Origin of the sequence: Kitasatospora sp. NPDC051164 (assembly GCF_044455625.1) — a bacterium.
In the GTDB taxonomy this organism is placed as follows: domain Bacteria; phylum Actinomycetota; class Actinomycetes; order Streptomycetales; family Streptomycetaceae; genus Kitasatospora.
On record NZ_JBITFB010000026.1, the window covers coordinates 55,010 to 109,273 of the forward strand.

Below are 54,264 nucleotides of genomic sequence, written 5' to 3' on the forward strand. Positions count from 1 at the left end.
CTTGCACCCGGTGCCGGTCTCCCGCGCCCACGACATCCTCGGGAAGGCCGCGGCCGCGGACCTTCCGGCCGGCACGCTCGTCACTGACGCCTCGGTGCGCTCCGGCCAGCCGCTGCGGGCCGGAAAGGACACCGTCGGAGTCCTCACGAAGACAGGCCAGTCGCCTGCCCAATCTCTGCAGGCCGGCGACGAGGTCCAGGTCGTGTCCACTCCTGGGCCCCAGGACGACAAGAGCGCCCCGACCGCACGCCCGTCCACGATCGCCGCCGTCGTGCTCCAGGTCGGTGAACCAGACGCCAACGGAGCACGCGTCGTCGACCTCGCCGTCAGCCCGGTGGACAGTCCGGTCGTCGCGTCGTGGGCGGCCACGGGCCGCATCGCCCTCGTCCTGAAGGCGAGGCCCTGATGCTCGCCGCCCTGGTTTCCGCGAAGTCGTGCGGAGTCACCACCACCGCGCTGGCTCTGGCGCTTTCAAGCCCGAAACGGACGCTGCTGGCCGAGTGCGACCCGGCCGGCGGGACCATCCGAACGGGATACCTTCAGGGGCACACCACTGCCGCGACCGGCCTGCACCGCCTGGCAACCGCCCAGCGGGACGGCACCCTCGCCGAGGTCTTCGAGCAGCACCTCGTGCCGCTCGACCAGGCAGGTCAGCGGCTGCTGCTGCCCGGTCTGACCGATCCGACCCAGACCCCGTCCCTGGCCGGCACCTGGGATCCGCTGCACCGCCTTCTGCGGGTGATGGAGGAGGACGGCTACGACGTCCTGGTCGACGCCGGCCGCGTGGTCGTCGAGTCAGCCACGAGTATCAGCTCCACCTACTCCCCCGCGCCGCTGCTGCGCCGCGCTGACCTGGTCCTGCTCGTGGTCCGCGCCAGCACCCAGTCGGTGGCGACGGCCGCCCCCGTGATCCGGGTGCTGCGCGAGGACCTCGACCGGCAGGGCGCCGGTTCCGGTGCACTGCGGCTCGTGGTGATCGAGGACGGCCCGCTCAAGGCCAGCCAGATCGCAAATGCCTTGAACGTCCCGGTGGTGGCGACCCTTCCTCATGACCTCGCGACTGCCACGGCGCTCGACTCGGGCGGCTCGGTGCGGGGCCGGTTCGAGCTGGCGCCGCTGATCCGAGCTTCGCGCACCGCTCACGAGCAGCTCACCCTCGATGCCACCCGCCGCCGGGTGCAGCTGGCTCCGAGGCCGGCCCAGGAGGTGGCGCGTGTCTGACCTCATCACTCCCTCCGCTGATGTGGAGGAAGGCGGCTCCCGCACGGCCCGGTTCCGCGACGCACTCCTGGCGGGGCAGGCAGGCCAGGGCTGGCGCGTCGTCAGCCCGGCCGCCCCGCAGCAGGCGCCTTCCGCTGCCCCGGTCCGCCCGGGTCCGGTCACTCCCGAGATCCGGCCAGGGCCAGTGGTCGTCACGGACGCCGACGCGCTACCCGTGCCGTACGGGGAGATCGCGAAGCTGAGGTCCCTCGTCGCCGAGCGGCTGGCCGCCGCCACCGCCGAGTCCCCCGGCATGTCCCGGGACGACCGGCTCCAGCTGGGCCAGTCACTGGTCACCAGCGTCGTCAGCGTATGGGCCACCGACTACGCCGCCACCGCGGCCGCCCTCACCACAGCCGGGGAACAGGCCGTCCGCAAGGCAGTCCTCCAGGAGCTCTTCCAGGCCGGACGCCTGCAGCCCCTGCTGGAGGACCCGGACGTCGAGAACATCCTGATCCGCGGCACCGAGGTCCGCGTCGACTACCGCAACCGTGCCTCCCGCGAGGTCGGCCCCGTCGCGGAGTCCGAGGCGGAGCTCATCTCCCTGATCAACCAGGTCGTACGCACGCAGGGGCAGGGCGAGCGCACCCTCACGTCAGCTACTCCCATGCTCAACTCCCGGCTCGCGGACGGCTCTCGGCTCGCGGCGACCGCCTTCATCAGCGACACAACCCACGTCGCGATCCGGCGTCACCGCACCCGCTCCCAGCGGCTGGCCGACCTGCGGGCCTGGGGCACGCTCGATTCCACGCTGGAGGCCTTCCTCGCCGCCACAGTCAGGGCCCGCAAGAACGTGATCATCGCGGGCAGCATGGGCGCGGGCAAGACCAGCCTGATGCGGGCCATGGCGTTGGAAATCCCCCGGAGCGAGCGGATCGGCACCCTGGAGGACAGCTTCGAGCTGTGGCTGCACGAGGATCCCAACGCTCCCGAGGTCGTGGCCCTGGAAGCCCGACTGGGCAACGGAGAGCGCGGCCCCGACGGCCGTCCTATCGGCGAGGTGGCCCTGACCGACCTGTTCGTGCAGTCGCTGCGCATGTCGCTGCGCCGGGTCCTCGTCGGTGAGGTCCGTGGTGCGGAGGCGCTGCCGATGCTGAAGGCCTTCAACAGCGGCGACGGCGGGTCAATGGCGACCATCCACGCAAAGTCGGCGGAGATGACGATCGAGCGGCTGGTCGAGCTCGTCGAGGAGGCCGGTCTCAGCGCCGAGTCCGGTTATCGGAAGATCGCGCTGTCCGTGGACTTCGTCGTCTTCATCCGCCTGGTCGACGAGACAGCCATCGGCGGCAGCCGGCACCGGTTCGTCTCCCACATCGTCGAGATCACCGGGGTCGGCGAACGCGGGATCCCGTCCCGCCAGACGATCTTCGGCCCCCGATACGAGCCGTCCGGCCGCCGGGAGCCCCGGGCCGTGCCGCACATGCTCCCGCAGTGCATCGGCGACCTGGAGCGGGCGGGTCTCGACCGCCGCATCATGCAGCAGCCGTGGGGGGCCTGGGAGAAGTCGCTGCGGACGGTGGCAGAGCTGTGATCATCACCCCTGATGTCCTGGTCGCGGCCGTCGGCGGAACGGTCGCCGTGCTGGGGATCGTGGTGGCCGTGGCAGGTGCAGTGGGCACGAACGCACCCCCCGTGGCCCGCCCCGATGGCCCGCTGAAGCGACGCCTGGCCGCTGCGTCGGCCGGGCTGCGCGGCCGCGGCCGCCTCGTTCTCGCCGCGGCCGCAGTCGCCGGGCTGGCCGTGTGGCTGGTGTCCTCCTGGATGCTCGGTGGCCTGCTGACCGCCGCCGCGGTCATCGGCATGCCGTGGATCCTGCAGCCCGGACGCGGCAGCACCGAGCAGATCAAACGCCTGAAGGCTCTTGAGGAGTGGGTCCGGCGGCTCAGCAACATTCACACCGCCGGCACCAGCCTCGAAGCCGCGGTCACGGCGAGTCTGCGCAGTACCCCGCCGAAGCTGGTCTCCGAGATTTCGCGGCTGACAGCCCGGCTCGGGGCCGGATGGCGGCCGCAGGAGGCCTACCGGGCGTTCGCCGACGAGCTGAACGACGCGACTGCCGACGCCGTCGCCGCGCTGATGATCGGTCATGTCGAGGACCGGGGCGCAGGCCTGGGCCGGGCACTGGAGAAGCTGGCGGACCAGGTGGCCGAGGAAGTACGGATGCGCGAGACCGTGGAAGCCGACCGGGAGAAGCCGAGGGCCAACGCACGGTGGATCGCCCTGATCTGCCTGGGTGTCTTCGGACTGAGCGTCGTCTCCGGCAAGTACGTCGAGCCCTACAGCACGGCCACCGGGCATGTCTTCCTGCTCGCCCTGACAACAGCGTTCGTCCTGGTCCTGATTTGGATGCGCCGCATGTCCCTGGCCAAGCCGGCACCCCGGATCCTCGCGCCCGCAGCCGACCGAGAGGGTGATGACCGGTGATCGCCAACGCACCCGCCATCGCCGCAGGCGCGGTCACCGGCCTGGGCGTGGCCGTCACCGTGGCAGGAGCAACCCGGGCGCGCCCCGATCTCGGGGATGTCCTGCGCCGTATGGACGCGCGCCGCCTGGAGCACCTCGACCCGAAGCCGGTCCGAGCTGCAAGCTCCTTGCTGGAGCGTCTCGGAGGACGCCTGCTCGGCCAGGTCGGCGAGGGCCCCTTCCGAATGCCCCGCCGGGACCTGGAGCTTCTGGGCCGAACCCCTGCGTACCACCTCGGCCAGAAGATCGGCTTCGCCCTGATCGGCCTGCTGTTCCCGGCTCTGGTGCCCGCCGTGATCTCCCTGGCCGGCAGCAGCCTGCCGTTCACGGTGCCCGCTCTGGTCTCGCTCGGGCTCGCGCCGCTGCTGTGGATGGTGCCCGACATGAACGTGAAGGAGGAGGCTGGCGAGGCCCGCCGCCAGTTCAGATACGGGATCGCCTCCTACCTGGAACTCGTGTGTCTCGAACGCGCCGCTGACGCCGGACCGTCAGAAGCCCTGCACAAGGCGGCAGCGATCGGCGACGGTTGGGTCTTCGTCCGTCTGAGGGACGCTCTCACCCGCTCCGAGCTGGGCGGCTTCTCCCCCTGGGAGGGCCTGCGCCAGCTCAGCGACGAACTCGGCGTCCCCGAACTCGGCGCACCCGCGGACATCATGGCCATCGCCGGCGAGGAAGGCGCGTCCGTCTACACCACCCTGGCCGCCCAGGCCGCGAGCCTGCGCGGCACCCTGCTCGCCGAGGAGCAGACCCGCGCGAACATCGTCTCCGAAAAGATGATCGTCCCCGTCACGGCCCTCGTCCTGATCATGGGGCTGTACATCGCCTTCCCCGCCATCACCCAGATCATGGCCGCCTGACCGCGGCCCTCACCCTGCCCTCGAAAGGACCTTCGTCATGCCCGAGTTCTCCGACCCCGTCGCCCAGGCCTTCCAGGTGAAGATGCGCCACCAGTTCTACCGGCTGCGTGCCGCCCGCTCCGCCCGCGCCCGCGGAAGCGACTACGGGGGCATGTCCATCGAGCTCGCGCTGCTCATCGGCGGACTCGTCCTGGCCGCGATCGGCCTGGCCGCCTACATCGGCACGAAGCTGACCGAGAAGGAAGCCGCGATCAAGTAGTCCACCGACCCTTCACCGGTTCCCGCAGGAGAAGTCCATGCTCACACCACGCCCGGCCCCCTGGGCCCGCCGAAGGCCGCGACGCCGCAGGCCCGGCGGGGACCGCGGCGCGGTCAGCCTCGAAGTCGCCATCGTCTTCCCGATCGTCATGCTGGCGATCTTCACGATTATCCAGACCGGTCTCTGGTACCACGCCCGAAGTGTCGCCCTGTCCGCGGCGCAGCGCGGTGTCGAACGCGCGCGTATCCAGGGCGGGACTGTCGGTCAGGGCACCGCCGCCGCCCAGGATTTCCTGTCCCGGGCCGGTTCCTCCATCAGCGACCGGTCCGTGACCGGCAGCGACGGCCCGACCGTGCGCATCGAGGTGAGCGGGACCGTCAGCACTTGGATTCCCGGGCTCAGCCTGCCGGTCCGCCAGCACGCCTCCGCCGCCCGCGAACGGGTGACCGCCCCATGACGCTCACCCAGAGGCTGCTCGCGGCCATGCGACGGCGCGGTGACCGGGGCAGCGCCAGCCTGGAGCTGGCCATCCTCGCCCCCGTGATCTTCGGGATGCTGCTCATCATCGTGGCCGCAGGCCGTGTCCACCTCGCCCACAACGTCGTCGACGACGCCGCGCGCAACGCGGCGCGCGCCGCTTCCCTGGAGCGTGACGGGACGTCCGCCCGTGCCGCAGCCGTGCGCGTGGCCCAGCAGACCTTCCAGGACCAGAACCTCACCTGTTCCGGCCTCACGGTCACCGTTCCCACCACCGGGTTCGCGGCGCCCCTCGGCACGCCCTCCTCCGTCACGGTGAGCGTCCGCTGCACCGTGGCCCTGTCCGACGTCGCGTTCCCAGGCCTGCCCGGCAGCACCACAGCCAGCAGCAGCTTCACGTCGTCGATCGACGCCTACCGCGGAAGGCCCGCAGCATGACGCCCCGGTCCTGGAAACTGCTGTTGCGGCGGATCCTTGCGCGGCGCCGCCCCGAAGGCGACCGGGGCAGCATCTCCCTGTTCGTCGCGATCGTGAGCGTCGTCATCATGCTGCTGATCGCCCTGGTGATCGATGGTGCCGGCAAGCTCCGGGCGCTGAACCACGCCGAAGCAAGCGCGCAGGAGGCCGCCCGTACGGGCGCGCAGGCCGTGGACGCCGGCAAGGCCATCTCGGGCGCCGGTGTCAGCATCGACCGCAATGCCGCGCAGAGCGCGGCCGTCGCCTACCTCCGCAGCGCCGGTGCCGCCGGCACAGTGAGCTGGGGCACCGACGGGTCGATCAACGTCACCGTCACCGAGACCTACCACCCCTTCTTCTGGCCCGGCGACATGACCGTCACCGGGCACGGCAGCGCCACACTGATCGTCCAGGGAGGCTAACCCCCATGCCCCGCCGAACCGTCTCCCGCCTCACGGCCGCCCTACGGGGCCTGCTCTCCCTCGCCGTCCTGGTCGCGTTGCTCGTCGCCGTGCCGGTGCTGCTGTGGCAAACCGGCGCGCTGCCTCACCAGGTTCCGAGCTGGGACGACGTCACCAATGCGCTGACCAGCCCGGACAACGGCAGCCTCTTCATGGGCGCGCTCACCCTGATCGGGTGGGCCGGCTGGCTGTCCTTCGCCTGCTCCACGATCGTCGAGATCACCGCACTCCTGCGGCACCGCCGGGCCCCCCGTGTGCGTGCCCTCGGCGCCACACAGCGCCTTGCGGCGGGACTGGTGGCCGGAGTCGCGATGCTCCTGCCCGCCGGTGCCGCGTTCGCCTCACCCCAGCCGGCTTCCGCCGCGCCCGTCGTCGCCACCTCACCTGCCGCCACCACGGCCCCCGCCTCCGTTCCGGCCCCGACGGCGGCTCCGGACGCCTGGGCTGGTCCGGTCCACCACGTCGTCGCCGGCGACACCCTGTGGGACCTCGCCCAGCACTACCTGACGAACGGCGCCCGGTGGCAAGAGATCGCCGACCTCAACCCGCAGGTCAACACGGCCGACCTTCTACAGCCCGGCATGGTCCTTCGCCTGCCCGCCGATGCGAAGGTGCCCCACCTGGCGCCTGCCGCACCAGCCCCGGATTCCCAGGTTGGCCAGAGCGAGCACACGGTCACGGTCCACAAAGGCGAGACGCTCTCCGGGATCGCCGAACGCGAGCTCGGCGACGCAGGCGCCTACCCACAGTTGTTCGAGGCGACTCGCACGACCGTGCAACCCGACGGCCGCCATCTGTCCGATCCCAACGAGCTGGAGCCCGGGGATGTCATCGTGATCCCGGCCCCCGCCGCGGCGACCGCCACACCCACTGTCCCCACGCCGGTGTCCGCACCGACGCCCGCCCCGGCACCGGTTGAGACTGCCCCAGTCCCCGTCGCTCCGACACCGCCACCGAGCACGCCGTCCCCTGCCCCGAGCCAGCCCGCACCGGCCTCCCCCGAGGCCACCTCCCCGGCAGCACCCACCCCCGCCCCCGAACCGTCTGCGGTCACCCAGGCTTCGGATAGGGACACCACCCAGTCGCCGATCTCCGTTCAGCAGGGCATCGGCGGGGGCGGCGCCCTTCTCGGCGCAGGCGCCCTGGCCGTCCTCGCCTTCCGTCGCCGCGCCCAGCAGCGTGACCGGCGCCCCGGCGAGCAGATCGCCATGCCGCAGGAAACAAGCCAGGCCGAGATGGTGCTCGACCGCACTTCCTCCCCCGTCCTGGTCGACCTGCTCGACCGCGCGCTGCGCACCCTCGCCCACCAGCACCCGCAGGACCTTCCGCAGATCATCGGCGCACGGGTCCAGCAGGACCGGGTGGAGATCCTGGTCGAGGACACCGACGCGCAGGCCCTGTCCCCGTTCACCGACCGGCCCGGCGGCTGGTGGGGAATGCGCGGTGACCGGGCCGTTCTGCTGAGCCGCGACGAGGCCCGCGCCATCCCCGCCCCCTACCCGAGCCTGGCCACCATCGGCACCGCTGAGGACGGCACCCTGCTGCTGTCCGACCTGTGCCACGCCCGTGTGCTACTCCTGGACGGCGATGAACAGCACGTGCGCGAGGTCGCGCGCGCAATCGCGATGGAGGCCGGCACTGCTCTGTGGGCCGACCACATCGAGATCATGACCGCGGGCTTCGGGCTCGAGCTGCAACAGCTCCTCCCCCAGTGCCGAAGCATGTTCGTCCCGCGCCTGGCCGCCGCCACCGCGGATCTTGCCCGGGTGATGGTCGAGGTGCACCAGGCCGAGCACGAGGGCGGCGAGCAGCCGCAACCGTGGATGGTGGTGTGCTCCAGCATCCCGTCGCCAGACGAGCTGTACGAGTTCGCGGACGTCATCGGCAAGGTCCCCGCCGGGGTGCGCGTTGCGGCGGTCCTGCCCGCAGCTGGCCAGGCGCGGGACCTGTTCCCGGACGCCGAGGTCCTGGACGCGAACCTCGTGACACAGCTTCAGTCGCTTGAGTCGCTGGACGCCGAGGTCGTGCTCCAGCGCGTCAGCGATGAGGTCTACCGGCAGCTGACCGCCGGCCTGACCACCGCCGCGCAGGCGGCAACCCCAGCCGAGGGCGCCTGGGCCATGGTCCCGGACCCCGACCGCAAGGTCTTCGGCCCCTCCTCCCTCCAGAAGGGCGGCGCTACGCTCCGCAGCCACCTGTCCCTACTGGACGCCCCTGCCGAGGCGAAGACGACGTCCGAGGACGAGCAACAAGAGAAGAACATGGCGCAGACAGCCGAGGAGAAGGTGCCCGTTGCCACCGTCCCGGTCCAGGCCGACACCGAGCCCCTGGTCCCGGAGACCGCCGAGCCGGTCAAGCCGAACGCCACCGAGCGGCACGAGGAGAGCATGCCAGCCCAAGCCGAAGGCCCGGTGGAGACCCCCGAGGCCCCTGCGGGCGAGGCTCCCGCCGCCGCTGCCCCCCAGCTCACGAAGGTTCCGCCGCGAGTGGGCGTGGTCCGCGAAGGCGATGTTCCCGCTCCGGCCGAGGGCTCCGCTCCGCAGGTGCAGGTACTGGGGCCCCTACGCATCACCGGGATCGGCGATGCGCCGATCCAGCCGAAGCTGGTGTTGCTCGCAGCGCTGCTGCTCTTCAAGTCCGACCGGGGCTACAGCGCGATCGCCAACAACATGGACCCGGTATCGCCGTGGACCCAGTCGACGATGGACACCCACATGTCCCGCCTCCGGCGCCGGCTGGGCGTCGACTCCAACAGCGAGCCGTACCTGCGGCCCAAGCCGAAAGGCGTCGAGCAGTACGCCCTGTCGCCCGAGGTGACCTGCGACTACGCCACCTTCAGCTACCTCGCGCAGCGCGGACTTCCGCACGGGGCGGCCGGAGTCCTGGACCTGGAGGCCGCGCTCGATCTCGTCCGCGGCCGCCCGTTCGGCGGGGCCGGCGCCCACACCTGGGCGGCGCCGCTCGTGCAGACGATGGTCAGCCAGATCGTAGACACCGCCCACGCCGTGGCCACACTGCGCATCCAGGACGAGGTCCTCGACATCGAGGCGGCCCGCCGGGCAGTCGCCGTCGGGCTCGACGTCGAGCCCGCCGCCGAGGTGCTCTACCGGAGCTGGATGCGCATCGAGCACCGGGCAGGCAACCAGGCCGGGGTGCGCAAGGTCATCGACCAGGTCCGGCAGATGACCGTCGACATGGGATGGGACGGAATGCTCCAGGACGAGACGGAACAGCTGATCGCCCGGCTCACCTCCAAGCCCGCCGCCCGGGTCCGCTGACCCACTCACGATCTGGGGCCCGGCCGGTGACCACCGGCCGGGCCCTGTTGCCTCCGCTGGTTCAAGAACTGCGATGAACCACTCCCCCGTCGTTCTGGTCCAAGCCCGCCCTGGGGCTCGCAGCCCGGCCGCTCATCGTTCGCCCGCTGGTGTTCGCGTTCACCGTTTCCGAGGGATGGCGCCGCACCTGCCCGCACTGCGACGCGCCCGTGACCGGGACGGCCGCCCACTGGGACCCCGCGCTGCGCCGCCGGTGCCGGTCGTGCGCTGTTGCAGCTACGCCGCCGACTGCGGCCGCGCGCACAGGAGACGGGCGCGGGCGCCGTCGTCGCCCCCGCCGCCCGGCCGATCGGGCCGGCGGCCGGAGTGCCCGACGGGCCGCGAGTCTGGCCGCCGTCCTGGCCACTCAGGGTTGGGCGGCGCTGTACTGGGGTCTCTTTGCCCAGATTGGCATCGGCATTGCGATGGCCGCGGTCAGGTTCCTGCTGACCTAAGGGCCGTGAGGTGGCACTGGGCCCTGGCTTGATCGTCGGTGCCCTGTTGGTGTCCGCCGCCGCAGGCCGATCAGGCTTCCCGGCTCCTCGCGGCAGCCATCGTCGTTGCCCGTTGCACTGTCCCGGTTCAGTGCGACGACGAGTGCCCGCCCCTGGCTTCCGCCCGCCGGTCTCATCGACCGAGGCGGCGACCGGGCGTCACCGAGCCGGAGGAGGCGTCCTTCCCCGCTCAGATGATCGACTCCGAGCTGTTCCGGCGTCCCAAGCCGAGGTCGTTCGGTTCCAGCGAGAGGAACACGACGGCCGCATCGTGGGGGGCTCCGAGGCTATTCCGCGCATCCCGGATCACGTCCTGGGTCAGCTGCTCACGGTCCGACCGCGGGTCCACGCGGAAACGGGCGGAGGAGGTGACCTGCATCAGCTGGCGAGACAGGTGACCGTCCGGGCCTGGAGCCTCTTCGAACCAGGCGAGCGTGACGGTGCGGAGGTAGTCGACCGGGTCGGACCCCGAGAGTCCGAGGTCGTTCGGTTCCAGTGAGAGGAACACGACGGCCGCGTCGTGGGGGGCTCCGAGGCTATTCCGCGCATCCCGGATCACGTCCTGGGTCAGCTGCTCACGGTCCGACCGCGGGTCCACGCGGAAACGGGGGAAAGAGGTGGCAACCCACTGCCTGGTTGTGTAGCGAGTTGTGCGGCCGTCAGGCATCCGCGTCTGTGTCTGCGTGTCCCATGTAAGGGTGGCAGTGCAGAAGTAGCGGACGGCGTCGGGAACGGAACCGGTCATGCTGCTTGCTCCTTTGTCATCGATGGCGTCAGCTTCCGAACCGGGGCTCGCTGCTGCACGGTGCTGAGCACCGCCTTACCGCAGCTCTGCGTGCGGCGTCGGTGTGGCGGTCGGGTGGAATCGGTGTGGTCGGTAAGCCCCGCCGGCGCGGGTGGGGCAGGAGTCGCCCGGGACCAGGGGCAGGTCACCTGCGAGCTGGGCCTGCCGAATCTCGGAAGGGGTGAGCGGCACACCCCCGACGGCCGTGAACTCCCAAAGCCGGGGGGAGTGCTCGCGCCAACCGTCAGGGTCGATCCGGTAGACGCGTCGGACTACTCCGTCCACGGCCACGATGGCGAACTCAGCCTGCGCCCGTACACCGGCGCCGATGGGCCAGACCCCTCGGTCGCTCGCGTACTGCTCGTACCCGCCGACCTCGCCGAAACTCCCTCGGGGATCGCTCTCGTCGTGCCGCACCCGATCGCGCCGTGAGATGACGACGGCAACTCGCTCGCCCTGGCGAACGGAGCCAAACCGCTTGCGCACGGCAGGGACGCCCACGCCGAGGGCCTGGGCGACGTCCTCCAGGTCGGTTCCGCGGTCGATGAGTCCGAGGGCGGTTTGGTCAGTGCGGTTGGAGAGGTGCCCGGTGGCGTGCTTGAGGACCCGTAGGTAGGCGAGGCGTTCGGGTTCGTCCGCGCTGCTGTCATCCTCCGGGTCGATCGGCCCGTCCACTCTCGGCCCGCCTACAACCCCGGCCAGTTCGCGTGCAAAGGCGGATGTCAGTTCGTCAATGGCCAGCTCAAGGCGCCCCTGTTCGCTCGCGCCCAAGGGCGTGCGCGCTTCATCGTCAGACATGGGATAACCATAGTGATCCCCTCACCTCTCGGGCAACGGGTTTACCCCGGTTATCCCCTCTGACCGAAGGGGTCGTCCTGCACTGCAGGCCAATCACCAGCCCGTCCGGCCTGTCAAGGGATTCCCGTTCCGGCCCGGATTGTCGGTCCCGCCCGACACTCTGGGCCAGCGTGCTTTCGCGATCCGCAGACAGAGGGGTTCGGGTGCCACGGCAGGTGAGCGAGGCGGCCGCCGTCGCCATGATGCTGACAGCGGGCCTGCAACCGCTGGAGCCCCGGCCAGCCAGCGGGGCGAAGCGTGGCGATGCCACTGCCAGGCCTGCGGCAAGGAGGTGGCCCCGCACCTCAGCACGGTCCGGGCCGGGGTCGCCTCACGCGGAGCGCAGTACACAGGATGCCGCTTCTGCGCAGCGGTCAAGCGCGGCCGCCGCCAGAGGGAGGGCACGGCCCAGAAGGCCGACGTGATCCTCGGCCACCTGTCGGTCGGCGATCCCTGGGCCAACGCCGGTCTCGATGTCCTGCTGCTCGGTGAGCTGCTGGCCCGGATCGGCGGCTCCGCGGTCGTGGCGACCGCACCGTCGTTCATGCGCGGCGGCCGGAGTCACCAGTCGCTGATGACCGCGCTGCACGCCGCCGGGTTCGTGCCGATGGCGGGGCACACCGTCGTGGCCGACGCCGCGCTTGTACCCGCGCTCTCCGGTCCGGCCGGCCAGGACCTGATCCGGCGCTACGAGGCGGAAGCGGCCCGCTGACCGTAGCGTGCGCAGCAGCAGTGAAACGGTCCGGCGCCCGAGGGGCCGGACCGTCGTCGTGGTGCGAGGGTCAGACCCCTGCGTTCTCCAGCTGGAGCTGCTCCTGGTCCTCCTGGATGGGGAGCGGGATGAGGTCCTTGAGGTCGTTGTAGTAGCGCTCGACGCTGCGCAGGCTCACCGGCTGGTCGCCCTTGCCCCGCGCCCGGAGGTTGTAGGGGCCCTTGAAGAGGTGGCGGCGGAGTTCTTCGGGCCCTGGGTGGCGCCCGTGCTCAGCGACCAACACGGCGAAGCCGATGGCCCACTTCAAGGGGATGTTCTTGGCGAGCGCTTGGTCCGCCAGTGTGGGGTCGATGGTCGGCAGGTCGTCCTCGCCCGAGTCGGCAGCGGGGGCGGCCCCTTCTGTGCGGGTGGTCTCTGCAAGGACTGCAGAGGTCTCCTGCACCAGCCGCTCGGACTGTCCCGCACCCGCAAGAGCTGTGCGGGAATCGGGGGCGTTCGGCTGCTCGTACGTGACCATCAGGTCCGGTCCCGACTCGGCCCGCACCGCATGCACCGGGGCCGGTGCCGGGCCCGCAAGGCCTTCCGCAGGTGCGCTGACCTGCGAAGACTCGGGATATGCCTGCGCAGGAACCGGGGTTTGCCGACCGAGGCTGCCCGCAACCGCAAAGGCCTCGGCGCCCGGTCCCGCACCCGCAACGGCCTGTCCCGCCGACTCCCGCAAAGCGGCTGGCCGACCGGACGGCGCGCCCGCAACACTCTCGGACTGTGCCCGCATCGGCTCCGTCCGTTCCCCGGCAGTGGGGGACGGTATCTCGCCGTCCGCTGAAGTCAGCTCCTTGCGCGGACCAGCGACCGTCGGCAGCTGGGCCGCGCTCTCCGGAGCCTGCGGCTTCGGCCGGCCGTCGGCGGCTGCGCGTGCGGCGAAGATCCGGTCCATCGGGCGGGTGGCGACGCCGGCGGCCGCGAGGCCGTCTTCGTAGGTGATCTCCATCGGCACACCCAGCTCAAGCAGATCCAGCGGCAAGCGCGCGGCCGCAGGCAGCTTCTTGTTCGGACCAACCGGAGCGTCCTTCAACAGGGTGAGGTAGGCGAGGCGGGCCTGCTCCAGCCGGACCGCATCGTCCACGCTCCGGATCTCCCACAGCTGCATCCGGCGCCACATCGCCCAAGTCTGACGGGGAGCGAGCAGCCAGCGCATCAGCCGGATCTTCTCGATGGTCCGGTCCGAGCTGAGCTTCGCAAGCCGGGCGATCGCGTGCCGCGTCGCCTCAGAAATGATGATGAACAGCACCGGGATGACGGCGTGCATCCCCGTACCCAGCGGGTCGGGCCAGGACGCCGCTGCGTTGAAGGCGATGGTCGCCGCCGTCAGGGCCCAGGCGGTAGGGCGCAGCAGCGGGAAGGGGATGCGGAGCCAGGTGAGGACGAGGTCCAGGGCGAGGAGGACGAGGATGCCGACGTCCACGCCGATCGGGAAGGCGTAGGAAAACGTGCCCATCCCGACGCCGAAGGCCACATGGCGGACGGCCAGGTACGAGCCGGCCAGGCCGATCAGGGCGACAAACGCGGCACCCAACGCGACGAGCAAAATCAGCGCCCGGTGGACCCTGGTCAGGACCGGTCGTGTCACAACTCTTCCCCTCTTGTCTTGCTTGGGTGCTCAAGGGGTGCAGTTTTTCATGCGGGTCGGACGTGGCGCACCGGGCAGACCTGGTCAGCCGCCTTGAAGCCCCAGAAAAACGCCCGCTGAGACGCGGGCTGGGACAGCCCCGTCCCAGCCCGGCGATCCGGTCGGCGGCGGTCCCGACACAGGTGACACAGGTCGAAACAGACATACCAGGGCAGTTCGACGGGGCGGAACACAGCCGTGGCACCGCGCGACACAGCCAAACACACCCTGGTTCGATGGCGGGGAAGCCGCCGGCCGCGCCCGGCCTGCCACTGGTCCCCGCACTCGCCGCGGTTCCGGCCACCCGCCCCGGGAACGATCGAGGGCCCTGGCATCCGCCTGGGCCCTCTCTGCTGTGCTCGTGTGCCTGGCGCGTCAGGCCCGACGGGCTTGGTGTTCGCCGTCACCGCCGGCGCGACGCAGGGGAAGGACGTTGTCTCCTCCGCCGGCCTTCGCGGTGAGGCGGTAGTACGGGCTGCTGTCGCTGACCTTCTCCAGCCAGCCGGAGCGGGTCAGCGCGAGGCGAAGGCGGGAGAAGAGGCTGGGGTTCATGTCGATCTCGGCCGCGAGGTCCTGGCCGGTCGCCATCACGGCGCCGGTGCGCTCGTTCTGCTCAGAGCTGGCGTAGAGAATGACCACGACGCGCTGGTTGGGCGGCAGGTCGGCCGTGCGCTTGAGCATGGCCTTCACGTCCTCGGCGGACCTGATCTGTGCCATGGTCACTCTTCCTCTCCAGCGGCGGCCTTGCGGGGCCGCTTCGGCTTGTCCTTCTGCGGCGGAACGTACGCGGGGATCTCCGGCGGGTTCCAGTCCCTGATGGCTGTGCGCTGCTCGAACGCGCTGCCCTGGTGGGTCAGGTAGGGGGTGACGCGGAAGAAGCGGTTGCGGCCGATCGTCTTCACGTGCAGCAGCAGACGCAGCTTGTTGAGCTTAGCGACATTCCGGCTGAGGGCCTTCGGGTCCATCTTGAGTCGGGCAGCGATCTCGGTGATCGTCAGCTCGACGTGCATGTCCGGGCCCGGGGTATTGGCCAGCCACCAGATCAGCACCCGGGCCTCGCGATCGGTGATCGTCTCGACGGCCTCCGCGATCCCGTTCATCCGGGAGTTGTCCACGGTGCTGTAGCTACCGGCGTACCCGAAGTTCGTCGTCGGGACGACGTTGCCCTCGGCGTCGTAGCGCTTGGGCGACCCGGCTGCTCGCACCATGGGCTCTGCTCCTCACTCCAGCTCAAATCGGGGTGCTTATGGGCGTGACGGTGCAGAACGGCTCAGCAGCACCACCGGTAAATATACTAACAGTGCATGCACTCATGGTGCATTTAGGTTGCTGGGGGCACCACCAATATGACCCATGAGTACATGCACTCAAAGGTCATTTCGGTGATCCCGGGATCACCACTTGGGGATCGCCGGATCACCTCAGGTGATCCCAGGATCACCGAAGAATCAACGTTTCCGCAGGTCAGCGACTTGGATGGGCGCGCACCTCTTGTGTGGTCATTGACGTGAGGAACGCGCACCTCCCTCGGATCTCCGTCTGTGACGTTCACCCGCATGGCTTCCCATGGTCCGGCGTGTCACCCTCTGCGGTGGTCGGCAACGACGCCTCCGGCAGGAGGCCAACCCGTGCCGCTGCCGCTACCCGGCCTGGGCACCATCGCCGACAGCACCACGTGGTCGGCCAGGCTGTACTGCGCCGATCACGAAATCGCGGCTGCCGCCGCGACCGGGCCTTGACGGCCCTTTCCGCGCTCATCCATCACTGGGCGGACACCCGTGCGGTGCTGCGCGGCGGTGCAAGTCGCTTGCAATCGACCGGCCTGGGCGGGCAGTGGCAGCTCCACTGCTGGTGGTCCGGGTGTGTGCAGCGATCTCGTCTAGGTGGGTGGTGACCTGGGTCAGTGCTCGGCCGTGGGCAGGCTGGCGGAGTCGAGGCAGTCCGGTGTGGCAGGTGCCCGGGCCCGGCACGGGCACCTGCCACCGGATCATGTTGGCGGGGGCCAGGCCGGGACGTCGCCGCAGGCTCTCGACCGGGGGATGGTCCAGCGTATCCAAGGCGCTGGCCAGGGTGCGGTAGCGGAGCGCGCCGCGCTCAGCCACCCGATCAGGCCGGGTCCGCGAAGGTCGCCAGGTTGCCGCCCGGGCCCGGCTTCCGGCAGGGCAGGTGCCGCCACCGACCGGGCGAGGAGAACGCGCTGGGCGCCCCGAGGAGCTGGCGGCGGGTCAGGAGACAGTGCCGGCCTGTCCAGTCGACGACCTGTTCGGAGGGCGGGTGGGCAGGCTGCTGATGGACTCATGGTTCATTTTGGGGGACACCAGGATCACCAAAATGAACCATGAGTCCATCCCCGCTGGGCAGTGCAACCTGCCTTCACGTATATGTGACGTGATCCCAAGGTCACGTCACATATACGTGAAGCTCATCAGTGCCCGGGACTACGGCGCAGCACCGCGGGGTCCAGATCGAGCGGGAACGGGCCGGTGAGCTGGGTGGTCTCGCGGCTACTGGGCCGACGGCTGCGTGACGGCGTTGGCCATCGCGGCGGCCAGGGCCTGGGCGCCGCGGTGGGCGCGCTGCCACCAGGCGGCGCCTGGGCGCCGGGCTGCGGATTCGGCGGCGGGTTTCATCGTCGCGGCGAGGCCGGCGAACGCCTTGTGCAGTTGGACTGCCCGGACGGCCCTCCGCGAACCCTGAGCCGGGGTCCGCCGAAGCCAGCCGCCCACCATCGCGTACTCCTACCTGCCCAGTCGTCTACCTGACGCCCTGTTGATACATGCCCGCTGCCCCCGATCGCCAGCGGGCGCCCGACGGGATGGCCGAAATCTGACGACAATTCAGTTTGTCGAAGATCCTTTGACAAAGCAGCTTGTCCGGTCACCGTGCGACAACTAGACTTGTCCGCATGGAGAGTCAACCGGCGAACAGCGCCGAGTACACCGAGCCGCCGGCCGAGGAACTGGACCGGCTGCAGCAGGCCCTTTGGGACGCCGTGTGGTCGACGGCCGAGCGGATCGCCGTCGTGAAGCCCGGCGAGATCGAGGCCCCGGGCAACGACTGGCAGAGCATCCACATGAAGTGGCGCGGGCTGCGGGGCCCGAACCTCGCGGCTCTGCGCGTACTGCGCGAGGTCGCCGCTGCCGTCGACGTGATGGCGGGCGAGGCCGCCCACTGGGCCGGCCGGGACGGGGCGACGTACCCGCAGCTGGGGACGGCGTGGGGCGTCACCCGGCAGGCCGCCCGCAGTCGCTGGCCCAAGGCCGTCAAGGCACCCGCCGTCAAGGGCGAGCGGGTCGAGGTCGAGCTGTTCGGCGGCCGGGCCACCATCAGCTACCTGCCCGACGAGGGCGGTTGGTGGTGGATCGGGACCGGCGCCGACGACGTGTGCGACGAGGCGGAGCAGACCTACGACGGCCAGGCCGAGGCCGCAGGCGCCGCCGGGGCGTTCCTCGCCGCCCACCAGATCCAGCCCTGACCAGCGCACCCACCATCGCGAAGGAGCACCCGATGGACCAGCTCACCGAAGACGCGATCAAGGCGTTCGTCCGCCTGCACAAGACCACCGAGAGCTTGTACGCCGACCCCAACCAGGCCGGGATGGAGGAGGCGTTGAGCAACGCCGCCCGGGAGGCCAACGAGCTGATGCGGAAGGCCGGCCTGCTCGGGAAGCCGGACAGCGTGATCCTCGCCCTGGTCGCCGAGGTGTTCCCCGGGTGGAAGCCGGACGTGCCGCAGGGACCGACGCCGGGGAGCGTGTTCTCCCTGCTGATCCCCAGCGGGCCACTCGACTTCCCCCCGGACGACCCCCGGCTGCAGGCCACCGGGGAGGCCGTCACCGACGCCACCCGCGCCCGAATCCTGCGGTCGGCGCTGATGCAGGCCGGGGTTGGGGAGTTGGGCAAGTGGGACCTGCAGGTGGTCGACAAGCTCGCCGGGACGTTCGACTGGTCCGTGATCGCCGCGGTGGTCAGCTGGATCGAGCGCGCCAAGAACTCCACCCCCACCGCCAACAACTGACCTACCAGGAGGAACAGGCATGACCAGGCACGACTTCACGGACATGGAACAGCTGATCGGCGCGCTGCAGCGGCTGGTGGACGACTTCCCGATGGGCAGCGACAAGGACGGGAGCCTGACCGTGACCGTCAGCGGCGAGACCGGGCACCCGCAGGTGTCGGTCGAGCTGCGGGGGGAGGAGTCCGCCGCCCTCGCCCAGGCGGTGGACCGGATGCGGTTCAACTTCGAGCAGGCCCACCCGGACCGCGCGGGCATCTGCGCGCACTGCCACGGTGGCGGCCGCGCCGACGAGAGCACCGACTGCACCAACTGCGGTGAGCGGATGCGCTGGTGGCAGAGCCCCGACCTGCCCGAGGACCAGGCCCAGCGGCTCGGCTGGTGGAGCTGCGAGAGCTGCGGTCACCGCCTCGCCAACCGCTACGACCAGGAGGCAGCGGTGGAGCTGCTGCCCGGCCACGCCGACGGGGTGAACTGGCGGTGTGTGGTGTGCGAGACCACCAACCCCATCGACAGCCGCGTCTGCGGGTCGTGCGAGCGCGGCCGGCCCCAGCTGGTCGCCGGGCACCGGCAGTACAGCATCACCTGCCCGCACTGCGGATCGGTCGACGTCGAGGAGTTCGGGGAGCCCATCCCGACCACCCACGACGACTACGCGGACTGTGCCCGGTGCCGGACGTGCGGCCAGGAGTGGGGGCTGGACCCGGGGGCCGACGCCTCCTGCACCCAGTGCGGCGGGAGCGGGCGCCCCGGAAACGGCCCCCTGACGAAGAAGGACGAAGCCGGGCAGCGGGTGCTGACCGAGCCGTGCGTCTGCACGGAAGAGGCGTGAGCCCCAGCAGGAGCCGGGCGGAGATCCCGTGGGCCGTGCTGATCGAGCACGGCCCCACCCGGGAGCGCTACGCGGACAAGACGTTCCGGCGCGGCCCCAAGCAGTGCTGGTACTGGACCGCAGCGATCAGCAGCAGCGGGCACGGCAAGCTCCGCGCGGGTCCCAGCCCGGACTCCGAGATCGTCAGCGCGCACGAGTACGGGTACGCGCTGGAGTTCGGGGTGGAGGCGCTGATCTCCACCCCCGGTGATCCGGCACTCCTGCGATGCCCCCAGCTGCCAGAACCCCGGCCACTGGCTCGCCGGGACGCGGCAGGACAACGTGCTCGACTACGTGAGCCGGTCGAGGCTGGCCGGGCACGCGCTGGCCGACACCCGCGGGCCGGCCGGACGGGCGAGGGCGATCCGGGACGCCATCAAGGCGGCGGCCCCGGAGGACGTCGAAGCGGCGATCCGGGCCGCGATCCTCGCCGGGCAGCCGGGCGGCGCCTGGCAGGGCGAGCTGTTCTCGGACGAGCTGTTGTAGCAGCCTGACGCACCGTTGGGCGGCGCGGGCACCGAGCCCGTGCCGCCCAACGGCCCGGACAGTCTGGACCGACCAACAAGGGGAGGACCCACCATGCGAGTCGAGATCACCAGCTTCGGTTACCTGCACGGCTCGACGCCGGAAGCCGAGCGTCCTCCTTGGGTTCGTCACCGGAGGGGTTCGCGACGCGGGTGCGGCCGCCGGCCGGGCCGGTGAGCAGCTTCTCGTCCTTTAGCAGCCCGATGGCGCCGGAGACCGTGGCGTGGCTGACGCCGTACGCGGCGGCGAACGCCCTGACCCAGCGCCACCCCGACCTGAAGATCGAGTTCTACGAACATGTCAAGACCCGCGGCGGCACCCCCGACGTGGCGGGCGTGGTCGGCGGCGGCGGTGGCCGGGGTGTCCTCGATCGCGCGGCGGTGGGCGTCCTCGGGCTCGCGCAGCCGGTTGTAGTGCTGGCGCAGGATCGCTTCCCGTTCGGTGGCGGCTTCGTCGAGCGCGGCCTGGCGGGCGGCGGCGTCCTCGCGCATCCGGCGGCGCAGCTCCTGGTAGGCGCCGTGGTTAGCGAGCGGGTTGCGGGCTGGAGGGACAGTGGGCGATGCGGGACGAGGAGCGGGTCGGTCGTCCGGGTCCTGGTCGTGCTGCGCCGGGGCGGGACCGACGCGGACCTCGATGGCCGTCACGGTGCCTGGCCGCAGCTGCTCGAGGGCAGCCAGGATGCAGCGCACGTTGAGGCGCAGCTGGGCGGCCCAGGTCGGGGAGTCGGCGGTCACGCGCAGTCGGCGGGTGGTCGGGTTGTAGCCGGCGAGGTGCCAGTGGGCGGCGGCGTCGGGGCCGACGATCGTGGGCCAGTGGTCGCGCAGGCCTCCGCCGGCGGTGCCGAGGGTCCAGCCGTGGGCGGCGACCAGGGCGAGGAACACGTCCGCGATCGGCTCGGGTTCGCGCGGACCGCGCCGCAGTGCCGACGTGGTCTGCCGGGTGGTGCGCTGGGCGGCGGGTGCGTTGCCGTTGGTGCGGGTGGCCTGGCGGGCGGCGCGCAGGGCGGTGCGGGCGAGGTCGGCCCCGGTGGTCGCGGTCATCAGCGGCTCCCGACGAGTTCGCGCTCACGGCGGCGGGCGGCCAGCTGCTCGCGCAGGCTGATGCCCTCGGAGCGGTCCACGGTCATCCAGGCTGGGACCGTGACCGGGGGCAGCTCTGCGCCGTCGATCGCCCGGGGGATCTTGGGCAGGGCGGGCTGGTCCAGCAGCGGCGCGCACAGGCCGCACGGCAGCTCGGTTCGCACGTGCCGGTCGCAGTAGGCCGGTCGCTGCTCCTCGGCCTGGTCGACAGGGCCGTGGGTGTCCGCCGGCGTCGGGGTCGTGGCGGCGCCGGACTGGGTGCGGGCCTGGGCCTGCTCCCGCTCGGCCTGGCGGCGCTTCGCGTGCCGGTGCTGGGCGCCCTCGAGGTGGTACGCGCAGGTCTGGCAGTCGCGGCCGAGTTCCACGTCCGTGCCGGACTCGCAGCTGGGCAGGTGGCAGCCGCGCCGGACCAGGCCGCGGTTGCGCCCGGGGACGGCGAGCCAGGCGTACGGGTCACGGATCTCGTCGCGCTCCAGGACGTACCGGCGCTCCAACCGCTGGGCGACCCGCTCAACGTCGCCGCCCTCCTCGCGGATCGCCTGCCCGATCGCCCGGGCCACCTCCCGCTGCTGCCAGCGGTTCATCCGGTTCACCAGGTCCGGCACCAGACGCAGGACCTGGTGAACCTCGGCGCTGACCGTCATCGGCGGCAACGCCCCGATCTTCGGGTTGGTCATGGTCGCGCCGGGGGTCTTCGGCGGTTCCGGCGAAGCCGCGATCCGGGCAGCCACGACGTCGGTCTGCCTGGCGACGGCGGGCACCAACTCGACCGCCGGGGTGGCCACGGCCTCGCGTACGCGCGTGTCGCACGGTACGGACGTTGCGGCTTCGCCGGAACCGCAACCGACAACGGCGGGAGTGGGCTTGTTCACAAGAGCTTGATCAAGAGAGCTTGATTGTGGAGCCGAAACGAGGGGGGAGGGTGGAATCAGATCGAGGGGGGTCTCCACCGGCTCCACAAGGGAGAACAGGTCGAGCTGCCCGACGCAGACAGCCGCCCCTTCGGCCTCCTCGATGTCGGCCGGCTCCGCCAGCGGGCGGGCCTGCTGGGGCTGCGCGAACAGCGCCTCCTGCGTCACCACGCCGACCAGCGGGACGGGGTGCACGGTGTACCGGTACGCCCCGCCGCTCTCCCCCTTCCGGCTGACCCAGCCCTCCGCCACCAGCTGCGCCGCGACCACGCGGGCGGTCTCGGCCCGCAGACCGCACAGCACGGCCAGCTGCTTCGCCGACGTCGTTGTCTCCAGGTGCTCCCGGTAGGCCAGCGCGCAGTAGACCTTGAACCGGGTGCCGGACAGCAGGTTTCGGGCGACCGCGGAGATCCATACCGCGCGCACGTCCCGGCCGGCCTGCTCGACCCGGCGGGCGATCGTGCCGCCCTGACGGTGCTCGCACTCCACCAGGACGCCCTCGACCTTGCGCAGCAGCGCGGCCACGGTCCGCTCGTGCAGGCCCAGCCCGGTGGCGATCGTCGCGTTCGAGGCCCAGCAGTACCCGGCCTTGCTACGGCAGTAGTCGCCCACCACGGTCACAGCCCGGATCTGGTCCCCGGTGAACTGGGCGAGCCAGGCGACCGGGAAGCGTGTGCCGAACTCGTTCTCCGTGCCGTCGGCTTCATCGGTGTGCGAGGGAGACGCGGTCTCCGCCGCCCCGCCGGACCGTTGGCCGGGAACGAGCGGCACGGCCGGAAGTTCATGGTTCGGACACGATCGTGTGACACCCGGAGCATCACCCGAACGAGTGATGTGTATCACATTGTCGACAGCTTGCGCGGCGGACGCGAGAACCGGTCCGCCAACCGGTCCGCCAACAAATGCCAAGGCAGGACGGGGGGAGGAGATCTCTCCCCCCTCCCCGATCTCATCGTCCGAGCTCAAACCGGGGACACCACCGCCGACGACGGGGACACGGCGGGACTGGAAAGGCCCGCTGACCTGCGCCAAAATGACAAAGCTCCCTACGGATACGTGGGGACGCAACGGCGCCCCCACGGGGGTGTTGCTAAGAAGCACCCCCTGTGGGTGTGGACAAAGCCCCCTCCGGGGGGCGCAGAACTCCCTCCTCTCGGTCTCGTCTCGATCTCGTCGTTGCGGGTCGTGCGTTGGTGGATCTGGTTGCAGCCGAGGCCCCGGCAAGGGCCCCCGACTGCGGTACTGCGACCGGTTGGAAGACCGGTGGTGGTGTGACGGCTCCTGGCAAGGGAGCCGGTGGTGCGTCCCTTCTCGGGGTCGTGCGTGGTTCGCGCAGAACCGGTAGTGCCGCTGGTGGTCGGTTGGTAGCCGATCTCCAGCAAGCCCGCTCAAGGGTTGGTAGCCCGAGAGCAGGGTGAAGCAGGTAGGCCGCAGTGAATCGGGGTGGTAAGTCCCGAGGAACGGCCGGCGGAGTTCAGACCCCTGGTAAGGTCCGGGCCCCGCCCTAGATGGCTAGGTCACAGCACACCCCCACACGGGGGCAGCGGGCCCGGCCGCATACAACGACGACGGCACCCCACCGGAGCGAGACCCGGGAACTCCCGGTCGACTCCACGGCGGGGTGCCGCGCTCATGAGGGGGTGCCGCTGCGGGTACCCTGCATCACGTCACCACCTCCTACGTGGCTGACCGGGACGGGCCCCTGGCCGGGCGCCGCTCCACTTGAACGCCGTCCGGACCCTCGGGTCCGGGCGGCGAAGTAGTTTTGGATCACTGTCGGGGCAAGCGTACCCTCGGGGGCAATGCGCGGAGTAGCCGTCAGTTCACGGTGTTGCGCTGTCAGGTTGAGGCCGCGTTCGCTGCCCATGAGGCTTCTGTTTTCACGGTTCGGAGGGCATTCAGGATGCCCTCCGACGTCCAGTGGCCAGCTGCTCCGGGCCGAGTGGCGAGGTAGCTGGCGGAACGTTCCAGGGACCAGCCGTGGGCCTCAGCGAGGCCGGCGGCGATGTTCGCTAGGTATCCGTTGGCAGGGGAATTAAGTTCGGCGTCGCTGAGCCGCCAAGGCGCGGTGAAGGTGAAGGCGGGGATTCCGTCGATTGCTCCGGGACAGACTAGGGTCTCGTACCGGCCGGGCCCGAGCTGGTCGTGTCCGGAGACGAGCGCCTTGCTGAGGTCAAGATCCGCTCCAGGTTCCCGATGCATTTCCTGGGCTGCGATATCGGAAAACTGTTGCTGGGTGACGAGGTAAGCCCGTGCAGGCATTTCGCCAGCCTCCGCCGGATCGTAGAAGCCCATGCCGCCGGTCCACACACGTGAGGTCAGCGCGAAGTAGAGCAGGCCGGGCAGCACGACGGGGATTTGCCGCTTCGGCAGCCGACGGTCACGGCAACCCGGGTAAGTCCGCGCTCCGCCCGGAGGTCGGCCACCCGCGATGTAGTACGCCAGTCGATCGGCGTGCAAGTTGGACCCGTACGCCGCATACCAGACCAGGTCCCCCAGGCCGACATCCTTGGCCAGGGGTTCGGCTCGGCGGACCTCGCTGCCCACGGCCTGCTGGGTACCACCGATCTGGTGTGGCGGTAGATGTCGAAGGACCTTGCCATCGGTAGCCATCAAACCTCCATTTCGTACACGAGCAGGTGACGGTCGCCGGGGGCGATGGTGACCATGACTCGAACCGGGCTCTCAGTTCCATGGCCAATGCGGACATGCTGGATTACGGGAGTGCCTACCGGGAGCTGGAGAATCTCGGTTTCCTCAGGAGAGGGCATCCGCGTGCTGATTTCGTCGCGGATGCTGGTCTGGGGGTAACCGATGTGGCGTAGTACGCCGCCGGGGACCGAGACCTCCCGGTCCCCGTCCAGCAACGTCCCCCGGGCAATGGTGCCGGGAAAATAACTGGTCGAAAGCTGGTACGGCTCGTTGTCCACCCAGCGGACACGGGCCCGCCTGACAACTTCGTCGCCGGGCATGATGCGCAGCCACTCCGCTATCTGTGGCTCAGCCGGCTCCACCGTTCGGACGATCGTCTCACGAGGCTCACGGCCAGCGTTCTTGATCGCGGTTGCCCAGTCATCCAGCGTGTGGGAGTCGCGGCGGCGGCCGCGCTCGAACTCGCTCAGGTCCCAGGTGATGCGACGGACAGCTCGCACCCGTCGACGGCCGCCCTGCTCGCCGATGACGAGACCCTCCGATTTGAGGATGTCCGTGGCCGCGGTTGCCGTCTTTCGGGAGACATTGAACGTGTCCGCGAGCTCCCGGCCAGTGGGTAGCACCTGGCCGGGCCTCAGCGTGCCTGAGCGGATCTGCTTGCGCAGGGCGTCGGCGATGCCCCGGGCAGTACCCCGGCTCGTCTGATCTGTCGCAGTCATAGGCATACGGTACCTGATGAACCATAACTTTGGTACCCAACTCGCCGGACTTAGATGGTCCCTCAGTGCTCTTGCCGCACTCCGGGGGCATGCTCGCCGCCGACGCGACGCGGCCCGCTGGCGACGAAGAGGCTGGTGGTGTCCCGGGGCTGCTGGATCGGGCCCGGTTGCGACGGCATTGGTTTGCGGCCGCAGGGAGAAGGTCTTGTCACCCCACTGGCAGAGACTTTAGTTCCCAGTCAGAAAACTTGAGTACCAAACAGCTTGACGGCACGTCACCGAATGCGTACGGTTCTGAACGTCGCCAAGACTTGGGTACCAAAGTCAGGGTCTTTGGTGGTGAACAAGTGCACACCAGCAAACCAGCGGTGTCACCCGCCTTCGGGCGATGGCGAAAAGTCACCTCGGTGACAGGGGTCGAGCCCGTAGCTCCCCCACGTCGGACGCCTACATAGCAATACCGAAGGACCTGAGCAGCGTGCTGCGCTGCCTGTCCGCCAGGACTCCGACCGATCGGGTTGGGCCTGACGGGCAGAGAGAGCAGCACCTCCGCTCCGCCCGGATTCCCCCTTCTCCCGCCAGGAGGCCCCGATGCCCGCTCGCACCCGCACCAAGCGCCGCAGCTTCCTCCCCCCGCTGAAGCTCTCGACCCTGCTCCCCAGCCACTACACCCTGCGCCCGGACGAGGTGAACACCGTGGTCTGCCCCGACTGCCAGACCTGGCAGCGGATCATGGGCGACAAGACACTCACCATCCGCGACCACTACTCCACCGACCTGTCCGGCGCCGAGCTGGAGGCCGGCCAGCGAGACACCCGCTGCCCTTCCGCCCGCCGGATCGTCGAGATCGACGTCCTGGTGGCGCACTGGGCGAAGCAGGTCGAGGAGGGAAGCACCCAGGTCGCCGCCCGCCGGCCGACCACCGTCCTGCGCAAGGTCAAGGCCCCGGCGCCCCATGCGGTGCTCCACATCGCGCAGGGTCGCCCGGCCGAGCCCACCGTCTCCGCCAAGCAGGCCGCGCGGAAGCGCGCCCGGGGCTGGGAGGCCGTCCGCGTCGGTGTACTCGTCACGGACGCCCTGCGGGAGCAGCCACTGTACGGAGCGCAGGGCCCGCTCTTCTCGCTGCGCCTGCCCGACGGCATCTCCACCGAGCCGCCCCGGAAGCACCGGAAGCGCAGCCGCCTCGCCGCCTGACCCACACCATCCGTACGAACCACCACGGCCGCCGCCGACCCCGAGCACTACGGGGTGGGCGGCGGCCGTTGCCTTGCCCGCACAGTACCCCGCCCAGCGAGACCGTCCCTGAGGAGATCGTGATGCCCGAAGCCCCCAGCCCCCTCGCCGACGCTTACACCTGGTACGCGACCACCCTGCGCGACCTCGTGCGGGACCTGCTGGACGACGCCGGCCTGGACACCGACAGCGACACCGTCGAGGACCTGTGCGGTGACCTGTGGTTGCACGCGGCGGAGCTCTCCGCCTCCCGCAGCCTCTCCTTCACCGAGCTCCTGGACACGCTGGACGTGAACGCCGAGATCCTCGTGGGCCGCCTCCACTATCAGCCGCCGGTGACCGCCACGGGCCGGCTCGACACCGCGGCCGACACCATTGACGTCGCCGAGCTCGCCACCAACGCGATCGTCGGCGGAGAACACAGGCCGTTCCCCCGCGCGCGGCCCCGCGGCTTCGAGCGCCCTCGCACGCTCAGCCCTGCAGCCTGACCCACCACCAGCACGAACCGCCCCGACCGCTGCCCCCGACCCCGCGGGGTGGGCGGCGCCGTGGCCGCGCGTACAGCAGCCACGTTCCCTCTTCAATCCGGGAGTAGCTGATGCGTATCCACCTGGTCGCCTACCTGGCCCGTACCAGCGACGGCGACGGCGCGGAGCAGAGCGTGGCCCGCGTCCCTTCGGGACGGGCCCGCCCGTCCTGGCACGAGTGCGCGGACGTTGTCCCCGGATTCCTCATCGGGCAGTACCTCGGCCTGGCACCCGAGTCCGAGGAGACGTGGTCCGAGCGCCGATCCGACTGACCAACAGCAGCACGAACATTCACGGCCGCCGCCGACCCGACTCCGGGTGGGCGACGGCCGTGGCTGCTCGTACCGCAGCCACAACGAAGAACGGCCCCGAGGTTGCGCCCCCGAGGCCGTCGCCGGTCGCACCACCCACCGCAGTAGACGAGAGGAAACGACCGTGGCACCCATTCTGGCACTCTCCGTGGACACCACCCAGGCGGGCAGCGGCACCATCGACGACCTCTACGCCCGCTACTCGTGCCGCCTGATGGCGGCCGCGACCGAGCGGCTCGCCGAGATCAGCCCCTCGGCCGTCGAGCTCGACGAGGACGTCACCCAGGACGTCTGGACCCACGTCCTCGAGCACGGTCTGCCCGACGAACTGCGCGGCCTTGAGGCCCTGCTGGCGCTCCTCGACCACGCGGTCGACCAGGTCCGCCGCGGACGCCGAGAGTTCGCGGCCGGCGTCGCCCTCCCCGCGCGGCGCACCGCCGACCCGGTCGACCTGGAGGCCCTCGCGGACACCGTCCGCGTCCCGCACGCCCCGACTCGCCCGGCGATCACGAGCCTGGCGTTCGACGGCCTCCTCCGCACGCTCCCCCTGGCCGGGTGACCCATGGACCCGATCCAGGCCGCCGCCGAGCTCCAGCGTCAGATCGCTGCCCAGCAAGCCGCCCTGGAGGCGCAGCGTGCCGCGGAGCGGCAGCTCGCCGAGCAGCTGCGGCAGCAGCAGGGAGGTTCACAGTGAGCACCGACCCGGTCGTCTGTCGCAGTTTTGCTGGCGGCACCCCCGTTCCCGCCCCGCCCACGCCCGCGACCCCCGCGCCCGGCTCTGGCGGTGGCCGGTGAGCAGCCCCGAGGACCAGGCCTGGACCCAGCGCCAGATGGACGAACTGCTGCGCCGGGCCCGCGAGATGCACGCCCGGGCCCAGGCCGAGAAGGCCGGCGGCCAGCAGCAGTAACAGCAGTCACGACACGAGAGAGGACCGCCAGTGATGACGAACGAGGAGTACGACGCCTGGCAGGCCGGGCTGGAGCAGATGCACCGCGACTACGAGGCCGCCGACCAGGCCGAGTACGTGGCCTGGCTGGACGAGCTCGACGCCCCAGGGCCCGCAGGCCGGTCAGGCGGTGGGGCAGTGAGCAGCCAGCACCTGGGCGACGCCGAGCTGGCGCGCCGGATGGAGTCGATCCGCCAGGCGGCCGAGGCCGCCGAGCGGGCCCGCCAGCAGGCCGATCAGCTCCGCCAGCAGCAGGCGGGGGGCCGGTGATGGGACGCCTCCGCGCCTTCTTCGGCATCGCCGAGTCCTCTGGCTCCAGCAGCTCCGGGTCCTCCGGGACGACGACCCGCACCAGCGGGATGTCGACCGGCGGCTGGCACACCTACGACGAGGCGACTGCCCGCCGCCACCACCGCGAGGCGCAGGTCTCGCTCCCGGCCGCCGAGTACAACCCGGACGGCACCCGCAAGCTCAGCCCGCGCCCCGACCCGCAGCACGTCAACCGCTCGTTCTGGAGGAGCTGACCATGGCGACGGTCACCATTCAGCTCGCCAACCAGGCCGACGAGGCGCTGCGCCGGATGCGCGAGGACCAGGCCCGCCGGGACGCCGCGAAGGCCGGCGGTTCCGGGTCCGGCTCCGGCAAGTAGCCGCCCTCTCTCATCCCTTTCTCCGCAGCACGGTCTCCCGCCGCCTGCCTCTCGGAACCGTCCTGGCATGCCCATGCCGGGACGGGCGCCGGGAGTGGTGCGGCGGGCCCCGCCAGGGCCCCGCCACCAACCCCGTTCCCGCCCCGCCCGATCCAGGAGGCACCCGCATGTCCCACACGCTGACCAGCCGCCGCCCGGCCGCCGTCCCGACCAGCGGCGCCGCCGCGCTGGCCCGACACATCGTCCGCGCCACCGCCACGACCGCCCCGCAGACCTGGGCCGGCTCGGCGCAGCGGTTCGCCGCCGAGGTCGCGGCGCTGACCGGCACCGACCCGGGGATGTGGCTGGAGAGCGACCTCGACGGCAGCGAGACCCGCCGCCTGCTGGCCCAGAGTGCGGACGCGATCGTGCGCACCGACGCCTCGATCGAGGTGGTCCTCCCGGCCGAGGTCGGCGACGACTTCGCGGAACTGGAGGCGGAGATCGCCAACGAGGCCGCCGCCGACGCCGCCCTCGAGGCCGCGACCACCGCCCGGGCCCGGGTCACCGCGAACGCCGACCGACGCGATCGGGCCCGTGAGCTCGCCCTGGAGGAGTACACCGCCGCCGAGCTCGCCGCCTTCGGCGACGACCCGCTGGACGCCTGGAGCCGCCACGAGCGCGAGCAGGTCAAGACGTGGTCGCCGTTCCGCAACGGTCGCCGCTGGAGCGAGACCCCGCGGGCCCTCTCCGGGCCGCGGCCGGTCCGCGACTAGCCGCCCCGGCACCGCCAGCTCCACCCGTCGCCCGCCCCGGGCCCACGCCTCACCAGCCTGCCGTCCAGTCCCGCCGCCGGCGGCGCGAACCGCACCACCCCAGCACGGCCGCTCCGGCCGCGTACTTCCGGATGCCGTCCGGCTGCGGACCACCACGATCCGTCAGGAGACCTCCATGGGCACGAACCACCCCGGCGCCGGCCGCATCCCCGGCGCCCTCATCCAGACCGGCGGTACCCGCACCGGCCAGGGCCCCGTCGTCAACAGCATCAACGGCACCGTGTGGGGCGTCGGCCTGGTCGTCCAGTGCGGCGAGCTGAACACGGTGACCGGCGTCGAGGACGCCGCCGCCGACTCGGCGCCCGGGACCGGCCAGGGCCCCCAGTCCCGCTGAACCGTTTCCCGCCCAGGCCCGGCCACCGGCCCGCGCCCGGCACACCCGTCGACTCCCAAAAAAGGGGGGAGCACCATGCACCACCACCAGCAGTTGATCCTCTGCTTCTTCGTCGGCACCACGGCCGTCCCGGTCCTGGCGCTGTTGCTCTGGTCCCTCAAGCAGTACCGCAAGAAGGCCGAGGCCCGGGCCTCGGCCGAGGAGACCGACGCCACGCTCGGGCGCTGGAGCGCCCGGAACACGGACCCGGCGGCGTTCATGGCCGAGCGGATCCGCAGGGCGGCGGGCAGCGATGTCTGACACCACCACGGGAACGAGCACGTTCGACCTGTTCGCCGCCACCGCCGGGCCGGGCAGCGCGGGCGGTATGGAGATCATCGACGCCGAGATCGTCGAGGACGACGCGCCGCCCGCCGGAGGGGCCGGGCAGCCGCCGTACGGGGGACAGCGGATCCACACTCCGCCCCCGCCGCCCGCTCCGCCCGCCTCGCCGGCCGCCGAGCCGGACTGGGCGCAGTACGCGGCCGCCGCCGCGGCCGCGGTGGCGGCCCACTACCAGGCCCCGCCTCCGCACGTGCCGATCCCGCCGCAGTACAGCTACCCCGACCCGGGCTCGGTGGTGCCCGTGGAGGTCGTGGCCCCGCAGCCCGTCCCGGTGACGGTGGTCGCCCCGCCCGCGCCCCCCGAGCCGTTCTGGGACTTCTCCTGGCTGCAACTGGCCGCCAACGCCACCGCCGCGGCCCTGGCCGCCGGGCCGGCCTGGCTGCTGCACCACTACCAGCCGGGCCTGACCGGCAACTACGGCGCGGACGCCGCCGCCGCCATCGCGATCCTGTGGGGCGGCAAACCCGCCCTGCGCTCCCTGGCCCTGGCCGGCGCCGCCTACTACGGCTGCGCCGCCTTCCACACCGACACCGCCACCACCGCCGCCATCGAACTCGTCGCCATCGCCCTGCCGCTCGCCGGCGTCAAGCGGGCCGAGGTCTCGCTGCTGCGCCGTACGGCGGTGTGGTTCCCCATCCTGTCCGGCTGCCTGTCGCTGCCGGCTCTCACCGACGCCATCACCTGGCTCACCACCGCATTCACCGGAGGACACTGATCATGGACGTCACCCTCGGCACCTACGCCGCCGTTTTCGGCCTGACCGGCTGGCAGCTCGCCCGCACCTACGGCATCCCGCTCCCGAAGATCGGCGGCAAGGGCGGCGGGAACTTCGGGCGCAGCGGCGAGGCCGACCACGCCCAGCTGATCCCCTACGCCATCGGCACCGGCTTCGGCACCCTGTGCGGGCTGTGCGCCGGCGGCATCCTCGGCGGCCTGGGCTGGCTCGGCTACAAGGCCAGCGCGTGGGGCGGCCAGCTGTCGCTGTGGGGCAGCACCGGCGCCGCCTCCACCGCCCAGTTCCACGGAGCCGACCCGGTGCCGGTCGGCGGCGGCGGCGCGCTGCTGCTGTTCGTCGTCGCCGTCGTGCTGGCCGGTGCCCGCAAGTCGGCCAAGGGCGCGGCGGGCCCGCGCACGCCCGGCAGCACGGCCTCGGGCCTGGACAAGTGGAAGCTGCGGGCCGGCTTCGTCAACGGCGCCGCCCTGGCCGCGATTCCGCTGGTCACCTACTACGCCAACGAGGCCCTCTCCAAGGGCGGCCAGGTCGTCCTGGACGCCCTGAACCACGTCGCCTCCTCCCGCTGAGACCCGCTGAGACCGGACCCGAGAAGGGGGACCCCGCCCGTGAGTATCGACCTGCGCCTGGAGCCGGACGAGGAGGAGATCCTCGAGGGCGAGCTGCTGGACGACGACGACCCGGGCCCGCGCCCGGCCGAGCCGGGCCCGGCCGGGCCCGGCCCGTGGTGGCGCCGCCAACTGGACCACGTCCCCGCCGGCCTGCGGATCCTGGCCGGCGAACGCGCGGCCTGGCTGTTCGTCACCGAGGACCACCTGAGCGACCAGGCCGTCGCCCTGCACATCCTCAACGGCCGCCACCAGGTGTGGGAGGCGGCGCGCGGCGCCGAGCACACCGCCCTGGCCGCACGCGCCGCGCAGCAGCTGGCCGCCGCCGACACCTCGGGCGCCGCCGCCCAGGCCCAAGGCGTCACCCCGGCCGGCCACACCGCGGCCAAACGCGCCGAGCTCGCCGCCCGCACCGCCGCCGCCCAGTGGGAGCAGAAGGCCGCCGCCGTGCTGGCCCTCACCTACACCGGGCACGCGCCGGTGACCCCCGGGGAGATCGGCGACCACCGGCGGCGCATGTCCCACCGGCGCCGCATCCGCCTGGCGCTCACCGTGCTGGGCACCTACGGGCTGCCCGGCCTGCTCGGCGGCCTGCCCACGCTCGCGGTGGAGGGCGCGGCCACCGGCGCCGCCGTGGTGCTGGCCGCCTGGGGAAAGAGCGTTCTTCCCCGGTGGCGCTCCGGCCGCCGGGCCGAGCCCGACCTGGCCTACACGATGCCCGACGGCGGCCAGGTAATCGCCCCGGCCGGGCAGCAGGCCGCCGGGAACCAGGCGGCCGCACCGGGCGGGGCCGGCTCTCCCACCGCGCCGTCGGCGCCGCCCGCCGGCAACCCCTACCCGATCCGCCAGGCCCAGGGAGTGCAGCAGGCCGGAGAGTGCATCCACCTCGCACTGCTCGCCGAGGGCCTGGCCGTCGGCACTGTCACCGACATCGCCCAGGAGCGCTGGGGCTGGCGGGCCGTCGCCCACCTCACCAAGGGCCGGCCGTCCGGCCTCGTCGCCAAACTTGCCGACCTCGAGGTCCTGCTCGGGGTCCGCGAGGGCGGCGTGATGGCCCAGCCGCAGAAGGCCGCCGCCGGCTCCGTCGTCCTGCGCGTCCTCACCGGCGACCCGTTCGACCCCATGCCCCCGCACCCGCACTACCCGCCGCGCTCCAACAGCATCCTCAAGCCCGCCACGCTCGGACCGTCCATGGACGGCACGCCCACCCAGGTCACCCTGGCCGGGCAGAACGTCATGGTCATCGCCGTCTCCGGCGGCGGCAAGTCCCAGATCGTGCGCAACGTCGTCGACTACATCACCAGCTGCACCGACGCCATCGCCCTCGACATCGACCCCACCGGCCGCGGCTTCGGCCCGCTGCGCCGCCTGGCCGCGATGCGCGCCTACGACGAGGAGCGGATCGACGCCGTTCTCGACTGGGCGATCCGCGAGGCGGAGATCCGCACCGAGCGGATGGGCGACGACGTCGACAACTGGCAGGTTACCGACGACGACCCGGCGGTGTTCGCCATCGTCGACGAGCACCCGCAGCTGACGAAGGAGCAGAAGCAGAAGGTCATCAAGCTGAGCCGGATCGGCCGCAAGGCCCGCGTCACCGTCGTCCTGCTGTCGCAGGACGCCACCAGCGACGTCGTCGGCGACGCCATCGCCGACACCTTCGGCATCCGGATCATGCTGCCCTCCCGCAAGGCCGACGTCCCCCTGGTCGTCGGTTCGGACACCGCCGTCAACGAGGGCTGGATGCCGCACCGCCTCATCCCCAGTCCCGGCGACTGGGACCCCGCCGACGCCGGCTGCTTCTACATCGTCGCCCCCGGCCTGCGCGACCCGATCCTGCGCAAGGCCACCCACCTCGACGCCCAGGCCGCCACGCTCCGTACACAGGAGCGCCTCGCCGCCGGCACCGTCACCATCACCCCGGAGCCCGCCGACGACAGCGTCGGCGAGGAACTGCCGCCGGTGCTGATGGCGATCCGGGCCGCGTTCGAGAAGCACGGCGACCCGGAGTTCCTCACCACGGACGAGGTCCTGGACCACCTCGCCACCATCGGCGACGAGTGGCGGAAGTGGGACGGCCAGGAGCCCGCCGACCGCCGCCGGGAGGGCGTCAAGAAGATCGGCAAGGAGCTCAAGGAGGCCGGCATCAAGGACCTGTCGACGGTCCGCCGGTTCGACCTCGACAAGAAGAACCCGCCGTCCGGCTACTGGCTCAGCAGCGTCGAAAAGGCATTCACTTCGCTCCCCGACGAGAACGCAGCGTAGCCACACAGCGGCCCCGCTGATCCGTGCCGTGATCCGTGGCCGATCCGTGCTGATCCGTGCCGTGATCCGTGGCCGATCCGTGCCGCCACAGATCGGCCACGGATCGGCCACGGATCACCAAACGGATCGTGACCTGCGAAAACAGATCACACGGATCAGATCCGCACACCCCCCGGAAACGGCCCCGACACCCCCGAACGGGGCCGTTTCCACACCCTCGCCATCCCCACGGCGCCGTGACCCACTCCGGCCGCCACAGCCACCACACACCGTCACCACGCGAGACAGGAGTCTCCCGCCATGACCCCGGCCCGCACCACGAGCCGCCGTACCCGCAACTCCGCCAAGAAGACTGCGCCCAAGGCCCCCGTGAAGGCGCCCTCGACCCGTCCGGACGCCGCCGCGAAGACCCGGCCGGATGCCCCGGCAGAGGTTCCCGCGACCTTCTCGGCCCGGCCGGCCGCCGACCCGATCCTGGCCGACGCTCAGGACCGCGCCGCCGACGTCCTGGCCCTCGCCGAGGACCAGGCGCTCGCCGTCCTGGAGCGCGCCGCCGAGGCCGCCGGCCGCGACCTGGCCACCGCCGGGCAGTGGGCGGCGGAGGCCCAGCAGCTGCGCGCGGACGCCGCCGCCGAGGCCGAGACGGTCACGGAGCGTGCCAACCGGGCCGTCGAAGAGATCCGCTCCGACGCCCGCCAGGAGGCTGAGCGGATCCTCGAGGACGCGGCGAACACCCGCACCGAGGCCGACAGCGAGGCCGGACGGCGGCTCGCCGAAGCCGATGAGAACGCCGCCGCCATCACCCAGGCCGCCACCGACACGGCGGCCCGGATCACCACCGCCGCCGAACAGAAGGCCTCCACGCTGACCGGCGAGGCCGAGCAGCGCGCCCAGACGATCCTCGCCGACGCCCAGCAGCAGACCACCATCCTGCTCGCCGACACCGAGCAGACCGCAGCCGCCATCACCCGGGCCGCCGAGGAGCAGGCCGAGGCGGTACGCAGCGCCGCAGCCGAACAGGCCCGCCACAGCGGCGTTCAGGCCGAGCAGCTGCTCACCGACGCCGAGCAGAAGGCCGACGCCCTCACCCGCACCGCCGAAGAGCAGGCCGAGCAGATTCGCAGCCAGGCGCACCGCGACGCCACCGAGCTGCGCACCCAGGCGGAGCGGCACGCGGCCAAGGTCCGTGAGGACGCCACCTCACAGGCCGACACCGTGCTCGCCGACGCCCGGCAGCAGGCCGAGGGCCTGCGCCGCAGCGCGCAGGCCGATGCCGACCGGGTGCGAGGCGAGGTCCGCCGGCTGCGTGAGGACGCGGATCGCGAGGTCGACCAGGCCACGGACGCGGCCCGGGAGGTGCGGGCGAGGGCGACGACAGAGGCCGACCAGGTGCGCGCCCAGGTCGGGAAGGAGGCGCAGCAACAGCGCGCCCAGGCCGTCGCCGAGGCGGCGCGGCTTCGGGGCGAGGCCGAGCAGGAGGCCGGCCGGATCCGCCGGGAGGCGGAAAAGCAGGCGGCTATGGACAAGGCCGAGGCCGCCAAGGCGCTGGAGGCCGCCCGGAAGCGCGAGGTCGAGGCCGAGGAGGCGCAGGCACTGGCACTCCAGGAGCTCTCCCTGGCCCGCGAGGCGCTGCGGCAGGCCACCGGCCGCACCGCCCGCAAGCTGGAGAAGCGCCGTCTCAAGCGCGAGGCCCGGGCCGCGGAGAAGGCCGGGCGCGTGAGCGTCACCAGCCGCCTCAAGGCCTTCGTGCGGGCCAACAGCGAGCGGCTGCTGGTCGTCGTGCCGATCACCGCGCCGATGGCGGTCGCCTGGACCGGCCAGGCCGGCTTCGCCCACGACATCCTCGGCTGGGTCGCGCCGTTCACCATCCTGTTCGCCGCCGCCTGGGAGCTCAGCACCACGTTCACCGCCTGGATGTACCACCAGGCCCGCAAGAGCGGCGACGCCGGGACGCTCTACCGGGTCAGCACCTGGGCGTTCGCCGCCGGCGCCGCGCTGATGAACTTCTGGCACGCCTCCGGCGAGGTCGTCGGCCGCGCCTTGGACCCGGCGACCGGCCGGTGGGTCGACCAGGTGACCTACTGGCACACCACGCCGAAGGCCGTGAGCTTCGCGGCCATGTCGATCGTCGGCATCGTGTTGTGGGAGCTGTACGCCAGCCTGATCCACCGCAAGGCGCTGCGCGACGAGGGCCTGGTTGCCCGGGTGCGGCCGAGGATCGGCGCGATCCGCTGGCTGCGCTACCCCGCGCACTCCTTCACCGCGTGGTCGCTGGCGATCACCGACGAGTCGCTGTCCACGGTCGAGCTCGCCTGGACGGCCGCGGCCGAACACCGCGAACTGGTTCGCCGAACCGGTCTCGGCGCGGTTCGCCGGTTCGTCGCCGCCGCGATCGGCGTCGGCGACTGGGTGCCGGTTCGCGCACTGCCCCGCATCCCGAACTCCAGCCTCGCCATCGCGCTGACCGGTTCGGCGAACCCGGCCGCGATCCCGCAGTTCGCGGTTCGCCTCACCCGCGCCGGTTCGCCGAACCACCACCCGAACCGCCCCGGCGGTTCGGCGAACCACGCCCTGCCCGCGGCGCGAACCGGCGAACCGACGGCGCGCCGCGAACTGGAAGCCGCGAACCGCCCCGCGCCGACCGGCGAACCGGCCCCGGCGGACCCCGAGCCGCGAACCGCCTCCGACCAGCCGCAACGCCCCACCGCCGGGACCGGTTCGAACCGGCGCAGCGCCGCACAGCTCCTCGCCGAACAGCAGGTCCGGCAGGTTCTCGAACTGATCGAGACCCACGGCTACGACACGGTCGACCTCGACTTCGTCATGACGAACCTCGACATGAAGAAGACAACCGCGCACCACCGCCTCGCGGACGCCCGCAAGGAGTTCGCGAACCGCGTCGGTGCCTGACCGCGAACCACGAACCAGGTTCGGCGAACCGACCAGCCAGGTTCGGCGAACCGCGAACCGGTTCACCGCCCGAACCGCGAACCACACAGGACGGCTCCGGAACGAACGAACCATCCCGGAGCCGGTTCGGGCCACCAAGCCCGGCAGACCGGTCTCGTCCCCGGCCCGCCCCCATCCTTCCGCACCGCGAACCACCCACCCACCCGTTCCCGAAAGGAAGCGCCGCCCTTGTTCGCCATAGACCGTGACGCCCGGATCGCCGCCCTGCGCCAGACCCACCACGAGCGCAGCCAGACCCTGGCCAACGTCCCCGCCGGAACCCGCTCCCACGGCCGGCTCCTCGCCGAATGCGAGGACATCAGCGACGAGATCGACCGCCTCAAGCGCTGCACCAACATCCCCCGCTCCGTCGCCCTGACCGTGCCCGTGCTCCTCGCCGTCCTGGTCCTCGCCCTCGTCAGCTGACACCGGGCGACCGGCCTCGCCCCCGGCCCGCACCGCCCGCCCGGCACCCAGCCGCGCGGGCGGCACGCACCCGGGGACAGGGACCGGCCGCCCGGCCGACACCCGCCCCTCCTGGTGAGAAGAACCCCGCATGACCCAGGCCGACCTCGTCTACGCCGCCACCATGAACCTGCTCGGCTCCGACCCCGCCCTGCCGCCCGCCCTCGAAGCGTCCGTCACGGTCCTGCGCGAGCGCGCCGCCGCCTCCCACACCCCGCCCAAGCCGGCCCGCCGCTCCCTCGCCCGGCGGCTGCGCACCCGTCTGGCCAGGCTGCCCCGCCGCCTGCGGATCGGCCGCTGGGAGGTGATGACCGGCCCGTACGACCTGTTCGTCGAGCACCACCCCAAGCCCGGCTGCACCGACTGCCAGGACCACCGCGGCTGGTACCGCGAAGACGGCTGGGAGCACTGCGACTGCATGACCGGCTTCTCCGCCTGGCGCCTGCCCTGGCGCCCCACCCCGGCCCGCTTCTACAGCGACGAACCGCCGTTCTAACCGACCACCGAAGGGACCTCACGATGACCACCACCCAAACCACCTGGCCCGACGACGTCCTCGCCCGCTACCTCACCGCCGGCCAGGCCACCGTCGACATCACCACCGACACCACCACCAGCGGCCGCTGCGAGACCGGCAGCTGCACCCGACCCTGGGACGCCCTGGACGGCCACCCCACCTTCGAGATCACCCTCCAAGCCTCCTGCACCGCCACCGGCTGCGCCGACCCCTACGGCCCCACCGACAACCTCGACACCTGCACCCAGCGCAAAGCCGCCGACCTCGCACTCTTCGGCATCCCGCGCCGGCTGCGCACCTGGGCCCAGGACCACGCCCAGCACTGCCGCGCGATGCCGCACCCCGCCACCTGACCGCCCGGCCGCCCGGCCGACACCCGCCACCACGAGGAGCCCCGTGAACTTCACCTACGCCCCCGGGACCGTCGTCGTCCTGGTCGGCCTGTCCGGCGCCGGCAAGTCCACCTTCGCCCAGCGCCGCTGGCCCGCCACCTGGCGGCTCAACCTCGACTCCTACCGCGCCATGGCCACCGACTCGGAGGCCGACCAGTCCGCCACCCCGGTCGCCGCCCAGATCCAGGACCTGCTCCTGGACGCCCGCCTCTCCCGGAAACTCACCGTGATCGTCGACTCCACCGGACTCCTGCCCCACGTGCGCGCCCACCTGCTCGCCCGCGCCCGCTACTGGCAGCGCCCCACAGCCGCGGTCCTCTTCGACCTGCCCCTCGACCAGTGCAGGCGCCAGAACACGGGCCGTACCCGCGTCGTACCGGACCACGTCCTGGCCGAACAGCACCGCCACCTGCCCACCGCCGACCAACTGCTCGCCGAGGGCTTCCACTTCGTCGACCGCATCACCACCACCTCCCCCGCGTACCTCGAACCGGCCCAAGCCCGCTGACCACCGGACCTGCTGCACCTCCCTCCCGGCCCCACTTCGCCCCCACCACCGGGTCAGCACCGCGGCCGGCCGTCACCCGGACCGGTCGAAACTCACCAACTCCCGGACCGAGCCCCGCACCGCTGCCGAAAATCACCCGCACCACCCACGAAGGGAACCTCATGCACAACCTCGTCACCCTGTCCGGCGTCGCCGCCGTCCTCCTGGCCCTGTGGGCCATCCAGCTGACCGTGCTGAGCCTTCACCTGCGCCACACCATCCGCCACGGCGTCAGCCACACCCTTATCGACAACTCCGAGTTCTCCCTGCTGACGGCCTGCGGCATCGCCACGCTGCTCAGCGCCATCGGCGGAGGAACCGCCTTCGGCGCAGGCCTCCACGCCACCGCCTGGGGATGGGCCCAGGCAATCCTCGCCATCGGCACCACGGCGTCCTACCTGCTCCTGACCTACGCCACCGACTGGGACGCGAAGACCTGGTGGCACAAGCGGAAGACGGGCAAGGCCGGCCGCGCCGACGGCATCGTCGAATCGGCCTGACGCCCCAGCCTGACGCCTCTTCACCCGGGCCTCCTGCTGCTCCCGGAGCAGGGGGCCCTTTCCCTGCCCGCTGAGCGAAGACCGAGCCCGGCGGCCAGGAGCGCGAGCAGTTGCCTCGCCCCCGCTGCCGCGGCCCGACCCTGCACCGAGCGGACCGCCGCCGCCGGCCCCGGACCCGACCGCACCCAGCGGCCGGCACCACCAGGACCGGCGCGGCTGCCCGGTCACCCCGACCCCGCAGACCCGACCGAACGGGAGAACCACCCCCATGACCGACAACCTGGCCCGACTCACCGCCGCCCCCGACCTCGCCCTGGTCACCGTGGACGGCGTCATCACCGAGATGACCGGCCGCAACCCCCGCCAGCTCGTCCTCACCGACGACACCGGCAGCATCGACGTCACCGTCCCCGGCTTCTGCGTCGGCGGAACCACCGTCAACGACACCGAACGGCTCGTCGGCACCTACGCCGTCGTCGCCGGCCGCCGCGAGGACACCGGCCACGTCCTGGCCTCCGTCGTCCAGCTCGCCGAGCGCACCGCCGCCCGCGACCTGCTCATCCCCGCCACGCTCTCCGGCCTGTCCGAGAACGTCGTCCAGCTCCTCGCCACCACCATCACCACCACGCCCCGCGCCCTGCCGCCCGGCCCCCGAACCGCCAACTGACCGAACCGACAGACAGCCCCTCCCCGCCACCCGCCGCCCGACCACCGGGCCGCGGGTGGCGCCACGACCAGCCCCCCACCCTCTTCGAAAGGCACCCACCCGACCGTGCAGATCAACGACACCCGCCTCCTGGCCGCCGCCGACACCGTCGCCAAGCTCCTCACCGACATCACCCCCGACCCCTTCGACAACCTGCTGCGCCGCGACGACGCCTACACGGTCCTCCTGGCCGCGCTCGGCCAGCTGGAGGCGTCCGGCCGGCGCCGTACGAGCGTCGGCGAGCTGTACGCGATGACGCGCATGGTCCCCAGCGGCCAAGTCCTCGGCAGCCACGACCGCCTGATGGTCCTCCTGGAGCAGGCCGCCGACCACGGTCGGATCCGCCTCGACCACGGCCAGGTCCACATCGGCGACGTGCCGACCGGCGGCGGCCCCGGCCACGTTTGGATGCGCCAGCTCACCCGGGGCGGCGCCCAGGTCGAGCTGATCGGCGGCCAGCCCTGGCCGATCGGCACCCACTGCCACGACGAGACCAAGGCCTGGTGGTACTGCACCGGCTGCCGCCACGGCCTCGGACAGGCCGCCGCGATGTACGTCTACGCCGTGCGCCAGCAGGTCAGCGACCACGCCGACCAGTGCCCGTTCCTGCCGCCGCTGCCCGAGGCCTTCCCGCCAGCGGTGCGTGAGCTCAACTGACCCGGCTCGGCCGCCCGGCCGAGCCGACACCCACCGCCCCGCACCCGCACCACCCTTCGGAGGGACCCGTGAACAGCCTGCTTCGCCTTCTCCCCGCCCGACTGCGCCGCCGCCGGGGCTACGGCCTCGCGTACACCGACCAGGACGCCCTGGCCGCCGCCCTGGAAGCCGACCTGGACACCGCCCGGACGAACTGGCCCGCGGACCTGTGCAAGGCCTTGAGGTTGACCTCGCCGATCGAGTTCCAGCCCCGCTTGGCCGCCCTGCACCACGAGACGGCCGACACCGTCGTCCACCTCTGCAACCTCGCGTCGGCCGCCGAGACGCACCAGCACCAGCTCTTCGAGGACCTGATGGCCGCCGTTCAGGCCGCCGAGGACCTTCGGCTCCGCGTCGCCACCGCCGCTACGCGCACGCTGCCGGCCGCCGACCAGAGCGCCGTCGAGCTCCACAGCTGATCCACAGCCGGGTGCTGACGCTGCCCACCACCGCGCCCCACCCCGGCCACCCAGGCCAGGGACCGGGGTGCGGTGGTGCGCGGCGCCGGCCGCCCGGCCGGACACCCGACGACGGAGGCCTCCATGACCACCGACACCACCCCGCCCAGCCAGACCGCCAATCTCACTGTCTACGAGCCGTTCGTCCAGCCGGGGCGGCCCTTCCTCCAGGACAGCGTCCTGGGCGACATGACCGACTGGGAGCTGGCCCGCATTGCGCTCGACCGGCGAAGCTCCGCCGCCTACCACGACGACCCGCGCGCCGAAGAGGCCCGGAAGATCGGCAAGGAGTTCACCGCCGCCGAAGCCCAGCGCGTCGATGCCTTCCTGACGACCACCATCCAGGACGTCGAGCGCCTGAACACCATCGACGACGCTCCGCAGCCCACCGAGGACGACCGTGCCTGGCTCGTCACCCAGCTGCGGCTGGCCTGGCAGCGCCTGGACCGACTCCGGGACGTCATCGACGACTCCGGCAGTCTCATGAACTTCGGCTACCCCGCGAGCGCGGTCGACTACGTCCGCTGGTCCCGCAAGCCGCAGGCGTTCTCCCCCTGCCCGGCACCCGGCCCCGGTCCCATCGCCTGAACCACCGGGAAACGCCGGCTGTCCACCATCCCGCCCCCGGCACCTGGCTGTGGAGCGGGATGGCGGACAGCGAAGACCCTCGCTGAGACCGGTCTCGACGGCGGTCTTCGCTGTGTCAGCTCATCCGTCGTCAGCACCCGCACCGCTTGAGGAGCCCGCCGCCTTGAACGAAGCCGCCCGCCACGGCATCCAGGCCCGCGACCCGGACCCGGAGATCGACCGCGAGTTCCAGGCCCACGCCCTGGACACCTCCCAGCTCGCCGACGCCGCCCGCCACTACGCCGCCCGCCTCATCTACGGCGTACGGCCCGAGGACGCCGACCACCTGGCCGCGCTCGCCGCGCGCCTGTCCCGCCAGGCCCACCGCATCGACGGCATGCGCGCCATCGCCCGCCGCCCCCAGCCACCCACCACCTGAACCCAACCCGGAAGGATCCGCCCGAATGACCACCACCATCGCCGCACACCAGCTCGCCGAAGCCCTCACCCAGGTCATGCCGCACATGGCCGAGCCGACCGGCAGCACGCCGATCCTGGCCGGCGTCCACTTCGCCAACGACGGCACCCACCTGCACGCCGTCGCCACCGACCGCCACACCCTCGCCGTCGCCCGCCGCCGGCTGCGCGACTGTGAGGACGAGTGGAGCGCCACCGTCGGCGCCGTGCACATCACCTACCTGCACGCCTGGGCCCAGGCCCACCCCACCCACCGCGACACCGTCGACCTGAACCTCGAGGCTGGCCTGCTCACCGCGAGCAGCACCATCGGGCGCATCGCCGTGCCGACCATCGACGGCGCGCACGCCCCCTGGCGGGCCCTGCTCGCCAAGCACCTCGACCACCCCTGCGAGCGGGTCGACGTCTCCATGCTGGACACCCAGTACCTGGCCCGCTGGGCACAGGCCGGCCGCCACCTGCAGATCACCCAGGCCTCGCCCGAGGCGCCGTACATCCTGGCCGGGCCCGACTTCATCGGCCTGCAGATGCCCGTCCGCCCGATCCTCCAGGACGCACCCAGCCGGGCCGCGCTCACCGCGGACTGGGCCACCTCGATCGCCGGCGCAGCCAGCACCGAGCTCGACCTGCCGCTGCCGGCCGACAACGACGCCGCACCGGCCATGACCGAGGACCTCCTCAAGCAGGTCCTCATCTCCGCCCAGGACCTGTACGACGTCGTCGGCGGCCAGGACCCCGCAGCGATCGCCGCCCACGCCCGCGCCGGAGCGCACGCCTGGACCGCGCACCGCCTGCTCCAGGTCTTGCGGGTGATCGACCCGCGCACCACCGAACTCGCGCTCGCCGACATCAACGGCGAACTCGAGGCCGGCGACTTCCCCGAGCTCGCCTTCGACGACGCCGAGACCCTCGGCCACCAGCCGCAGGCGTGGGTCGACTCCTACCTCACCGCCCGCGACGCCAAGCGCGCCCCCCAGGCCCCGGCCCCGGCTGTGGTCTGACCACCACCCACCCCCGCTGGCCCCCGGCTCCGGCCGGGGGCCAGCGGCATCATCCACGGCACCCACTCAGCCCGTACGGACCGGAAAGGACCCCCGACCATGCACCCGCACATCATCGCCGGACTCCTCGAACGCGCCCTGCACACCTCTATCGCCGCCGAGGCCTGCCTCGCCGCCCGCGGCAGCACCACCCTCCAGAACGACCTCACCCGCCGCACCCGCCAGGCCCTCGCCGACCACGGCGCCGACCCCCACCACCCCACCGACCGCCAGCTCCTCACCTGCGCCGCCACCCTGCGCCGCTCCACCCCGGCCTCCGCCGCAGACCCCGCGGCGATCGCCGCCGTCCTCACCGCCGCCGCCCACCGGATCACCACCCACCTCTACGGACCCGCCCACGGCCAGCTGGAAGGCGACATCGTCGACACGATCGAACGCCTCACCCCCGACGACCCGCAGCTGCGCTTCGACGTCCTGACCACCATCACGCAGCACCTGCCCCAGCCCGGCATGACGATCACCGCGTGGGAGTGGAACGCCAACCCCGCCGGCGCCCCGGGCGCCGCCGCCCTGCTGCGCAACCTCGCCGCGCGCCGCCCTGTGCCGGCCTACATCCCCCTGCCGACCGAGCCTGCCTGCGACACCACCACCGTCGACCTGCGCGACACCACCCCCCACGACCTGGCCGATCAGGCCGGCGGCCCGCAACGCCGGGCAGACCTGCGCGACCTCGAACCCCTCGCCGCCCAATGGGCCGCCCGCCGCGACGGCCGCCCCCTGCCGCCCCTGGACCCGGCCAGCCGCCAGGCCCTCATCCGCACCCTCACCGAAGCCGCCGCCCGAGGCGCCGCCATCAACCCCGAAGCCGCCCGCCTCGCCCAGGAACGCGCCGACCAGTTGCGCGCTGGCCTCGACTGAGGAGGCCTCGATGACGCGCGCCGCACCCGGCCCGCACCCGCACCCGCTCATCCCGGCCGACCTGTCGCCCGGCACCGCCTGGTGGAGCTCCTGCCCCGACTGCCGCACCCCGACCCAGGGCGGCCTGCTCGGCCTCACCGCCCACCGCCCCGACCCGGGCGACCGGCGCATCCCGATCACCAACCGACTCGACCGCTGAGGAGAACCCACCGCGTGACCGTCATCCCCCTCGCCCCCGATTCCCCCGCCAGCCACGCCGTGGGCGTGGACTTCGACCTCACGACCGTCCTGCACAACAAGGGCTGGCAGGACGGGCGTATCTACGGCGACCCGATCCCCGGGGCGCTCGAGGCCATCCGCGAGCTCATGGAGCGCAGGTCCGTTTTCTGCGTCACGGCTCGTCACCGTCGTTATCACCCCGCCGTGGCGGCCTGGTTCATCCGCCACGGAATCCCCGCGATCGTCGACGACGAGCCCGACCGGTCCCACTGGTTGGGCGACCAGCTGCTCGTCACGAACAAGAAGCTGGGCGCGGCCCTATACATCGACGACCGAGCCCTGCACTTCACCGGCGACTGGAACACCGCCCTCCCCGAGGCCCTGCGCCGTATCGGCGAGCCGCTCGCACCGGTGGCACAGCCCGCCGCTGACGTTCCCGCCCTGACCATCCGCCAGCCCTGGCTGGCCGCGATCCTCGCCGGGGATAAGACAACCGAGAACCGTTCCTGGCCGACGAAGCACCGCGGCCCGGTCGTCCTGCACGCCGCCCGCGCCCTCGCACGCGACGCCCAGGCCGACCCGCTCGTCCGCGCCATCCTCGCCCGGCCCGGCACCCCGGCCCTGACGACCGGCGCCCTGGTCGGCACTGCCCACGTCACCGACTGCCACCGCGACACCGGATGCTGCCGACCCTGGGGTCTGCCCGGCCTGTGGCACTGGACCCTCACCGACGTCCAGACACTCGCCGATCCCATCCCCGCCGCCGGCCGACTCGGCCTCTGGCGCCTCGACCCCGGCCAGCACACGCTGCTCCACCGTCGCCAGGCCGCCACCAGCTCCGTTCGCTGAGCGACCGTAAAAGGGCAACGGGAAACATCGCAAACCCCCTTACACCAGCTCATTTCGCAAGGGGGCATGAAGACACCAGGGCAGCGCGGATCCCGCCTCCCTGACCTCGGCAGCACCTGACCATCCATCCAGCACATCAGACTGAGGAGTCATCACCATGGGTTTTTTCCGCCGCAGCTCCGGATCATCCAGCTCGTCCGACTCGACCACCGTCTACCAGGCCGAGGTTGACATGAAGACGGCGTCCGGCGACTCCGTTACCTACCGAGGATCGGGCCTCGGCCCGGCCAACGCCTCCGGCGCGCACCTGCTGGACACCGTCGAAGCCGCCGCCCGCGACGCCGAGCCGGGTGGCACGGTCACCGGCTCCCGCGTGCGCAGGGCCCAGTAACACTCAGAACCTCGGCGCCGGCACGGCGCCCGTCACGCAGACGGCGGACCGTCCCCAGGGTAAGTGGGGGCGGTCCGCCGTCTCCATCCTCCCACCCATGCCCAGTGGCCGAAACGGCGGTCTTGCCCCGGTTGCCCATCTGGCCTCACCGTGCACGCAGGGCCCGCACGTGGCCCAGGTGAGGAGCCGGCCATGTCCACCAACCCGACCGCCCCGACCGCCGCCAGCCCGACCACCCTCCGACTCCGCGACCGCGTCCGTACCTGGCAGGGCGTCGCCCTCGGCTGGGCCGCCGTCGCGCTCCAGCGCACCGTCGCCGGTGCCGGGATCCGCCAGAGGTACAAGGCCCATCGCGACCGCGCCATCCGCGCGGCCCTGCGCAGGGGTGTCCCGCTCGACCGCCTCGCCGGGCGGCTGGGCCTGGCTTCGAAGACCGTCCGCGCCATCAACCGGGGAGAGCGAACCACAGACTAGCGCCGCGCCCGTGAACAGGTCGGCAAACCAACACGAGGCCCCGTACCGCGCGTCTGCGCCGGTACGGGGCCTCTTTGCATTCCTGGGCTTACGCCGTCGCGTCCTCGACGGGGCACACGTCGGGAAGCTGGTCCACAACGCGCAGCACGTGGGCGCGGAGCTGCGCCGCGAGTTCGGCTGTACGGTCCTGGTCAGTCTCCCTTGCCTTGGCGTACGCCTGGGCCAGACCCTGGACCGAGTCGGCGAACGCGCCGGCCTTGCTGACGTAGACGGCGAAGTCAGCGAGTGGGCCGGCTGCTGCGGCGTCTTCCGCCGAGGCCTGATGCGGCACTGAGGCATCACGTTGGGCCGGGGAAGGCTCTGCTCCGACGGTGGGCTTTACCGCGGTAAAGCCCACCGCCTCGGAGGCTTCGTCGGCGCCATCGGTCGCGCTCTTCTTTACCGCGGTAAAGGCCGGCCTCGCGGCGGCGCCGGGTGCCTCTCCGTCGCTCGACTGCTTCTGGCGGCTCCTCGGTTGCCGCGGCTGCGCCTTCTCCTCCTCCCGCTCAGCAGATCGAGCCCGCCAGGCCTCCACCTGTTCGTGCACTGGGAGCTTCGCCAACGCCCGGGTCTCCCGCAGGGGAAGCTCTCCCGAGCTCACCAGCTCCTGAAGCTCCGGTGCCAGGTCCAGCAGATACATCTGCTGAGTGACCCAGCCAGGAGACTTCCCATAGTGCTCCGCGACCTTGGCCTTGCCATCGAGCTCTTCGACCATCGTCCTGATGCCGAGGGCACGCTCGATCGGGTCGAGGTCCTCTCGGTCGTTGTTCTCCGAGAGCACCGCGTCCAGGAAGTCGGCGCGGGACTTCGCGATCTCGTCGTCGACCACCACATCGAGCGTGAGGACGCCAGCTGCCTGCGAGCCCCGCCAGCGCCGCTCACCGTTGGCGATGACGTAGACCGCGCCGCCGATCTTCTCCGCCTCGCCCGGCCACAGCTTGAGGTAGGCGTCGCGAGTGACCGCGACGGCGGGCTGCAGTTGCTTCTTCTTGAGCTTCAGCCCGAACTTTCGCAGCTCCTCCTCCGTGCCGAAGTTCCGGCGCGGGTTGAACCGGGTCGGTACGAGCTGCGTGAGCGGCAAAGCCCGCAGACGGCTATCCGGAGCCCCGGTAGTGGGTGCCCCAGTGCTGGCAGCGACGGCCTGGCGCCGCGCGCTGACGCCGCCCTGCGCCCGGGCGAAAGACGCCCCGGTGCCAAGTTGGTCGGCTACTCGGGTCATGACACCTCCCGGGCCAGAGCGCGCATGGTGGCCGCCTGCTCGCCGCGCGGCGCGAAGGACAGCAGTGGCTGCCTGACGCGGACGGCCTTGCGCTGGTCGGTCAGGTCGCCGATGACCGCGATCACCCTCGGATCCTTTATGTCGATCCAGGCCTGGAGTGAGGAGGTGGCGATGAAGCCGCGGCGCGGGTCGTAGAGGTTGACCACGATGCCGAGGTAGTCGATCTCCACGCCCATGTCGTTGCGGAGATCCTCAATCTGGCTGATGAGCAGGTCGTAAGCGTCGGCGCTGCTGTCCTCGGCCTGGACGACGATGAGAGCGCCGGAGGTGCCGGGATCCTCGTCTTCCCGCCGGCGTCCGTAATAGATGGCCGCGTCCATACTGAGCCCGAGGCTGGGCGGGCAGTCCACGATGATCTCGTCGTAGAACGGCTCAAGCGGCGCCAGAGCGCGTTCGAGAGCGGCCTCCCGGAAGCGCACCTTCGACAAGGCGACGTCCAGGAGGAAGCCGTCCTGGCACCCCGGCAGCAAGTCGAGCCGCCCGCCGTACCGGTCATCCTGGATCGACACCACTAGGTCGCGGATGTCGCGCTTGGCTTCTCCCGTCATGTGCTTGCTGAGGCTGTCGATGTCCGACGCCATGGGGATCTCTTCCTGCCCCAGCTGCTTGGTGAGGTGGCGCTGCGGGTCGAAGTCGACCAGCAGCGTGCGGCGGCCGAGGCCGGGCAGCTCCTCAAGCTCTAGCGGGTCAGGGCCCTGAACGTCTTCCAGGAGCGCAGCGAAGTGCTTGGAGATGCGTACCGGGTGAAGGGCCTCGGAGTCTTCCGCGAGCGCCGCGCCAAGGCCGGCCGCGACAGCTGTCTTGCCGACGCCGCCCTTCTGGTTGCAGACGATGCGGCGGCGCGGGTGCTTGGCGCGTTTCACGGTGGGAGCCGGGTTCGTCTCCAGCCACAGCTGCACGGATTGGGCGAGCCCTTGCGTCAGGGAGACGCCTCGGTCTGCCGCTGTCTGCCGGAATGCTTCCCACTGCCCATTGGGGAGGAAGGTGGAGAACGATTCGGCGCCGGAGGTGTCGATGGTGCCCGGGGCAGAAGCCAGGGCCATCCAGGCCGCGATGCCTCGTTCAACGGCGATCTGGATCTCGACGCGGTGCTGTGCCGCTCGGACCTTGAGCGTTTGCCAGAGCCATCCTGGCAGCTTGGACACGACCTTCTCGCGGTCGTTGGAGGTGGCTGGGGAACTCATGGCCGGTACCTTACTAACGTCGCCAACCGTGCGCGAAGCTCGACACGTTAGGAATGCCAGCACGCTGGCCTTTACCGCGGTAAAGGTGACCGCAGGGCCATAGTCCTTGACGGGCCGTCGCCCAGGGGAGGAGCGTCGTGCAAGTCCGTGTAACCGGCTTGGTGCGGGAGGCTCTTGTGACGCTACGTTTTCTGGGGATCTGGCCGAACACCCCATCCGACCAGTCTCCGACGATCTGGGTGGAGGAAGAGACCGGGGACCTGATCATCCAGTCCTGGAAGGCGGACGAGGCGACGGTCCGGCAGGCACAGGAGGTCGGCTCGGTCCCCGGCCATACGACGGACGTTCCGGAGCACGAGACGGTGATCCGGCTGCCCGCCAACATGCTCCAGTTCATCCCGCGGCCCGACGGAGAGGCCCCACGTGGCAACACCGGTTCGTAAGGCGCTCGCCCGGGCGCAGCGCTCGGCGGTGCATCTGGAGATGCGCGACCACTACATGCTGGACGACCCGGAGTTCATCGCCTTCCAGCAGGGCAAGCGCCTGGATCCGGCCGATCGCGGCTCGTGGTGGCACGGGTGGCACGACGCGGTGGCCGAGGCCGTGGGGCGCGGCGTGGTGGTGCGGCGGGCGCGGATCGTCTCCGAGCCGGTCCACGACTACATCCGCTACGAGCACGACCTGACCTTCGGCAACCTGGCCGCCGGTGAACTGGTCCGGTGGCTGCCGCGGCGCCACACCAAGGACCTGTGCCTGCCGGGTCTGGACTTCTGGGTCTTCGACGACCAGGTGGTGCACTACCACCACTTCACCGGCCAGGGGCAGCTTGCCGAGGACGGGGAGGAGATCCTCCAGGATCCCGCCCTGGCGAAGCACTGCACTGCGGCGTTCGAGGCGGTGTGGGAGCGCGCCGTCCCGCACGACCGGTACGCGGTCTGACTCGAGCACCCCCACCCGCACCGGACCATGCCAGCTTCCCCGTCGTCCAGCGCCCAGGCCGCTCGCAAGGCCGTCGCCGAGCGCCTGCGCGAGCTCATGCTGGACGCCGGCCTGAACGGCAAGCAGCTGGCCGCCCGGTGCGGGTGGACTCCCGCGAAGACCTCCCGCATCATCAACGCCAAGACCCCGCCCTCGGACGCGGACATCCGTGCCTGGTGCGCGGCGTGCGGCGCCGACGACCAAGCCGGCGACCTCATCGCCCGCAGCCGCCAGGCCGACGCCATGTTCCTGGAGTGGCGCCGGATGGAACGCTCCGGCCTGCGCCAGGCCCAGCAGGCGGTTCGGCCCCTGTATGAGCGCACCCGCTCCTTCCGCGCGTATGCGCCGTGGGTGCTGCCCGGCATGGTGCAGACCCGCGCCTACACCACCAGGGTGCTCACCGCGATCCGCGACCGCCGCGGCCTGGTCGACGACGTCGAGGCCGCCGTCGACGAGCGGATGGACCGCCAGCACATCCTCTACGAAGGCCGGCACCGCTTCGCCCTGCTGATCGAGGAGAGCGTCCTGCGCAACGGCCTCGGCGGGCGCCCGGTGATGCTGGAGCAGCTGCGCCACCTGCTCACGGTGGGCCGGCTGCCGAACGTCAGCCTCGGCGTGGTGCCGATGCGGCCGGACCGGGACAACGGCTGGCCGGTGGAGGGGTTCTGGATCTACGACCAGACCCAGGTCAACGTGGAGCTGGTCTCCGGGTACCTGACGATCACCCAGCCCAGCGAGATCACCATGTACGAGAAGGCCTTCGCCGAGCTGTCCGACGTTGCGGTACGCGGCGCACCGGCACGGGCCCTGATCGCGGCGGCGATCGACGCCCTCGGATGAATCCGTGTAATCCCGTGCAACTTCGTTGAGTGACCACTTCGCTACTCCCTACCGTCGTTGATGCCGCCCGGTGCGAGGACTCAACCGATCCCCCTCGGCACCGTGGACGCCCCGGGCGGCAACCAAGTCCCGCGACGCGCTGGAGTACCGCTATGCCCGCGAGCAGACCGCATCCTCGACACCCCGGCCACGACCTGGTGGTGACGGTCGACGGCAGGACGGTGGTCCGCATCCCGAACCACAGCGCCGCCCTGCGCCGGGCCCGGCTGTTCCGCGAGATGCGCGGCCGGCGGCCGCAGTGAACAGCGCTGACTTCGTCCCGCCCGAGAAGCGCCGGCCGGGCCTGACCATCCGCACCTACTGCGTCGGCCCTGACGGCACCCGGTCCCACGACACCGGCCCGCTCGCCCTCGACCCCGACGACGTCCCGGCCCACGCCCACCACCCCGCGGCCGGCTGGCCGACCTGCTCCTGCCCGATCCACGGAGGAAGCCGTGCTCACTCAGCTTGACGGCATCCTCGGCCGACGCGGCATGAGCTCGCCCATCGAGTGGTCGTATCCCGGCGCGGCGCGCGGCCGCGGCGCTCTCCTGGTCGCCTCCCACCGCGACCGCGAGATCGTCCGCAACCCCCACCTGACCGAGGACTGGGCCGCCTGCGCCGTCCGCTCCCCGAACCTGCTCGCCGCCGTCCAGGCCGTCCTCGGCCCCGACGTCGCCGTGGAGAACACATTCCTCGTCGCGAAGTGGCCGGGGAAGGTGTTCGAGATCCCCTGGCACCAGGACGGCACCGACGCCCGCCTGGAGCTGGACCCCGAGCGCTCCGTCTCGGCGTGGCTGGCCATCACCGACGCCACCGAGGCCAACGGATGCCTCGAGGTCGCCCCGGGATCGCAGTCGGCCGGCTACCTGCCAGTCGAGAAGGAGCCGACGACCACCGCCAGGCGCGGCCGGGCCGACCAGGCCGCCGGCTTCACACCCGAGACCACCATCCCCGTGCCGCTGCGCGCCGGCTGCGCCGTCCTCATGGACAGCCGTCTGGTGCACCGCTCCGGCACCAACACCGGTAGCGGCGCCCGCATCGGGCTGAACGTCCGCTACACCGCGCCGGGCGGCATCCTGCGGCGCGACCCCCAGAGCCCCAGCGTCGTGCCGATCAGCGGCACGGGCTGGCAGTCCGGCAGGACAAGGGAGAGGAGAGCACCACTGTGACCATCCTCGACACGCTCGACCAGGCGACCGCGGTGACCCGCGTGCGCGTCCTGACCGGGGAGGACGCCGACGCGGCCCGCCGCGCCGACAAGACCCCGATCGGCAAGTCCGACTGCACCTACTACTGCCCCGACGCCGCCACCGCCGAGCGGTGCATCGAGGCCCTTCGCGAGTCCGACGAGCGGCTGCGCAGCCGCCCGGAGGAGCTGATGCTCTGGGACTGGCAGTGCACCTACTGGGAGCCCGAGATCGGCAACCCCAACGGCGGCGGCACCGTGCTGCTCGGCGTCGCCTGGTACGACCCGGCGTTCTTCGCCGACCGGCGCGACGCCTGGTTCGGCGCGATGCACCAGCGGATCTACCAGCAGCTGGGCATCCCGCTGGAGGACATCACCGTCACCCACTGGTCCCTGATCGCGTGATCTGAGACCCACAGCGCGAAGGGCCGGCCTCCCTCTGGCGGAGGCCGGCCCCGCTCGCGTCTTCAGCCGCTCACGCTCTCCAGCACCGGCTCCGCACCCGGCAGCGGCGTGCGGGTCCTCGCCCACCACACCACGACCGCGCACCCGGCGACGCCCACCACGGCGGTGACGAGACCGCCGGCGGTGAACCCGGCCCTCGGGTGGGCCGCGGCCAGCGCGGGAATCCCCGCCATCGCCAGGGTGCCCATGGTCCGGATCACCGTCTGGTCGAGCGTCAGCAGCCGCCTGCGGGCCGCCGGCGGGAACTGCGCCAGGTGCGTGGACAGCGACACCGCCAGGAACGGCGAGACGGCCCCGTACGCGGCCGACACCGCCACCAGCTCGGCCACCGTGCTCACCGACCCAGTCACCGCCATCAACACCCCGGAGACGGCCCACGCGGCGCAGTAGAACACCGGCAGGGCCCGGGGGAGACGGACGTTCCCGGCGACCGCGTTGCCGACGATCGACCCGGCCCCCGTCGCGGCCAGCATCACGCCGTACGTGCCGACCCCGCCGCCGAGCCGCACCGCCACCAGCGCGGGCATCACGATCGACACCGCACCCGCGAAGATCGCGATCCCGTGGACGGCCAGCACGACCCCGGTCTCCGGGTGCGTGCGCACCAGCGCCCGAGCCCGCGGCCTGGCAGCAGGCGCTGCCGTCGCTCCGGTCGGCCCGGCCTGCCTGCGTACGGCACCGGCGCCCAGCACGGCCAGGGCGACGGCAGAGAGCGCGAACGTGCCCGCGTCCAGCCAGAACAGCCCGGCCATCGGCATCACCGCGAGCAGCACACCGGCCGAACCCGGGCCGGCGACCCGCGCGATCCGGTTGGTCGAGTCCATCAGCCCGCTGACGGCCTGGACCTCCTCCGGACGCACCAGGTCCGGGACCAGCGCACCGAGGTTCGGATCGAACAGCGCCCCTCCGATCCCGAGCAGGCCGGCCCACACCAGCAGGCCCGGCGTGCCGAACACCTCCCACGTCCACGGCAGCGCCGCGACCAGCACCATGCGGACCAGGTCCACCACGGCGAGCGAGCGCAGCGTGGTGAACCGCTCCATCACCCGCCGGCCGACGGTGCCGAGCACGATGTACGGCACCGACTCCGCGATGGCCACCAGCCCCATCGCCGCGCCACCGGATCTCTGCCAGGCGAGCCACATCACCGCCAGCGCGTACAACCGGTCACCGAACACCGATGCCGTCTGCGCGCCCCACAGGAGAAGAACCGGGCCTCGCCGCAGCAACCGCACGTATCGCAAGATCCACACCCGTCCGGAAAACACGAAGTCCCGGCAGCAGGCTCGCCACCGGGAACTCCCGTAACCCTAGGGTAAGTTGAAGATCACCTGTCGCAGACTCCCCGATCGCCCCACGGACCCGGCTCGGCTCGCTATGTTGACTGGTCGGCCGAAGTACCGATCGACCTGGACGACGAGGACTTTCGCGACGTGGTCGGCGGGGACAGTCAGGCAAAGACGGCCGGGGCGGTCCCGGTCTCATGCCCGCCCGGTCGGCCCCTTGCCTCGGGCCGCCCCGCTGGCCTTCGGCGACAAGGCCTTGCTGGTGGTCTTGTGGGCCGCGGTCCTTTTGCTGGCCTGCTTGGTGGTGCTGGTGCTCTTCACGGCGCTGCTGGTCTTCGGGTGCTGCTCCTGGGCGTCGGCGAGGGCGCGCTCGAGGATGCCCATGAGGTCCGTGACGGTGCCGCCGGGTGGCAGGACGCGGGACTCGGGGGCGTGCGGGGGCTCAAGGCCGGCGAGCCGGGCTTCGACGACCTGTTCCAGGGCGTGGGCGTACTCGTCGTGTTCGGCCTCGATCTGGAAGTCCTCGGTGATGGCGTCCATCAGGGTCCGGGCGAGCTGGACCTCTTTGGGGCGCAGCTGGAGGCCTTCGGGGGCGATGCCGGCGGCCGGGCGGACTTCGTCCTGCCACAGCAAGGTCTGGAGCACGATGACCTCCTCGCGGACCCGCAGGACGGCCAGGCACTCCCTGGTCCTGATGGCCACGCGGGCGACGGCCACCTGGCCGGCCTCCAGCATGGCCTGGCGCAGCAGCGCGTACGGGCGGGCGGCGGCAGGGTTGGACGGGCCCAGGTAGTAGGCCTTGTCGTAGTTGATCGGATCCACCCGGCCCGCGTCGAGGAAGCCCAGGACCTTGATCTCCCGAGCGGTCGTGAGGGGGAGGTCGGCGAGGTCGCCGGCAGTCAGCACGACGGTGCGCCCGTCCGGAGCCTCGTAGCCACGGGCGACGTCCTCGTACGGCACCTCCGCACCGTCCAGCTCACACACCCGCTTCTGCCGGATCCGGCCGCCGTCGACGGCATGGACCTGGTGCAGCGGCACAGTGTGCCGACCGGTCGCCGCGAAAAGGGTCACCGGAATCGACACGAGCGAGAAGCTGACGGTCATCTTGGCGATCGCGTTCGGCATCGCATCCTCCTCTCCTTCCATGCTGCGCCCGGGCTCTCCGGTCGGGCCGTGGGGTCTGACCTGGGCAGGAGTGCCGCTCGAATAGAGAATC

67 protein-coding genes (1 of these 67 running past the window's edge) are annotated in these 54,264 nt (G+C 71.7%); 53 read left to right on the forward strand and 14 right to left on the reverse strand.

All coding sequences use genetic code 11. The features are described 5' to 3' along the window. The 10 genes in view from ACIBEC_RS33130 to ACIBEC_RS33175 are tightly spaced (at most 37 nt apart) and all read left to right on the forward strand, a layout consistent with a single transcriptional unit that may run on beyond the window. Positions 1–406, forward strand: partial view of an SAF domain-containing protein gene (locus ACIBEC_RS33130; RefSeq protein ID WP_360500842.1) — the 3' portion only. The gene continues 287 nt to the left of window position 1, outside the view; the window shows 406 of its 693 coding nt (coding positions 288–693); the start codon falls outside the window, past its left edge; its stop codon occupies positions 404–406. Continuing rightward, a complete protein-coding gene (locus ACIBEC_RS33135; RefSeq protein ID WP_360500845.1) occupies positions 406–1,221 on the forward strand; it encodes a hypothetical protein in 816 nt (271 codons plus the stop codon). The genes ACIBEC_RS33130 and ACIBEC_RS33135 overlap by 1 nt, the downstream gene beginning before the upstream one ends. Further along, positions 1,214–2,791 carry an ATPase, T2SS/T4P/T4SS family gene (locus ACIBEC_RS33140; RefSeq protein ID WP_360500848.1) on the forward strand — a complete coding sequence of 526 codons (1,578 nt, stop codon included), beginning with the start codon at positions 1,214–1,216 and terminating at the stop codon, positions 2,789–2,791. Before ACIBEC_RS33135 ends, ACIBEC_RS33140 begins: the two co-directional genes overlap by 8 nt. Further along, positions 2,788–3,684 carry a type II secretion system F family protein gene (locus ACIBEC_RS33145; RefSeq protein WP_360500851.1) on the forward strand — a complete coding sequence of 299 codons (897 nt, stop codon included), beginning with the start codon at positions 2,788–2,790 and terminating at the stop codon, positions 3,682–3,684. The genes ACIBEC_RS33140 and ACIBEC_RS33145 overlap by 4 nt, the downstream gene beginning before the upstream one ends. After that, positions 3,681–4,580, forward strand: coding sequence for a type II secretion system F family protein (locus tag ACIBEC_RS33150; RefSeq protein ID WP_360500853.1), 900 nt, complete (start codon positions 3,681–3,683; stop codon positions 4,578–4,580). The genes ACIBEC_RS33145 and ACIBEC_RS33150 overlap by 4 nt, the downstream gene beginning before the upstream one ends. Before the next feature lie 37 nt (positions 4,581–4,617). After that, complete coding sequence (locus ACIBEC_RS33155) at positions 4,618–4,839, forward strand: hypothetical protein (protein ID WP_360500856.1); 222 nt, start codon at positions 4,618–4,620, stop codon at positions 4,837–4,839. 37 nt (positions 4,840–4,876) lie between these two features. Continuing rightward, positions 4,877–5,296, forward strand: coding sequence for a TadE family protein (locus ACIBEC_RS33160; RefSeq protein WP_360500859.1), 420 nt, complete (start codon positions 4,877–4,879; stop codon positions 5,294–5,296). After that, positions 5,293–5,754, forward strand: a complete 462-nt coding sequence (locus ACIBEC_RS33165) for a TadE family protein (RefSeq protein WP_360500862.1) — start codon at positions 5,293–5,295, stop codon at positions 5,752–5,754. Before ACIBEC_RS33160 ends, ACIBEC_RS33165 begins: the two co-directional genes overlap by 4 nt. Further along, the gene (locus ACIBEC_RS33170) at positions 5,751–6,194 is read left to right on the forward strand and encodes a pilus assembly protein TadG-related protein (RefSeq protein ID WP_360500865.1); all 444 of its coding nucleotides are present in this window, start codon (positions 5,751–5,753) and stop codon (positions 6,192–6,194) included. The genes ACIBEC_RS33165 and ACIBEC_RS33170 overlap by 4 nt, the downstream gene beginning before the upstream one ends. 5 nt (positions 6,195–6,199) lie before the next feature. Next, positions 6,200–9,511 (forward strand): LysM peptidoglycan-binding domain-containing protein, encoded by a 3,312-nt coding sequence (locus ACIBEC_RS33175; RefSeq protein ID WP_396289594.1) that lies wholly within the window; start codon positions 6,200–6,202, stop codon positions 9,509–9,511. 723 nt (positions 9,512–10,234) lie between these two features. Here the strand turns inward: ACIBEC_RS33175 and ACIBEC_RS33180 are convergent. Continuing rightward, positions 10,235–10,789, reverse strand: a complete 555-nt coding sequence (locus ACIBEC_RS33180) for a hypothetical protein (protein ID WP_360500874.1) — start codon at positions 10,787–10,789, stop codon at positions 10,235–10,237. 75 nt (positions 10,790–10,864) lie between these two features. Next, positions 10,865–11,626 carry a hypothetical protein gene (locus tag ACIBEC_RS33185; RefSeq protein ID WP_360500877.1) on the reverse strand — a complete coding sequence of 254 codons (762 nt, stop codon included), beginning with the start codon at positions 11,624–11,626 and terminating at the stop codon, positions 10,865–10,867. Between the two features lie 331 nt (positions 11,627–11,957). Here ACIBEC_RS33185 and ACIBEC_RS33190 point away from each other — a divergent pair, with 331 nt between their 5' ends. Beyond that, positions 11,958–12,377, forward strand: coding sequence for a hypothetical protein (locus ACIBEC_RS33190; RefSeq protein ID WP_360500880.1), 420 nt, complete (start codon positions 11,958–11,960; stop codon positions 12,375–12,377). Positions 12,378–12,447: 70 nt separating this feature from the next. Here ACIBEC_RS33190 and ACIBEC_RS33195 read toward each other — a convergent pair whose 3' ends face one another. The 4 genes from ACIBEC_RS33195 to ACIBEC_RS33210 form a co-directional block, all read right to left on the reverse strand. Next, the gene (locus ACIBEC_RS33195) at positions 12,448–14,007 is read right to left on the reverse strand and encodes a DUF2637 domain-containing protein (protein WP_360500883.1); all 1,560 of its coding nucleotides are present in this window, start codon (positions 14,005–14,007) and stop codon (positions 12,448–12,450) included. A gap of 414 nt (positions 14,008–14,421) precedes the next feature. Further along, positions 14,422–14,763 (reverse strand): replication initiation protein, RepL2, encoded by a 342-nt coding sequence (locus ACIBEC_RS33200; protein WP_360500886.1) that lies wholly within the window; start codon positions 14,761–14,763, stop codon positions 14,422–14,424. 2 nt (positions 14,764–14,765) lie between these two features. Next, on the reverse strand, positions 14,766–15,254 hold the full coding sequence (locus tag ACIBEC_RS33205) for a helix-turn-helix domain-containing protein (protein WP_360500889.1): 489 nt from the start codon (positions 15,252–15,254) through the stop codon (positions 14,766–14,768). A 1,296-nt stretch (positions 15,255–16,550) separates the two neighbouring features. Next, positions 16,551–16,775 carry a hypothetical protein gene (locus ACIBEC_RS33210; protein WP_360500891.1) on the reverse strand — a complete coding sequence of 75 codons (225 nt, stop codon included), beginning with the start codon at positions 16,773–16,775 and terminating at the stop codon, positions 16,551–16,553. Positions 16,776–16,951: 176 nt separating this feature from the next. Here ACIBEC_RS33210 and ACIBEC_RS33215 point away from each other — a divergent pair, with 176 nt between their 5' ends. From ACIBEC_RS33215 to ACIBEC_RS33230, 4 genes are all read left to right on the forward strand, one after another. After that, positions 16,952–17,521: a hypothetical protein gene (locus ACIBEC_RS33215; RefSeq protein WP_360500893.1), complete on the forward strand. Its 570-nt coding sequence runs from the start codon at positions 16,952–16,954 to the stop codon at positions 17,519–17,521. 32 nt (positions 17,522–17,553) lie between these two features. Beyond that, positions 17,554–18,063, forward strand: a complete 510-nt coding sequence (locus ACIBEC_RS33220; protein WP_360500896.1) for a hypothetical protein — start codon at positions 17,554–17,556, stop codon at positions 18,061–18,063. A 19-nt stretch (positions 18,064–18,082) separates the two neighbouring features. Continuing rightward, positions 18,083–18,892, forward strand: coding sequence for a hypothetical protein (locus ACIBEC_RS33225; protein WP_360500899.1), 810 nt, complete (start codon positions 18,083–18,085; stop codon positions 18,890–18,892). Between the two features lie 246 nt (positions 18,893–19,138). Then, positions 19,139–19,417, forward strand: coding sequence for a hypothetical protein (locus tag ACIBEC_RS33230; protein WP_360500902.1), 279 nt, complete (start codon positions 19,139–19,141; stop codon positions 19,415–19,417). A 167-nt stretch (positions 19,418–19,584) separates the two neighbouring features. Here ACIBEC_RS33230 and ACIBEC_RS33235 read toward each other — a convergent pair whose 3' ends face one another. From ACIBEC_RS33235 to ACIBEC_RS33250, 4 genes are all read right to left on the reverse strand, one after another. Next, on the reverse strand, positions 19,585–20,496 hold the full coding sequence (locus ACIBEC_RS33235) for a DUF721 domain-containing protein (RefSeq protein WP_360500905.1): 912 nt from the start codon (positions 20,494–20,496) through the stop codon (positions 19,585–19,587). After that, entirely contained in the window at positions 20,496–22,217 is a 1,722-nt protein-coding gene (locus ACIBEC_RS33240; RefSeq protein WP_360500907.1) for a hypothetical protein, read from the reverse strand. Before ACIBEC_RS33240 ends, ACIBEC_RS33235 begins: the two co-directional genes overlap by 1 nt. A 1,068-nt stretch (positions 22,218–23,285) precedes the next feature. Continuing rightward, positions 23,286–24,059: a histone deacetylase gene (locus ACIBEC_RS33245; RefSeq protein WP_360500909.1), complete on the reverse strand. Its 774-nt coding sequence runs from the start codon at positions 24,057–24,059 to the stop codon at positions 23,286–23,288. Continuing rightward, entirely contained in the window at positions 24,059–24,817 is a 759-nt protein-coding gene (locus ACIBEC_RS33250) for a GntR family transcriptional regulator (protein ID WP_360500911.1), read from the reverse strand. The genes ACIBEC_RS33245 and ACIBEC_RS33250 overlap by 1 nt, the downstream gene beginning before the upstream one ends. 591 nt (positions 24,818–25,408) lie before the next feature. Between ACIBEC_RS33250 and ACIBEC_RS33255 the strand changes: the two genes are divergently transcribed. The 31 genes from ACIBEC_RS33255 to ACIBEC_RS33405 all read left to right on the forward strand — a co-directional run bounded on the left by ACIBEC_RS33255 (position 25,409) and on the right by ACIBEC_RS33405 (position 45,749). After that, a complete protein-coding gene (locus tag ACIBEC_RS33255) occupies positions 25,409–26,011 on the forward strand; it encodes a hypothetical protein (protein ID WP_360500913.1) in 603 nt (200 codons plus the stop codon). A 122-nt stretch (positions 26,012–26,133) separates the two neighbouring features. Further along, positions 26,134–26,538, forward strand: coding sequence for a hypothetical protein (locus ACIBEC_RS33260; protein ID WP_360500916.1), 405 nt, complete (start codon positions 26,134–26,136; stop codon positions 26,536–26,538). Between the two features lie 110 nt (positions 26,539–26,648). Next, positions 26,649–26,849 carry a hypothetical protein gene (locus ACIBEC_RS33265; protein ID WP_360500919.1) on the forward strand — a complete coding sequence of 67 codons (201 nt, stop codon included), beginning with the start codon at positions 26,649–26,651 and terminating at the stop codon, positions 26,847–26,849. Between the two features lie 163 nt (positions 26,850–27,012). Beyond that, on the forward strand, positions 27,013–27,447 hold the full coding sequence (locus ACIBEC_RS33270; RefSeq protein ID WP_360500922.1) for a hypothetical protein: 435 nt from the start codon (positions 27,013–27,015) through the stop codon (positions 27,445–27,447). 3 nt (positions 27,448–27,450) lie between these two features. Then, the gene (locus ACIBEC_RS33275) at positions 27,451–27,582 is read left to right on the forward strand and encodes a hypothetical protein (RefSeq protein ID WP_360500925.1); all 132 of its coding nucleotides are present in this window, start codon (positions 27,451–27,453) and stop codon (positions 27,580–27,582) included. A 247-nt stretch (positions 27,583–27,829) separates the two neighbouring features. Beyond that, positions 27,830–28,105, forward strand: coding sequence for a hypothetical protein (locus ACIBEC_RS33280; protein WP_360500928.1), 276 nt, complete (start codon positions 27,830–27,832; stop codon positions 28,103–28,105). Then, entirely contained in the window at positions 28,105–28,359 is a 255-nt protein-coding gene (locus tag ACIBEC_RS33285) for a hypothetical protein (RefSeq protein ID WP_360500931.1), read from the forward strand. Before ACIBEC_RS33280 ends, ACIBEC_RS33285 begins: the two co-directional genes overlap by 1 nt. Positions 28,360–28,361: 2 nt before the next feature. Continuing rightward, positions 28,362–28,484, forward strand: a complete 123-nt coding sequence (locus ACIBEC_RS33290) for a hypothetical protein (protein ID WP_360500934.1) — start codon at positions 28,362–28,364, stop codon at positions 28,482–28,484. Between the two features lie 167 nt (positions 28,485–28,651). Next, positions 28,652–29,239, forward strand: coding sequence for a hypothetical protein (locus tag ACIBEC_RS33295; RefSeq protein WP_360500935.1), 588 nt, complete (start codon positions 28,652–28,654; stop codon positions 29,237–29,239). 175 nt (positions 29,240–29,414) lie between these two features. Then, positions 29,415–29,633 carry a hypothetical protein gene (locus ACIBEC_RS33300; protein ID WP_360500938.1) on the forward strand — a complete coding sequence of 73 codons (219 nt, stop codon included), beginning with the start codon at positions 29,415–29,417 and terminating at the stop codon, positions 29,631–29,633. Positions 29,634–29,708: 75 nt separating this feature from the next. Beyond that, positions 29,709–29,933 (forward strand): hypothetical protein, encoded by a 225-nt coding sequence (locus ACIBEC_RS33305; protein ID WP_360500941.1) that lies wholly within the window; start codon positions 29,709–29,711, stop codon positions 29,931–29,933. After that, positions 29,926–30,732 carry a hypothetical protein gene (locus tag ACIBEC_RS33310; protein WP_360500944.1) on the forward strand — a complete coding sequence of 269 codons (807 nt, stop codon included), beginning with the start codon at positions 29,926–29,928 and terminating at the stop codon, positions 30,730–30,732. The genes ACIBEC_RS33305 and ACIBEC_RS33310 overlap by 8 nt, the downstream gene beginning before the upstream one ends. A gap of 2 nt (positions 30,733–30,734) precedes the next feature. Further along, positions 30,735–31,319 (forward strand): hypothetical protein, encoded by a 585-nt coding sequence (locus ACIBEC_RS33315; protein ID WP_360500947.1) that lies wholly within the window; start codon positions 30,735–30,737, stop codon positions 31,317–31,319. A gap of 39 nt (positions 31,320–31,358) precedes the next feature. Beyond that, complete coding sequence (locus ACIBEC_RS33320; protein ID WP_360500949.1) at positions 31,359–33,623, forward strand: hypothetical protein; 2,265 nt, start codon at positions 31,359–31,361, stop codon at positions 33,621–33,623. A 300-nt stretch (positions 33,624–33,923) separates the two neighbouring features. Beyond that, positions 33,924–36,533 carry a hypothetical protein gene (locus ACIBEC_RS33325; RefSeq protein ID WP_360500951.1) on the forward strand — a complete coding sequence of 870 codons (2,610 nt, stop codon included), beginning with the start codon at positions 33,924–33,926 and terminating at the stop codon, positions 36,531–36,533. A 228-nt stretch (positions 36,534–36,761) separates the two neighbouring features. Continuing rightward, entirely contained in the window at positions 36,762–36,998 is a 237-nt protein-coding gene (locus tag ACIBEC_RS33330; protein ID WP_360500954.1) for a hypothetical protein, read from the forward strand. Between the two features lie 130 nt (positions 36,999–37,128). Further along, positions 37,129–37,533 (forward strand): hypothetical protein, encoded by a 405-nt coding sequence (locus tag ACIBEC_RS33335; RefSeq protein ID WP_360500957.1) that lies wholly within the window; start codon positions 37,129–37,131, stop codon positions 37,531–37,533. 23 nt (positions 37,534–37,556) lie between these two features. Next, positions 37,557–37,907, forward strand: coding sequence for a hypothetical protein (locus tag ACIBEC_RS33340; RefSeq protein ID WP_360500959.1), 351 nt, complete (start codon positions 37,557–37,559; stop codon positions 37,905–37,907). 43 nt (positions 37,908–37,950) lie between these two features. Then, positions 37,951–38,454: an AAA family ATPase gene (locus tag ACIBEC_RS33345; RefSeq protein ID WP_360500962.1), complete on the forward strand. Its 504-nt coding sequence runs from the start codon at positions 37,951–37,953 to the stop codon at positions 38,452–38,454. A 161-nt stretch (positions 38,455–38,615) separates the two neighbouring features. After that, entirely contained in the window at positions 38,616–38,993 is a 378-nt protein-coding gene (locus ACIBEC_RS33350; RefSeq protein ID WP_360500964.1) for a hypothetical protein, read from the forward strand. A gap of 268 nt (positions 38,994–39,261) precedes the next feature. Next, complete coding sequence (locus ACIBEC_RS33355; RefSeq protein ID WP_360500967.1) at positions 39,262–39,660, forward strand: hypothetical protein; 399 nt, start codon at positions 39,262–39,264, stop codon at positions 39,658–39,660. 105 nt (positions 39,661–39,765) lie between these two features. Continuing rightward, positions 39,766–40,356, forward strand: a complete 591-nt coding sequence (locus ACIBEC_RS33360) for a hypothetical protein (protein ID WP_360500970.1) — start codon at positions 39,766–39,768, stop codon at positions 40,354–40,356. A 68-nt stretch (positions 40,357–40,424) separates the two neighbouring features. Next, a complete protein-coding gene (locus ACIBEC_RS33365; RefSeq protein WP_360500972.1) occupies positions 40,425–40,814 on the forward strand; it encodes a hypothetical protein in 390 nt (129 codons plus the stop codon). A gap of 123 nt (positions 40,815–40,937) precedes the next feature. Beyond that, entirely contained in the window at positions 40,938–41,441 is a 504-nt protein-coding gene (locus ACIBEC_RS33370) for a hypothetical protein (protein WP_360500975.1), read from the forward strand. Positions 41,442–41,604: 163 nt separating this feature from the next. Then, complete coding sequence (locus ACIBEC_RS33375) at positions 41,605–41,859, forward strand: hypothetical protein (RefSeq protein WP_360500977.1); 255 nt, start codon at positions 41,605–41,607, stop codon at positions 41,857–41,859. Positions 41,860–41,884: 25 nt separating this feature from the next. After that, on the forward strand, positions 41,885–42,898 hold the full coding sequence (locus ACIBEC_RS33380; RefSeq protein ID WP_360500980.1) for a hypothetical protein: 1,014 nt from the start codon (positions 41,885–41,887) through the stop codon (positions 42,896–42,898). 99 nt (positions 42,899–42,997) lie between these two features. Continuing rightward, a complete protein-coding gene (locus tag ACIBEC_RS33385; protein WP_360500983.1) occupies positions 42,998–43,816 on the forward strand; it encodes a hypothetical protein in 819 nt (272 codons plus the stop codon). Between the two features lie 10 nt (positions 43,817–43,826). Continuing rightward, positions 43,827–44,015 (forward strand): hypothetical protein, encoded by a 189-nt coding sequence (locus ACIBEC_RS33390; RefSeq protein WP_360500986.1) that lies wholly within the window; start codon positions 43,827–43,829, stop codon positions 44,013–44,015. 14 nt (positions 44,016–44,029) lie between these two features. Continuing rightward, positions 44,030–44,884 (forward strand): ASCH domain-containing protein, encoded by an 855-nt coding sequence (locus ACIBEC_RS33395; protein WP_360500988.1) that lies wholly within the window; start codon positions 44,030–44,032, stop codon positions 44,882–44,884. A 157-nt stretch (positions 44,885–45,041) separates the two neighbouring features. Further along, a complete protein-coding gene (locus ACIBEC_RS33400) occupies positions 45,042–45,275 on the forward strand; it encodes a hypothetical protein (RefSeq protein WP_360500991.1) in 234 nt (77 codons plus the stop codon). Between the two features lie 192 nt (positions 45,276–45,467). Further along, positions 45,468–45,749: a hypothetical protein gene (locus ACIBEC_RS33405; RefSeq protein ID WP_360500992.1), complete on the forward strand. Its 282-nt coding sequence runs from the start codon at positions 45,468–45,470 to the stop codon at positions 45,747–45,749. A gap of 88 nt (positions 45,750–45,837) precedes the next feature. Here ACIBEC_RS33405 and ACIBEC_RS33410 read toward each other — a convergent pair whose 3' ends face one another. Both ACIBEC_RS33410 and ACIBEC_RS33415 read right to left on the reverse strand, forming a co-directional pair. Then, positions 45,838–46,869, reverse strand: a complete 1,032-nt coding sequence (locus tag ACIBEC_RS33410) for a ParB/RepB/Spo0J family partition protein (RefSeq protein WP_360500995.1) — start codon at positions 46,867–46,869, stop codon at positions 45,838–45,840. Between the two features lie 134 nt (positions 46,870–47,003). Next, positions 47,004–48,251: a ParA family protein gene (locus ACIBEC_RS33415; RefSeq protein ID WP_360500998.1), complete on the reverse strand. Its 1,248-nt coding sequence runs from the start codon at positions 48,249–48,251 to the stop codon at positions 47,004–47,006. 176 nt (positions 48,252–48,427) lie between these two features. On the opposite strand from ACIBEC_RS33415, the gene ACIBEC_RS33420 reads away from it, so the two are divergent. From ACIBEC_RS33420 to ACIBEC_RS33450, 7 genes are all read left to right on the forward strand, one after another. Next, complete coding sequence (locus ACIBEC_RS33420; protein ID WP_360501001.1) at positions 48,428–48,694, forward strand: hypothetical protein; 267 nt, start codon at positions 48,428–48,430, stop codon at positions 48,692–48,694. Continuing rightward, positions 48,675–49,190, forward strand: coding sequence for a DUF6879 family protein (locus ACIBEC_RS33425; RefSeq protein WP_360501004.1), 516 nt, complete (start codon positions 48,675–48,677; stop codon positions 49,188–49,190). The genes ACIBEC_RS33420 and ACIBEC_RS33425 overlap by 20 nt, the downstream gene beginning before the upstream one ends. Before the next feature lie 27 nt (positions 49,191–49,217). Further along, positions 49,218–50,069 carry a helix-turn-helix transcriptional regulator gene (locus ACIBEC_RS33430; RefSeq protein WP_360501006.1) on the forward strand — a complete coding sequence of 284 codons (852 nt, stop codon included), beginning with the start codon at positions 49,218–49,220 and terminating at the stop codon, positions 50,067–50,069. Between the two features lie 152 nt (positions 50,070–50,221). After that, positions 50,222–50,371, forward strand: coding sequence for a hypothetical protein (locus ACIBEC_RS33435; RefSeq protein ID WP_360501009.1), 150 nt, complete (start codon positions 50,222–50,224; stop codon positions 50,369–50,371). After that, a complete protein-coding gene (locus ACIBEC_RS33440) occupies positions 50,368–50,580 on the forward strand; it encodes a hypothetical protein (protein ID WP_360501011.1) in 213 nt (70 codons plus the stop codon). Before ACIBEC_RS33435 ends, ACIBEC_RS33440 begins: the two co-directional genes overlap by 4 nt. Next, on the forward strand, positions 50,564–51,280 hold the full coding sequence (locus tag ACIBEC_RS33445; RefSeq protein WP_360501014.1) for a phytanoyl-CoA dioxygenase family protein: 717 nt from the start codon (positions 50,564–50,566) through the stop codon (positions 51,278–51,280). The genes ACIBEC_RS33440 and ACIBEC_RS33445 overlap by 17 nt, the downstream gene beginning before the upstream one ends. Further along, positions 51,277–51,702 carry a hypothetical protein gene (locus ACIBEC_RS33450; protein ID WP_360501017.1) on the forward strand — a complete coding sequence of 142 codons (426 nt, stop codon included), beginning with the start codon at positions 51,277–51,279 and terminating at the stop codon, positions 51,700–51,702. Before ACIBEC_RS33445 ends, ACIBEC_RS33450 begins: the two co-directional genes overlap by 4 nt. A gap of 62 nt (positions 51,703–51,764) precedes the next feature. On the opposite strand, the gene ACIBEC_RS33455 is transcribed toward ACIBEC_RS33450, so the two are convergent. Beyond that, complete coding sequence (locus tag ACIBEC_RS33455; protein WP_360501020.1) at positions 51,765–52,997, reverse strand: MFS transporter; 1,233 nt, start codon at positions 52,995–52,997, stop codon at positions 51,765–51,767. Positions 52,998–53,243: 246 nt separating this feature from the next. After that, the gene (locus ACIBEC_RS33460; protein WP_360501023.1) at positions 53,244–54,173 is read right to left on the reverse strand and encodes a Ku protein; all 930 of its coding nucleotides are present in this window, start codon (positions 54,171–54,173) and stop codon (positions 53,244–53,246) included. Positions 54,174–54,264: the final 91 nt, after the last annotated feature.

Coding starts and splice junctions, on each gene's coding strand:
- ACIBEC_RS33135 (WP_360500845.1), top strand. CDS start 406: ATGCTCGCCGCCCTGGTTTCCGCGAAGTCGTGCGGAGTCACCACCACC.
- ACIBEC_RS33155 (WP_360500856.1), top strand. CDS start 4,618: ATGCCCGAGTTCTCCGACCCCGTCGCCCAGGCCTTCCAGGTGAAGATG.
- ACIBEC_RS33160 (WP_360500859.1), top strand. CDS start 4,877: ATGCTCACACCACGCCCGGCCCCCTGGGCCCGCCGAAGGCCGCGACGC.
- ACIBEC_RS33165 (WP_360500862.1), top strand. CDS start 5,293: ATGACGCTCACCCAGAGGCTGCTCGCGGCCATGCGACGGCGCGGTGAC.
- ACIBEC_RS33170 (WP_360500865.1), top strand. CDS start 5,751: ATGACGCCCCGGTCCTGGAAACTGCTGTTGCGGCGGATCCTTGCGCGG.
- ACIBEC_RS33175 (WP_396289594.1), top strand. CDS start 6,200: ATGCCCCGCCGAACCGTCTCCCGCCTCACGGCCGCCCTACGGGGCCTG.
- ACIBEC_RS33180 (WP_360500874.1), bottom strand. CDS start 10,789: ATGACCGGTTCCGTTCCCGACGCCGTCCGCTACTTCTGCACTGCCACC.
- ACIBEC_RS33185 (WP_360500877.1), bottom strand. CDS start 11,626: ATGTCTGACGATGAAGCGCGCACGCCCTTGGGCGCGAGCGAACAGGGG.
- ACIBEC_RS33200 (WP_360500886.1), bottom strand. CDS start 14,763: ATGGCACAGATCAGGTCCGCCGAGGACGTGAAGGCCATGCTCAAGCGC.
- ACIBEC_RS33205 (WP_360500889.1), bottom strand. CDS start 15,254: ATGGTGCGAGCAGCCGGGTCGCCCAAGCGCTACGACGCCGAGGGCAAC.
- ACIBEC_RS33210 (WP_360500891.1), bottom strand. CDS start 16,775: ATGGTGGGCGGCTGGCTTCGGCGGACCCCGGCTCAGGGTTCGCGGAGG.
- ACIBEC_RS33215 (WP_360500893.1), top strand. CDS start 16,952: ATGGAGAGTCAACCGGCGAACAGCGCCGAGTACACCGAGCCGCCGGCC.
- ACIBEC_RS33220 (WP_360500896.1), top strand. CDS start 17,554: ATGGACCAGCTCACCGAAGACGCGATCAAGGCGTTCGTCCGCCTGCAC.
- ACIBEC_RS33225 (WP_360500899.1), top strand. CDS start 18,083: ATGACCAGGCACGACTTCACGGACATGGAACAGCTGATCGGCGCGCTG.
- ACIBEC_RS33235 (WP_360500905.1), bottom strand. CDS start 20,496: ATGACCGCGACCACCGGGGCCGACCTCGCCCGCACCGCCCTGCGCGCC.
- ACIBEC_RS33245 (WP_360500909.1), bottom strand. CDS start 24,059: ATGGCTACCGATGGCAAGGTCCTTCGACATCTACCGCCACACCAGATC.
- ACIBEC_RS33250 (WP_360500911.1), bottom strand. CDS start 24,817: ATGACTGCGACAGATCAGACGAGCCGGGGTACTGCCCGGGGCATCGCC.
- ACIBEC_RS33255 (WP_360500913.1), top strand. CDS start 25,409: ATGCCCGCTCGCACCCGCACCAAGCGCCGCAGCTTCCTCCCCCCGCTG.
- ACIBEC_RS33260 (WP_360500916.1), top strand. CDS start 26,134: ATGCCCGAAGCCCCCAGCCCCCTCGCCGACGCTTACACCTGGTACGCG.
- ACIBEC_RS33265 (WP_360500919.1), top strand. CDS start 26,649: ATGCGTATCCACCTGGTCGCCTACCTGGCCCGTACCAGCGACGGCGAC.
- ACIBEC_RS33275 (WP_360500925.1), top strand. CDS start 27,451: ATGGACCCGATCCAGGCCGCCGCCGAGCTCCAGCGTCAGATCGCTGCC.
- ACIBEC_RS33280 (WP_360500928.1), top strand. CDS start 27,830: ATGACGAACGAGGAGTACGACGCCTGGCAGGCCGGGCTGGAGCAGATG.
- ACIBEC_RS33285 (WP_360500931.1), top strand. CDS start 28,105: ATGGGACGCCTCCGCGCCTTCTTCGGCATCGCCGAGTCCTCTGGCTCC.
- ACIBEC_RS33290 (WP_360500934.1), top strand. CDS start 28,362: ATGGCGACGGTCACCATTCAGCTCGCCAACCAGGCCGACGAGGCGCTG.
- ACIBEC_RS33295 (WP_360500935.1), top strand. CDS start 28,652: ATGTCCCACACGCTGACCAGCCGCCGCCCGGCCGCCGTCCCGACCAGC.
- ACIBEC_RS33300 (WP_360500938.1), top strand. CDS start 29,415: ATGGGCACGAACCACCCCGGCGCCGGCCGCATCCCCGGCGCCCTCATC.
- ACIBEC_RS33305 (WP_360500941.1), top strand. CDS start 29,709: ATGCACCACCACCAGCAGTTGATCCTCTGCTTCTTCGTCGGCACCACG.
- ACIBEC_RS33310 (WP_360500944.1), top strand. CDS start 29,926: ATGTCTGACACCACCACGGGAACGAGCACGTTCGACCTGTTCGCCGCC.
- ACIBEC_RS33315 (WP_360500947.1), top strand. CDS start 30,735: ATGGACGTCACCCTCGGCACCTACGCCGCCGTTTTCGGCCTGACCGGC.
- ACIBEC_RS33325 (WP_360500951.1), top strand. CDS start 33,924: ATGACCCCGGCCCGCACCACGAGCCGCCGTACCCGCAACTCCGCCAAG.
- ACIBEC_RS33335 (WP_360500957.1), top strand. CDS start 37,129: ATGACCCAGGCCGACCTCGTCTACGCCGCCACCATGAACCTGCTCGGC.
- ACIBEC_RS33340 (WP_360500959.1), top strand. CDS start 37,557: ATGACCACCACCCAAACCACCTGGCCCGACGACGTCCTCGCCCGCTAC.
- ACIBEC_RS33350 (WP_360500964.1), top strand. CDS start 38,616: ATGCACAACCTCGTCACCCTGTCCGGCGTCGCCGCCGTCCTCCTGGCC.
- ACIBEC_RS33355 (WP_360500967.1), top strand. CDS start 39,262: ATGACCGACAACCTGGCCCGACTCACCGCCGCCCCCGACCTCGCCCTG.
- ACIBEC_RS33370 (WP_360500975.1), top strand. CDS start 40,938: ATGACCACCGACACCACCCCGCCCAGCCAGACCGCCAATCTCACTGTC.
- ACIBEC_RS33380 (WP_360500980.1), top strand. CDS start 41,885: ATGACCACCACCATCGCCGCACACCAGCTCGCCGAAGCCCTCACCCAG.
- ACIBEC_RS33385 (WP_360500983.1), top strand. CDS start 42,998: ATGCACCCGCACATCATCGCCGGACTCCTCGAACGCGCCCTGCACACC.
- ACIBEC_RS33390 (WP_360500986.1), top strand. CDS start 43,827: ATGACGCGCGCCGCACCCGGCCCGCACCCGCACCCGCTCATCCCGGCC.
- ACIBEC_RS33400 (WP_360500991.1), top strand. CDS start 45,042: ATGGGTTTTTTCCGCCGCAGCTCCGGATCATCCAGCTCGTCCGACTCG.
- ACIBEC_RS33405 (WP_360500992.1), top strand. CDS start 45,468: ATGTCCACCAACCCGACCGCCCCGACCGCCGCCAGCCCGACCACCCTC.
- ACIBEC_RS33415 (WP_360500998.1), bottom strand. CDS start 48,251: ATGAGTTCCCCAGCCACCTCCAACGACCGCGAGAAGGTCGTGTCCAAG.
- ACIBEC_RS33430 (WP_360501006.1), top strand. CDS start 49,218: ATGCCAGCTTCCCCGTCGTCCAGCGCCCAGGCCGCTCGCAAGGCCGTC.
- ACIBEC_RS33435 (WP_360501009.1), top strand. CDS start 50,222: ATGCCCGCGAGCAGACCGCATCCTCGACACCCCGGCCACGACCTGGTG.
- ACIBEC_RS33460 (WP_360501023.1), bottom strand. CDS start 54,173: ATGCCGAACGCGATCGCCAAGATGACCGTCAGCTTCTCGCTCGTGTCG.